Annotated in this window: 55 protein-coding genes and 14 tRNA genes (1 of these 69 running past the window's edge); 35 read left to right on the forward strand and 34 right to left on the reverse strand. The window is 50.1% G+C overall.

Annotated features, from left to right (window positions below):
• Positions 1–665 precede the first annotated feature (665 nt).
• From NY07_RS00005 to rimI, 3 genes are all read left to right on the forward strand, one after another.
• Positions 666–742, forward strand: a tRNA-Trp gene (locus NY07_RS00005).
• Between the two features lie 146 nt (positions 743–888).
• Positions 889–1,227 carry a hypothetical protein gene (locus tag NY07_RS00010; protein ID WP_033537739.1) on the forward strand — a complete coding sequence of 113 codons (339 nt, stop codon included), beginning with the start codon at positions 889–891 and terminating at the stop codon, positions 1,225–1,227.
• Positions 1,206–1,667 carry a ribosomal protein S18-alanine N-acetyltransferase gene (gene rimI / locus NY07_RS00015; protein WP_081953737.1) on the forward strand — a complete coding sequence of 154 codons (462 nt, stop codon included), beginning with the start codon at positions 1,206–1,208 and terminating at the stop codon, positions 1,665–1,667. The genes NY07_RS00010 and rimI overlap by 22 nt, the downstream gene beginning before the upstream one ends.
• Before the next feature lie 62 nt (positions 1,668–1,729).
• Here rimI and lipA read toward each other — a convergent pair whose 3' ends face one another.
• The 14 genes from lipA to leuS all read right to left on the reverse strand — a co-directional run bounded on the left by lipA (position 1,730) and on the right by leuS (position 15,779).
• Entirely contained in the window at positions 1,730–2,695 is a 966-nt protein-coding gene (gene lipA / locus NY07_RS00020; protein WP_033537316.1) for a lipoyl synthase, read from the reverse strand.
• Between the two features lies 1 nt (position 2,696).
• Positions 2,697–3,347, reverse strand: coding sequence for a lipoyl(octanoyl) transferase LipB (lipB, locus tag NY07_RS00025; RefSeq protein ID WP_033537317.1), 651 nt, complete (start codon positions 3,345–3,347; stop codon positions 2,697–2,699).
• Positions 3,348–3,443: 96 nt separating this feature from the next.
• The gene (gene ybeD / locus NY07_RS00030; protein WP_033537318.1) at positions 3,444–3,710 is read right to left on the reverse strand and encodes a DUF493 family protein YbeD; all 267 of its coding nucleotides are present in this window, start codon (positions 3,708–3,710) and stop codon (positions 3,444–3,446) included.
• 134 nt (positions 3,711–3,844) lie between these two features.
• Entirely contained in the window at positions 3,845–5,017 is a 1,173-nt protein-coding gene (locus NY07_RS00035) for a serine hydrolase (protein WP_033537319.1), read from the reverse strand.
• Between the two features lie 135 nt (positions 5,018–5,152).
• Positions 5,153–5,947 carry a septal ring lytic transglycosylase RlpA family protein gene (locus tag NY07_RS00040; RefSeq protein ID WP_033537320.1) on the reverse strand — a complete coding sequence of 265 codons (795 nt, stop codon included), beginning with the start codon at positions 5,945–5,947 and terminating at the stop codon, positions 5,153–5,155.
• On the reverse strand, positions 5,934–6,887 hold the full coding sequence (gene mltB / locus NY07_RS00045; protein ID WP_235363879.1) for a lytic murein transglycosylase B: 954 nt from the start codon (positions 6,885–6,887) through the stop codon (positions 5,934–5,936). Before mltB ends, NY07_RS00040 begins: the two co-directional genes overlap by 14 nt.
• 65 nt (positions 6,888–6,952) lie before the next feature.
• Complete coding sequence (gene rodA, locus NY07_RS00050) at positions 6,953–8,059, reverse strand: rod shape-determining protein RodA (protein ID WP_033537322.1); 1,107 nt, start codon at positions 8,057–8,059, stop codon at positions 6,953–6,955.
• Complete coding sequence (gene mrdA, locus NY07_RS00055) at positions 8,046–9,929, reverse strand: penicillin-binding protein 2 (protein WP_033537323.1); 1,884 nt, start codon at positions 9,927–9,929, stop codon at positions 8,046–8,048. Before mrdA ends, rodA begins: the two co-directional genes overlap by 14 nt.
• A gap of 77 nt (positions 9,930–10,006) precedes the next feature.
• Positions 10,007–10,477, reverse strand: coding sequence for a 23S rRNA (pseudouridine(1915)-N(3))-methyltransferase RlmH (gene rlmH, locus NY07_RS00060; RefSeq protein ID WP_033537324.1), 471 nt, complete (start codon positions 10,475–10,477; stop codon positions 10,007–10,009).
• A complete protein-coding gene (gene rsfS / locus NY07_RS00065; protein WP_033537740.1) occupies positions 10,477–10,806 on the reverse strand; it encodes a ribosome silencing factor in 330 nt (109 codons plus the stop codon). Before rsfS ends, rlmH begins: the two co-directional genes overlap by 1 nt.
• A gap of 144 nt (positions 10,807–10,950) precedes the next feature.
• Positions 10,951–11,592, reverse strand: a complete 642-nt coding sequence (gene nadD, locus NY07_RS00070; RefSeq protein WP_033537325.1) for a nicotinate-nucleotide adenylyltransferase — start codon at positions 11,590–11,592, stop codon at positions 10,951–10,953.
• Position 11,593: 1 nt separating this feature from the next.
• Complete coding sequence (gene holA / locus NY07_RS00075) at positions 11,594–12,625, reverse strand: DNA polymerase III subunit delta (RefSeq protein ID WP_033537326.1); 1,032 nt, start codon at positions 12,623–12,625, stop codon at positions 11,594–11,596.
• A complete protein-coding gene (locus tag NY07_RS00080; RefSeq protein ID WP_033537327.1) occupies positions 12,625–13,119 on the reverse strand; it encodes an LPS-assembly lipoprotein LptE in 495 nt (164 codons plus the stop codon). The genes holA and NY07_RS00080 overlap by 1 nt, the downstream gene beginning before the upstream one ends.
• Before the next feature lie 68 nt (positions 13,120–13,187).
• Complete coding sequence (leuS, locus tag NY07_RS00085) at positions 13,188–15,779, reverse strand: leucine--tRNA ligase (RefSeq protein WP_033537328.1); 2,592 nt, start codon at positions 15,777–15,779, stop codon at positions 13,188–13,190.
• Between the two features lie 121 nt (positions 15,780–15,900).
• Here leuS and NY07_RS00090 point away from each other — a divergent pair, with 121 nt between their 5' ends.
• A complete protein-coding gene (locus tag NY07_RS00090) occupies positions 15,901–16,401 on the forward strand; it encodes a zinc ribbon-containing protein (protein WP_033537329.1) in 501 nt (166 codons plus the stop codon).
• Positions 16,402–16,523: 122 nt separating this feature from the next.
• On the opposite strand, the gene lnt is transcribed toward NY07_RS00090, so the two are convergent.
• From lnt to NY07_RS00120, 6 genes are all read right to left on the reverse strand, one after another.
• Entirely contained in the window at positions 16,524–18,083 is a 1,560-nt protein-coding gene (gene lnt, locus NY07_RS00095) for an apolipoprotein N-acyltransferase (RefSeq protein ID WP_033537330.1), read from the reverse strand.
• A 26-nt stretch (positions 18,084–18,109) separates the two neighbouring features.
• Positions 18,110–18,985 carry a CNNM family magnesium/cobalt transport protein CorC gene (gene corC, locus NY07_RS00100; protein ID WP_033537331.1) on the reverse strand — a complete coding sequence of 292 codons (876 nt, stop codon included), beginning with the start codon at positions 18,983–18,985 and terminating at the stop codon, positions 18,110–18,112.
• Between the two features lie 26 nt (positions 18,986–19,011).
• A complete protein-coding gene (gene ybeY, locus NY07_RS00105) occupies positions 19,012–19,485 on the reverse strand; it encodes an rRNA maturation RNase YbeY (RefSeq protein ID WP_033537332.1) in 474 nt (157 codons plus the stop codon).
• Positions 19,475–20,518 carry a PhoH family protein gene (locus tag NY07_RS00110; protein WP_033537333.1) on the reverse strand — a complete coding sequence of 348 codons (1,044 nt, stop codon included), beginning with the start codon at positions 20,516–20,518 and terminating at the stop codon, positions 19,475–19,477. The genes ybeY and NY07_RS00110 overlap by 11 nt, the downstream gene beginning before the upstream one ends.
• A gap of 217 nt (positions 20,519–20,735) precedes the next feature.
• Positions 20,736–22,160, reverse strand: coding sequence for a tRNA (N6-isopentenyl adenosine(37)-C2)-methylthiotransferase MiaB (gene miaB, locus NY07_RS00115; protein WP_033537334.1), 1,425 nt, complete (start codon positions 22,158–22,160; stop codon positions 20,736–20,738).
• Between the two features lie 98 nt (positions 22,161–22,258).
• Positions 22,259–22,561 carry a hypothetical protein gene (locus NY07_RS00120; RefSeq protein WP_052125432.1) on the reverse strand — a complete coding sequence of 101 codons (303 nt, stop codon included), beginning with the start codon at positions 22,559–22,561 and terminating at the stop codon, positions 22,259–22,261.
• Between the two features lie 244 nt (positions 22,562–22,805).
• On the opposite strand from NY07_RS00120, the gene NY07_RS00125 reads away from it, so the two are divergent.
• The 20 genes from NY07_RS00125 to NY07_RS00220 all read left to right on the forward strand — a co-directional run bounded on the left by NY07_RS00125 (position 22,806) and on the right by NY07_RS00220 (position 33,794).
• Positions 22,806–23,942 carry an FAD-dependent monooxygenase gene (locus NY07_RS00125; protein ID WP_235363880.1) on the forward strand — a complete coding sequence of 379 codons (1,137 nt, stop codon included), beginning with the start codon at positions 22,806–22,808 and terminating at the stop codon, positions 23,940–23,942.
• A 150-nt stretch (positions 23,943–24,092) separates the two neighbouring features.
• The gene (pth, locus tag NY07_RS00130; protein WP_033537336.1) at positions 24,093–24,680 is read left to right on the forward strand and encodes an aminoacyl-tRNA hydrolase; all 588 of its coding nucleotides are present in this window, start codon (positions 24,093–24,095) and stop codon (positions 24,678–24,680) included.
• A 172-nt stretch (positions 24,681–24,852) separates the two neighbouring features.
• Positions 24,853–25,944 carry a redox-regulated ATPase YchF gene (ychF, locus tag NY07_RS00135; protein WP_033537337.1) on the forward strand — a complete coding sequence of 364 codons (1,092 nt, stop codon included), beginning with the start codon at positions 24,853–24,855 and terminating at the stop codon, positions 25,942–25,944.
• A gap of 268 nt (positions 25,945–26,212) precedes the next feature.
• Positions 26,213–26,289: transfer RNA gene (locus NY07_RS00140), tRNA-Met, on the forward strand.
• A gap of 92 nt (positions 26,290–26,381) precedes the next feature.
• Positions 26,382–26,466, forward strand: a tRNA-Leu gene (locus NY07_RS00145).
• Between the two features lie 49 nt (positions 26,467–26,515).
• A tRNA-Gln gene (locus NY07_RS00150) sits at positions 26,516–26,590 on the forward strand.
• A gap of 25 nt (positions 26,591–26,615) precedes the next feature.
• Positions 26,616–26,690, forward strand: a tRNA-Gln gene (locus tag NY07_RS00155).
• A gap of 20 nt (positions 26,691–26,710) precedes the next feature.
• Positions 26,711–26,787: transfer RNA gene (locus tag NY07_RS00160), tRNA-Met, on the forward strand.
• 92 nt (positions 26,788–26,879) lie between these two features.
• A tRNA-Leu gene (locus NY07_RS00165) sits at positions 26,880–26,964 on the forward strand.
• Between the two features lie 46 nt (positions 26,965–27,010).
• Positions 27,011–27,085: transfer RNA gene (locus NY07_RS00170), tRNA-Gln, on the forward strand.
• A 20-nt stretch (positions 27,086–27,105) separates the two neighbouring features.
• A tRNA-Met gene (locus NY07_RS00175) sits at positions 27,106–27,182 on the forward strand.
• 136 nt (positions 27,183–27,318) lie between these two features.
• Positions 27,319–27,403: transfer RNA gene (locus NY07_RS00180), tRNA-Leu, on the forward strand.
• A gap of 46 nt (positions 27,404–27,449) precedes the next feature.
• Positions 27,450–27,524 (forward strand) — tRNA-Gln (locus NY07_RS00185).
• Between the two features lie 54 nt (positions 27,525–27,578).
• Positions 27,579–27,663 (forward strand) — tRNA-Leu (locus NY07_RS00190).
• A gap of 46 nt (positions 27,664–27,709) precedes the next feature.
• Positions 27,710–27,784, forward strand: a tRNA-Gln gene (locus NY07_RS00195).
• Positions 27,785–27,838: 54 nt separating this feature from the next.
• Positions 27,839–27,923: transfer RNA gene (locus tag NY07_RS00200), tRNA-Leu, on the forward strand.
• Between the two features lie 854 nt (positions 27,924–28,777).
• A complete protein-coding gene (locus NY07_RS00205) occupies positions 28,778–31,138 on the forward strand; it encodes a multiheme c-type cytochrome (RefSeq protein WP_140946868.1) in 2,361 nt (786 codons plus the stop codon).
• A gap of 180 nt (positions 31,139–31,318) precedes the next feature.
• On the forward strand, positions 31,319–32,686 hold the full coding sequence (locus NY07_RS00210; RefSeq protein ID WP_140946869.1) for a winged helix-turn-helix domain-containing protein: 1,368 nt from the start codon (positions 31,319–31,321) through the stop codon (positions 32,684–32,686).
• A 199-nt stretch (positions 32,687–32,885) separates the two neighbouring features.
• The gene (locus NY07_RS00215) at positions 32,886–33,374 is read left to right on the forward strand and encodes a hypothetical protein (RefSeq protein WP_033537340.1); all 489 of its coding nucleotides are present in this window, start codon (positions 32,886–32,888) and stop codon (positions 33,372–33,374) included.
• Between the two features lie 12 nt (positions 33,375–33,386).
• Entirely contained in the window at positions 33,387–33,794 is a 408-nt protein-coding gene (locus NY07_RS00220) for a hypothetical protein (protein ID WP_033537341.1), read from the forward strand.
• A gap of 76 nt (positions 33,795–33,870) precedes the next feature.
• Here the strand turns inward: NY07_RS00220 and NY07_RS00225 are convergent, their stop codons facing one another.
• The 3 genes from NY07_RS00225 to lolB form a co-directional block, all read right to left on the reverse strand.
• Positions 33,871–34,818 carry a ribose-phosphate pyrophosphokinase gene (locus NY07_RS00225; protein ID WP_033537742.1) on the reverse strand — a complete coding sequence of 316 codons (948 nt, stop codon included), beginning with the start codon at positions 34,816–34,818 and terminating at the stop codon, positions 33,871–33,873.
• Positions 34,819–34,882: 64 nt separating this feature from the next.
• Positions 34,883–35,737 (reverse strand): 4-(cytidine 5'-diphospho)-2-C-methyl-D-erythritol kinase, encoded by an 855-nt coding sequence (gene ispE, locus NY07_RS00230; RefSeq protein WP_033537342.1) that lies wholly within the window; start codon positions 35,735–35,737, stop codon positions 34,883–34,885.
• Positions 35,727–36,332, reverse strand: coding sequence for a lipoprotein insertase outer membrane protein LolB (gene lolB / locus NY07_RS00235; RefSeq protein ID WP_235363868.1), 606 nt, complete (start codon positions 36,330–36,332; stop codon positions 35,727–35,729). The genes ispE and lolB overlap by 11 nt, the downstream gene beginning before the upstream one ends.
• 370 nt (positions 36,333–36,702) lie before the next feature.
• On the opposite strand from lolB, the gene hemA reads away from it, so the two are divergent.
• From hemA to NY07_RS00255, 4 genes are all read left to right on the forward strand, one after another.
• Entirely contained in the window at positions 36,703–37,953 is a 1,251-nt protein-coding gene (gene hemA / locus NY07_RS00240) for a glutamyl-tRNA reductase (protein ID WP_033537343.1), read from the forward strand.
• Positions 37,954–37,966: 13 nt separating this feature from the next.
• Complete coding sequence (gene prfA, locus NY07_RS00245; RefSeq protein ID WP_033537344.1) at positions 37,967–39,052, forward strand: peptide chain release factor 1; 1,086 nt, start codon at positions 37,967–37,969, stop codon at positions 39,050–39,052.
• A gap of 38 nt (positions 39,053–39,090) precedes the next feature.
• Entirely contained in the window at positions 39,091–39,933 is an 843-nt protein-coding gene (gene prmC / locus NY07_RS00250) for a peptide chain release factor N(5)-glutamine methyltransferase (RefSeq protein WP_033537345.1), read from the forward strand.
• 185 nt (positions 39,934–40,118) lie between these two features.
• Positions 40,119–40,361, forward strand: coding sequence for a hypothetical protein (locus NY07_RS00255; protein WP_033537346.1), 243 nt, complete (start codon positions 40,119–40,121; stop codon positions 40,359–40,361).
• Between the two features lie 77 nt (positions 40,362–40,438).
• Here NY07_RS00255 and NY07_RS00260 read toward each other — a convergent pair whose 3' ends face one another.
• The gene (locus NY07_RS00260) at positions 40,439–40,864 is read right to left on the reverse strand and encodes a GNAT family N-acetyltransferase (RefSeq protein ID WP_033537347.1); all 426 of its coding nucleotides are present in this window, start codon (positions 40,862–40,864) and stop codon (positions 40,439–40,441) included.
• A gap of 121 nt (positions 40,865–40,985) precedes the next feature.
• On the opposite strand from NY07_RS00260, the gene NY07_RS00265 reads away from it, so the two are divergent.
• The 5 genes from NY07_RS00265 (at position 40,986) to NY07_RS00285 (ending at position 46,189) form a co-directional block, all read left to right on the forward strand.
• Entirely contained in the window at positions 40,986–41,372 is a 387-nt protein-coding gene (locus tag NY07_RS00265) for a SirB2 family protein (RefSeq protein WP_033537348.1), read from the forward strand.
• Positions 41,372–42,160 carry a transglutaminase family protein gene (locus NY07_RS00270; protein WP_033537349.1) on the forward strand — a complete coding sequence of 263 codons (789 nt, stop codon included), beginning with the start codon at positions 41,372–41,374 and terminating at the stop codon, positions 42,158–42,160. The genes NY07_RS00265 and NY07_RS00270 overlap by 1 nt, the downstream gene beginning before the upstream one ends.
• Positions 42,161–42,296: 136 nt before the next feature.
• Positions 42,297–43,550 carry a DUF819 family protein gene (locus NY07_RS00275; RefSeq protein ID WP_033537350.1) on the forward strand — a complete coding sequence of 418 codons (1,254 nt, stop codon included), beginning with the start codon at positions 42,297–42,299 and terminating at the stop codon, positions 43,548–43,550.
• A gap of 73 nt (positions 43,551–43,623) precedes the next feature.
• Entirely contained in the window at positions 43,624–44,472 is an 849-nt protein-coding gene (kdsA, locus tag NY07_RS00280) for a 3-deoxy-8-phosphooctulonate synthase (protein ID WP_033537351.1), read from the forward strand.
• Between the two features lie 175 nt (positions 44,473–44,647).
• Complete coding sequence (locus tag NY07_RS00285; protein ID WP_033537352.1) at positions 44,648–46,189, forward strand: AbgT family transporter; 1,542 nt, start codon at positions 44,648–44,650, stop codon at positions 46,187–46,189.
• Positions 46,190–46,307: 118 nt separating this feature from the next.
• Here NY07_RS00285 and NY07_RS00290 read toward each other — a convergent pair whose 3' ends face one another.
• The 5 genes from NY07_RS00290 to NY07_RS00310 all read right to left on the reverse strand — a co-directional run bounded on the left by NY07_RS00290 (position 46,308) and on the right by NY07_RS00310 (position 52,151).
• Positions 46,308–47,747: a methyl-accepting chemotaxis protein gene (locus NY07_RS00290; protein ID WP_033537353.1), complete on the reverse strand. Its 1,440-nt coding sequence runs from the start codon at positions 47,745–47,747 to the stop codon at positions 46,308–46,310.
• Between the two features lie 123 nt (positions 47,748–47,870).
• Positions 47,871–48,551 carry a phosphatase PAP2 family protein gene (locus NY07_RS00295; protein ID WP_033537354.1) on the reverse strand — a complete coding sequence of 227 codons (681 nt, stop codon included), beginning with the start codon at positions 48,549–48,551 and terminating at the stop codon, positions 47,871–47,873.
• A gap of 224 nt (positions 48,552–48,775) precedes the next feature.
• Positions 48,776–50,767, reverse strand: coding sequence for a flavohemoglobin expression-modulating QEGLA motif protein (locus NY07_RS00300; RefSeq protein ID WP_033537355.1), 1,992 nt, complete (start codon positions 50,765–50,767; stop codon positions 48,776–48,778).
• Positions 50,754–51,788, reverse strand: coding sequence for a glutathione synthase (gene gshB / locus NY07_RS00305; protein ID WP_033537356.1), 1,035 nt, complete (start codon positions 51,786–51,788; stop codon positions 50,754–50,756). Before gshB ends, NY07_RS00300 begins: the two co-directional genes overlap by 14 nt.
• Before the next feature lie 3 nt (positions 51,789–51,791).
• Positions 51,792–52,151 carry a DUF413 domain-containing protein gene (locus NY07_RS00310; RefSeq protein ID WP_033537357.1) on the reverse strand — a complete coding sequence of 120 codons (360 nt, stop codon included), beginning with the start codon at positions 52,149–52,151 and terminating at the stop codon, positions 51,792–51,794.
• A 152-nt stretch (positions 52,152–52,303) separates the two neighbouring features.
• On the opposite strand from NY07_RS00310, the gene NY07_RS00315 reads away from it, so the two are divergent.
• Positions 52,304–53,188 (forward strand): LysR family transcriptional regulator, encoded by an 885-nt coding sequence (locus tag NY07_RS00315; RefSeq protein WP_033537358.1) that lies wholly within the window; start codon positions 52,304–52,306, stop codon positions 53,186–53,188.
• A 29-nt stretch (positions 53,189–53,217) separates the two neighbouring features.
• On the opposite strand, the gene NY07_RS19365 is transcribed toward NY07_RS00315, so the two are convergent.
• From NY07_RS19365 to NY07_RS00330, 4 genes are all read right to left on the reverse strand, one after another.
• Positions 53,218–53,334 carry a MetS family NSS transporter small subunit gene (locus NY07_RS19365; RefSeq protein WP_140946870.1) on the reverse strand — a complete coding sequence of 39 codons (117 nt, stop codon included), beginning with the start codon at positions 53,332–53,334 and terminating at the stop codon, positions 53,218–53,220.
• Complete coding sequence (locus NY07_RS00320; RefSeq protein ID WP_033537359.1) at positions 53,331–54,842, reverse strand: sodium-dependent transporter; 1,512 nt, start codon at positions 54,840–54,842, stop codon at positions 53,331–53,333. The genes NY07_RS19365 and NY07_RS00320 overlap by 4 nt, the downstream gene beginning before the upstream one ends.
• 156 nt (positions 54,843–54,998) lie before the next feature.
• On the reverse strand, positions 54,999–55,952 hold the full coding sequence (locus tag NY07_RS00325) for a ketopantoate reductase family protein (RefSeq protein WP_052125434.1): 954 nt from the start codon (positions 55,950–55,952) through the stop codon (positions 54,999–55,001).
• The gene (locus NY07_RS00330) at positions 55,949–56,329 is read right to left on the reverse strand and encodes a VanZ family protein (protein ID WP_033537360.1); all 381 of its coding nucleotides are present in this window, start codon (positions 56,327–56,329) and stop codon (positions 55,949–55,951) included. The genes NY07_RS00325 and NY07_RS00330 overlap by 4 nt, the downstream gene beginning before the upstream one ends.
• A gap of 156 nt (positions 56,330–56,485) precedes the next feature.
• Between NY07_RS00330 and NY07_RS00335 the strand changes: the two genes are divergently transcribed.
• Complete coding sequence (locus NY07_RS00335; RefSeq protein WP_033537361.1) at positions 56,486–56,971, forward strand: YajQ family cyclic di-GMP-binding protein; 486 nt, start codon at positions 56,486–56,488, stop codon at positions 56,969–56,971.
• Between the two features lie 51 nt (positions 56,972–57,022).
• Here NY07_RS00335 and NY07_RS00340 read toward each other — a convergent pair whose 3' ends face one another.
• Positions 57,023–57,113, reverse strand: the 3' portion of a protein-coding gene (locus NY07_RS00340; protein WP_033537362.1) for an AmpG family muropeptide MFS transporter. It continues 1,331 nt past the right edge of the window; the window shows 91 of its 1,422 coding nt (coding positions 1,332–1,422); its start codon lies beyond the right edge, outside the window; the stop codon is at positions 57,023–57,025.

A 57,113-nucleotide genomic window follows, 5' to 3' on the forward strand; every position in this document is an offset into this window, starting at 1 on the left:
CATCAAGCTTCGCTTGATAAACGGATGTCTTACGCCCCCATGTGAGATGAGCGTTGAGTCAATATCAGATAATCGGTTTGAAGCTGGCCATAACAGGTGCCTATTTTCGCCGTCCTTCAACCGCTGAGCTTGGTCATAAACAGCATCCTGCGTTTATGACATTCGGCACATCCATGTGCCTTGCCCCCAGCTCGCAGCTTCGATTTATATCAATTGTTTGAAGTTTTGTGTGCTGCTATTGGCGGCATTCTTATCAGGGAGTGTGCTGTGCTGGTTTTATCTCAGAATCGGCTAGCTGATAACAGGTGTCGCCGCTGTGAGTTGTGAAGATATGAATGCGACTTAAGCGACTTAGGAAGGCTGCTTAGGAGCCTTAGTTCCTGTAAGCCGCTCATTTGAATTAACTCAGCTGTGCAAAAATGCGATTTGAGCGCGTAATAGCGATAAAAGTGGGTTAATAAGGTTAGTAGATAGCGGATTGATGGTGATAAATGAGGCGTTAGCTTGCCTTTATTGAAGTGCTGGTATCTTGTGTTTTCGAGTTCTTGAAGAGAGGGAGTGACTGAATATTCGCTCTCTTGCATGAAAAAGCTGCAATTGAACATATTAGGCATAAAAAGTCCTTTACCTTTGAGAGGTGTTTTAGCATAATGCCCCACGTCAACAGGGGTGTAGTTCCAATTGGTAGAACAGCGGTCTCCAAAACCGATGGTTGCGGGTTCGAGTCCTGCCACCCCTGCCACATTCTAGAAAAGCCGTTCAGAAATGAACGGCTTTTTGCTTTTTTAAGCTTTATCATTTTACTCACCCTCCCTGATTATTTACGTACAGTGACATAGGTAGTGCCAAGGGGTATCCTTATGGAGATGATTTTTGTCGGGAGGCGACTTGGAAAGAAGTGCATATTTAGATGCTATGGGCATTACCCGTTGGGTGGAAAAAGGTGCTGATCTCCCCCTTTATCCGATCTTGGTAGACAGGGGCGCAAGTGTTTCAGCCGAGCACCCTATTATACGTCAAGTGTTGACACTCTTTCCTGAACAGGAAAAGCAGGTGGTCATCAGCGATACCTTGAGCGGTACTAAAGAGGTATTTTGGGATATGCGCAGTGTTAGATTACCTAAGGTGGACTGCGTCATTAGCTCGGCGCCTTTGGTGGTTTTAGAGCAGCAGAGCAAGGCCAAACGTGCTTTGTGGCAGGCGATATGGGAGGTAAATACCCAATGACCTTAGCGCTGAAAACCCTTAATCGAGAACAGGCTCCGCTTTTACATGAGCTGGAGAGCGTCTGTCATCGTTTCCCAATGTCTTTGACCAACCTTGAGACTTGTTTTGGGCGTTTCTATCATGTTATCGGCCTGTTCGATGATGAGGAGCTCATAGGGTTTGCCATTTTGCATCAACTCTTTGAAGATGCCACCTTGATGGATATCTGTGTCAGACCCACTTCTCAGGGACAAGGTTTAGGCAAGCGTCTCACGGAGGCATTAATCGAGCTGGCAGCGACCCAGGGCGCCGAACGTATGATGTTAGAGGTAAGGGCCTGTAATGAGCGGGCTATCGCCTTATATCGCCAAATGGGCTTTGTTCAGACAGGGATGCGTCCTAACTATTACCAGCTGGAACAAGGTAAAGAGGATGCCATCTTGATGGAGCTCTTGTTTTAGATGGCTCTCAGATATAAAAATAGCGCCATTTGGCGCTATTTTTATATTGAGGTAATGCAGAATTACTTAACTTCTTTTCCCTGAGCCTGTAGGTCGGCATGGTAGCTAGAGCGTACCATAGGGCCACAGGCTGCATGGGTAAAGCCAATCTCTTCAGCGAACTCTCTCAGTTCATCAAACTCAGCTGGCGGTACGTAACGTTCAACCGGCAGGTGGAATTTAGAGGGCTGTAGGTATTGACCGAGTGTCAGCATCTCAACATTATGGGCACGTAGGTCACGCAGTACCTCGGCGATCTCTTCGTTGGTTTCGCCCAGTCCCATCATCAAGCCCGATTTGGTCGGAATATGTGGGTGTTGTTCCTTGAATTTCTTCAGCAGATCCAGTGACCATTGGTAGTTTGCCCCTGGTCGCGCCTTACGGTAATGCTTAGGTGCGGTTTCCAGGTTGTGGTTGAAGACATCGGGTGGCTCGGTAGCCAGGATCTCCAAGGCGGCGTCGATACGGCCTCTGAAATCGGGCACTAAGATCTCAATCTTGATCTCTGGGTTGAGCTTACGGATCTCGCGGATACAGTCGGCAAAATGCTGTGCACCACCGTCACGCAGATCGTCACGATCCACTGAGGTGATCACCACATACTTAAGCTTCATGTCTTTGATTGTTTGCGCTAGTTTAACCGGCTCTTCTGCATCGGGTTTCAGTGGACGACCATGGGCCACGTCACAGAAAGGACAGCGACGGGTACAGATCGCTCCCAAGATCATGAAGGTTGCCGTACCATGGTTAAAACACTCAGCCAGGTTAGGGCAAGATGCTTCTTCACAGACAGAGTGCAGACCGTTTTTACGCAGTGCCTGCTTGATGTCGACGATACGCTGATTCGACGCTGGCAGTTTTACTCTCAACCAATCGGGTTTGCGTAGCATGGTTTCGCGCTCGGAAGGCACGACTTTGACCGGAATACGAGATACCTTTTCAGCATCGCGTAGCTTGACTCCAGGTTGTAATCTTTCAGGCCTAGTCATATTAGTCTGTTAACCCTTGATGATGTTCTAGATGTTGATAGCCCAATTCTTGGCTAAAGGTTTGTATCAGTTTTTCGCCAGCTTCTTCGACGCTCTGGGGCCCGTTGAGAGCTTTGCATTGGATCATCTCTAATCCAGCATAGCCGCAGGGGTTGATGCGTTGAAAAGGAGACATATCCATATCGACGTTAAGCGCTAGGCCATGGAAGGAGCAGCCTTTACGTATCCTCAGACCCAGAGAGGCGATCTTACGCTCATCGACATAGACGCCGGGCGCATCGGCCTTGGGGTAGGCTTGGATATCATATAGGGCGAGCATATTGACGATACTCTGCTCGATATCGGTCACCAGTTGGCGTACGCCTATTTTGAGGCGCTTAATGTCCAGCAGCGGGTAGGCCACCAGTTGCCCTGGGCCGTGGTAGGTCACTTGGCCACCACGGTCGACTTGAATGACGGGAATATCGCCGGGATTAAGAATATGCTCACTCTTACCCGCTTGGCCTTGAGTGAAAACCGGAGGATGTTCTACGATCCAAAGTTCATCTTGGCTGTTTTCATCGCGATTATCGGTATAGTCCTGCATGGCATGCCATACCGATTCGTAATCTTGGCGTCCAAGATGGCGAATATGTAAAACCGTATCTTTCAAGGGCAACCTCTCCCCTCAGGATTAAAGTGCGCTTATTATACGCGCGAAATCAAGAAATGTAAGACAGATCACATTTCGAACTTGGGTGAAGGCGTTTTACAGGACGCGTTTCACCCCTTCGATGGCCGCTAACTCTATGTAGAGCAGTTCGATCTGTTCTTTGCTGTGGACGGTCACCTTGATGGTAATAGAGTGATAGGTGCCTTTACTTGATGCTTTAGACGTCGGCATATAGTCGCCAGGCACGTGGCGTTGAACCACACCCACTACGTCATCGGCGAGGTTGTCTCTGGCATCACCCACCACTTTGAAAGGGAAGGCGGCTGGGAACTCTAAAAGTTCATGAAATTTGGTGTCTAACATAACGGTATATCTCTTGCCCAATCTAATGGCTATAAAATGGGGGGCATTATACCTAATTCAACCCTCGGAGGCTAAAAACAAAAAAGCCACCCTTAGGTGACTTTTAAATATAGGGGCGTTAACCCCAGGCGTTTTTAGCTAAACCAGCTGGCAAACATCTGCTTAAAGTAGTCCATGAGCTTGCTAAACCAACTACCTTCATTGACCTCTTGCAGGGTAACCAGTGGGAACTGGGCGATATCTTTGCCGTTAAGCTGGAAGTAGATGCGGCCCACGGTTTCGCCTTTGGCGATTGGCGCGGTCAGCTCTTTGTTTAGCTCATAGTTGGCTTCCAGGTTTTTGGCCTGACCACGATTGATGGTAATAGGGGTATCGGTAATAACGCCTAAGTCCACCGACTCTCTGTCGCCATACCAGATCTTCTGCGTCACAAAGCTATCGCCTGCCTTGTAAGGCGTGATGGTTTCGAAGAAGCGGAAACCATAGTTCAGCAGTTTTTTACTTTCAGCCTTACGAGCCGACTCGCTGGCGGTGCCCATAACGACAGATACCAAGCGCATGCCATCTTTAGTGGCAGAGGTCACTAGGTTGTAACCGGCTCCTGAAGTGTGGCCCGTCTTGATACCGTCGACGTTTAGGCTCTTATCCCACAGTAGACCGTTACGGTTATATTGCTTGATGCCGTTAAAGGTAAAAGATTTTTCTGAATAGACGCGGTATTCCTCAGGAACATCGCGGATCAGCGCCGCGCCCAGCAGTGCCATGTCGTAGGCTGTGGTCTTGTGGTTTTCAGAGTCTAAGCCGTGAGAGTTCTCGAAGTAGCTGTCACGCATGCCCAGCTGTTTGGCCCAGGAGTTCATTAGGTCGACAAAGCCATCTTCTGTACCGGCAATGTGCTCGGCCATGGCCACACAGGCATCGTTGCCCGATTGAATGATGATGCCGCGGTTAAGATCGTCTACTGATACCTGCTTACCCACCTCGATAAACATCTTGGAAGAGTCAGGGAAGTTTTTCGACCAGGCGTTCTTGCTGATGGTGACCTTATCTTCAGGTGAGATGTTACCTACCTTGATCTCATGACCTATCACGTAGCTGGTCATCATCTTGGTCAGACTGGCAGGGTTGAGGCTCTCGTAGGCATTCTCTTCGGCGATGATCTGTCCTGAGTTGTAATCCATCAGGATAAAGGCTTTTGCCGCTACCTTGGGTGCATCTGGCGTAACAACGGGTGCCGCGTTGGCCGCCGTGAAGGAGAGTGAGGAGACAAGGAGCAGTGTTTTGAAGCTGTGATTCAATAATTTCATATTTTCAAGGCACGTCTTTTGGTTGAATGCAAAAATTTGGGCGCTATGTCGGGCGAGTATAACATTAGTCGACCACCGAAATCAGTGAAGGTTCCTTAATCTTAAGGAAAAGCTCACTGATTTAGGGGGGGGATGTTATTCGGTCACCAGATAGCTTTGGGGATAACCGTTTTGCTGCAGGGTTTGATGCAGCTGGGCGGCGATCTGTTGGCGGCCTATAGGGCCAAGTTGTAAGCGGTAGAGATTGCCGTTTTGTTGTATGCGGGTCTTGACCTGGTATTGGTCGGCCAAGGTTTGCGCCAGATGATCGATCCGCCCTTTGTCGGATGAGGCGATCACCTGCACATAGTGAAGTTTAGTATTTTTGAGCGCCGCCAGTGCAACCGACTCTGGGTTTTCGATATAGATCACCTCAAGCTTCACCTTGGCGGTGCCCGTCTTGAGCATATCCAGACGATGAGCGGCGGCGTAGGAGAGATCGATGACACGATTGTCATGGAAAGGACCGCGATCATTTACCCGCACTATGACGGTCTTGTCATTGGCCAGATTCGTCACTTTGACATAGCTGGGCAGTGGCAACGTCTTGTGCGCTGCAGACATGGAGTACATATCATAGGTTTCGCCATTCGAGGTAAGGTGACCATGAAACTTGGCACCGTACCAGGAGGCGATACCTGTCTTCTGATAGCCTTTGCCTGAGTCGAGAACCCGGTAGGTCTTACCCAAGACGGTATACTCTTTACGGTTGCCGCCACGACTATAGGGTTCAAACTTGGGGTGTGCATCCTCCACCTTAGAGACATCGGGTGCATCTTTAGGTGCCAAATCGTCGGCAATCTTATAACGGCTGCCGCTCTGAGATGAACATCCCGCAACGATTAATAGCAGGACTAAGGTCAGTAGGGGGAGGCCTTTACTGGTTCGCATAAGCTTCTTTTAGTTGTTGGCTAAATTGATAAACCGCCATGGCGTAGAGCGGGCTGCGGTTATAGCGGGTGATGACATAAAAGTTGTTCAGTCCCAGCCAGTAATCGTTGCGGTCTTCTTGCACCAGTTCTACCAGGAGCGCTGGTTGCTGCACATCTAAATCGACATTCTGCGCCAGGGCAATGGTTGGCGACAGGATATCGGCCACCTTGTAAGAGAGCTTTTCACCTGACCAGGTCTTTAAGTGGGAAGGCAGTTGATGCGTGGTCAGCGGTAGGGTAACCAAGGCGCCCTTTTGCCAGCCATGCTGGTGAAAGTAGTTGGCAACACTGCCAATAGCATCGAGCGGATCGCCAAGCAGATCCCGGCGGCCATCACCGCTGAAGTCTACCGCGTAGTGACGATAGCTCGAGGGAATAAACTGGCCATAACCCATGGCACCCGCGTAGGAACCTTTGAGTTCGGCGAGGTCCAGGCGTTCCTCTTTGACTAAGGACTGCAACTGCGCCAGCTCTTTGCGGAAGAAGTCGGCGCGGGGCGTGTAGTGAAAGCCTAAGGTGTAAAGGGCGTCGATGACAGGGTAGGTTCCCATGTAGCCACCATAGAATGTTTCGATCCCGATAATGGCCACTATGATCTCTGGATCTACCTGATAGGTTTTTGCGGCCTTGGCGATCGCCTCATCATAGGTCTGCCAAAAGGTTAGTCCTTTGGCGAGACGCTTGTCGGTCAGAAAGATGGGATGATACTGATACCAGGGCTTAGCCTCCCACGGGGTGGTAATGGCATCGATGACCTTTTGGTTGTACTGGGCGCTGCCAAGAAACTTGTCTATCTCAGCCTGGGTAAAGCCAGCTGCGCGTTGCTTTGCGATAAAGTCGGCCTTGAGCTGACTAATATCGCCGTCTTGAGGGATGACTTTGTCATCGGCATGGGCCAGTAAAGTGGCGCTGCCCAGCAGTAGGGACAAAAGAATGCGTGCAACGGGGTTCAAATTGTCTTCCTTTAACGGTCGATGAATCGTCTATGGGTATGTATGCTCATCAAGATGCCGAAACCTGTCATCAGGGTCAACATAGAGGTGCCGCCATAACTGATCAGTGGTAAGGGCACGCCAACCACGGGCAGCAATCCAGATACCATGCCGATGTTGACAAAAACATACACAAAGAAGGTTAAAGTAATACTGCCTGCGAGTAAACGGGCAAAACTGGTCTGGGCGCGCGAGGCAATCACCAGACCGCGACCTATCACGTACAGATAGAGACAGAGTAAAATCAGACTGCCTATCAGGCCAAATTCCTCGCCGATCACGGCAAAGATGAAATCTGTGTGACGCTCGGGTAGAAACTCAAGTTGAGACTGAGTACCGTCTAGCCAGCCCTTGCCCCAGAGACCACCAGAGCCGATGGCGATCTTAGACTGAATGATATGATAGCCGGCGCCCAAGGGGTCCTTTTCAGGATCCAGCAGAGTCAGTACCCGGGTGCGTTGGTAATCGTGCATCAGGAAGTACCAGAGCACGGGGAGCATGGCCAGGACGCCACCGATAAAACTGCCGACAATGGCCCAGCTCATGCCTGAAAGAAACAGCACGAAGATCCCTGAGGCCGCTACCAGGATGGAGGTGCCGAGATCGGGCTGTTTGGCGATCAGCAAGGTTGGGACCAGCAAGATCACCCCGGCGCCAGCCAGATAACGTTTCTTCGGTGGTAGGGGATACTTACTGATATACCACGCCATGGTAATAGGAAAGGCCAGCTTTATCAGCTCTGAGGGTTGAAACTCCATGAAGCCCAGGTTGAGCCAGCGCTGCGCACCCTTATTAATCTCACCAAAAAAGTGCACCCCGAGCAGCAGGATCACTCCCGCAATATAGATGGGAAACGCCCAGCGTTTGAGTACTTCGGGATTGATCTGAGCCACGAACAACATGATCCCCAAAGAGAGTCCCATACGGGTCAGCTGACGCTCCATCAGTGCCATATCTTCACCGCCTGCTGAATAGATGACAAACAAGCCGAAACACATGAGTGCCAGCAGACCCAGGAGCAGTGGCAGGTCGAGATGCATCCGCTGCCAGATGTTGGGGCGATGACTATGGGCGTTCATTGTGAGGGCTCCCGGCGGTTTCTATGGGCAGGTTATCGCGTAGGATATATTCATCTAACAGGGCGCGGGCGACAGGGCCTGCGTTTGCGCCGCCCCAACCAGCGTTTTCCAACACCACGGCTAGCACTATACGCGGCGCCTCATAGGGGGCGTAGGCAACAATTAGGGCGTTATCTCTTAAATGTTCATCGATGGTTTCGGCGTCATACTTCTCATCTTCCGCCACGCTAAATACCTGGGCGGTACCTGTCTTCATGGCTGCCGTATATCCGGCATCCACAAAGCGTGACTTGTGGGCGGTATCTTTCATCGCCTCGTTGATGATATCCCAGTTATTGGGGTTTTTCAGTTCAACGGGCGGCATCCTATCTACCGGAGTGTCGACCTTAACGGTATCGTTTTTGATCGATTTCAGCAGGTGCGGCACAAAACGCTCACCCTTATTGGCCATGATGGCGGTAGCGTTGGCCAGTTGCAGCGGCGTGGTGGTCCAGTATCCCTGGCCAATTCCCACAGAGATAGTGTCGCCGATATACCAAGGCTGATTGTACTTGAGGCGCTTCCAATCCTTAGAGGGCATATTACCGGCCGACTCTTCAAAGATATCGACCCCTGTTCGCTCGCCAAAGCCAAACTGCTGCATGAAGTTACTGATCTTGTCTATACCTGTCTTGTAAGCCAGATCATAGAAATAGGTGTCGCAGGAATGCACCAAGGCGCCGTTAACATCGACCCAGCCATGACCCCAGCGTTTCCAGTCGCGGTATTTGCGTTCTACGCCGGGGATCTGCCAAAAGCCAGGGTCCCAGACCCGAGTTTTAGGGGTTACCGCCTTATCTTCCAGGCCCAGCAGTGCCATATGGGGTTTGACCGTTGATGCTGGGGCATATTGCCCTTGGGTCGCGCGGTTGATCAGTGGGCGTGAGCGTGCATTAAGCAGATCGCTATAGGCCTTAGAGCTGATGCCGTGAACGAACTGGTTGGGGTCGTAAGTGGGGCTAGATACCATGGCCAGGATGCCACCATCGCGCGGATCCATGGCCACGATGGAGCCTCTGCGTCCGGCAAGGAGTTCCATTGCTTTCTTCTGCAACTGGAGATCCAATGTCAGGTAGATATCCTGTCCCGGCTCTGGTGCTACCGACTTGAGGGTGCGAATGGTTCTGCCGCGGTTGTTGACCTCTTCTTCAAGATGCCCAGGCATGCCATGAAGTAAGGTTTCATAAAATTTTTCAATGCCTTGCTTGCCGATATCCTTGGTGGCTGCATAGTTTGGCCACTGGCCATTACTCTGTAGCGCCGCCTGATCTCGGTTGTTGATGCGGCCGACATAACCCAGTACGTGGGTTAAAAGACCATCGTAAGGATAGTGACGCTTAAGGCCGGCATCGATAGAGAAGCCAGGGAACCTGTGTTGATTGACACTAAATATGGCAACTTCATCTTCCGATAGACGGTTTTTCACTGTGATCGGTTTGAAGCGGCGATGGAATTTGAGTGACGACAATAGGCTTTCCCGCTCATCTTTGCTGATGGCGATCACTTCGCTCAAGGCATCTAAGGTGGCGGGAATGTCTTTAACCTTTTCAGGGATCAACTCAAGCGAATAGAAAGGCTGGTTCTCAGCCAGTAGCTGGCCATGTCTGTCATAGATCAGACCACGACTGGGCGCCACAGGAACGACGCGAATACGGTTGTCGTTGGAACGGGTCTCATAATCTTTATACGACAGGATCTGCAGATGATATAGGTTGGTGAGCAATATGCTCAGTAGCACCACCACACAACCAAAGGTAAAGATAGCCCGGCGTTTGAATAGCGAGGCTTCGGCAGCATGGTCGTGCATGGCCATCCGTTTGCGTGGCGCCAATTATACTCTCTCCGGCAGTATGTTGGTTGTCACTATCATTGTCTATCCCTTGATTGACTCGAGTGTCGCGCTAAGCGCTACTCTCTATGATACGGGTGGTTGTTGTTGATGCTCCAGGCACGATACAGGCTTTCGGCTACTAAGACACGTACCAGTGGGTGTGGCAGCGTCAAGGCCGACAGACACCAGCTTTGGCTTGCTGCTTGTTTGCAGGCGGGGGCCAGTCCTTCTGGCCCGCCGATCAGCAGGCTTACATCGCGGCCATCGAGTTGCCAGCGGTTGAGCTGAGTGGCCAGCTCTGGCGTAGTCCAGTTTTTGCCGGGCAGATCCAGGCTGACGATATGGTTCCCCTTAGGGATAGCCGCCAGCATCTGTTCGCCCTCTTTTTGCAAGATACGGGCGATATCGGCGTTCTTACCGCGTTTTCCCGCTGGGATTTCGATCAGCTCGAAGGCCATGTCCCGGGGGAAACGGCGTTGGTACTCTTCGAAACCTTTGGTGACCCAGTCGGGCATACGCGTGCCCACGGCAACGAGTTGTAACTTCATTAAGCCGGCTTTTCAGACCACAGCTTTTCAAGCTGATAGAAATCACGGGTTTTGTCTTGCATGACGTGAACGATCACATCGCCCAGATCAACCAGTACCCATTCGCTGCTATCACGGCCTTCAACGCCATGGATATGCAGGTTAGCACGCTTGGCTTCCAATACTACGTTTTCGGCGATTGCCTTAACGTGTGTTTTAGAGGTACCAGAACAGACCACCATATAATCGGTGACATTAGATTTGTCGGTGACCTCTAGCACTACGACATCTTTGGCTTTTAAATCTTCGACTTTGTCGACTACAAACTGTTTAAGCTCGGCGCTTTGCACGCTAATTTCCTCATTCATTTTTAACAGCGAGGCAGTATAACAGGTTATCCCTTCAAAGTAATTGCTAATAGTGCCCGCCTTGCGGGCTGGCGCGCCATAAATGCTAGCGATTTATATCACCTTTAAAGGCTTGTTAACGCGAGGTTAGCGGTAGAGTCGATGGGCGTCGATATAGTCGATGACGGCTTGGGGAATAGCGTCAGGGGCTGGCGCATGTTGGCGCAGTTGCTGACGGATCTCTGTAGAGGAATAGGGTTGAGGCGTGATGGTGACCGGAAAGATGAGCCCACTGAACTGCTCGGTCGTTGTGGCATTATCCAGAGCAGGTTTATCAGCGCTGCGCTCACCGAGCAGCTGCGCCATTTGCGGCGCATCTGCCAGGCTCCAACCGGGGCGCTGACACACGGCGATATGGCAAAGCTCAAGCAGCTGCTGCCAGCGATACCAGCTGGGCAAAGTCACAAAGGAGTCCATCCCCATGATAAACACCAGTTGATCTTGAGGGTGAGCCAGCCTTAGCTGGTTCAGGGTGTCGACCGAGTAGGAGGGCGTGTTGCGTTTTGCCTCAATGTCGCAAAGCTTAAGCTGTGGGTATTGCTGGCACACCAATTGAGCCATGGCGAGGCGATGGCGCGTTGCCGTGCGGGTCTCAGATTTGTGAGGCGGTATATGGTTGGGCATCAACCAGACTTCATCGAGCCCTAGCGCCTGCTGGACTTCCAGCAGAGGCTTGATATGGCCGTAATGTATCGGGTCGAAGGTGCCCCCCAGTAAGCCTATTTTCATGTTAGCTCAGCTCGATATGACTCAGGTGAGCGTGGGCCTTAGGATCGTACAAGAGGCAGAGGTGGCTCATGGCCGTCCAATCTTCATCCCCTTGCTGTTTGAGCTTAAGCTCCGTCTTAGAGGCGCAGGCGAGCAGGGTCTCTATTTGACTCAGGCTCAGACGCGATAGCGCGCCCTGGTAGAGCCCTTTACGTTTATCCCAGATCCTGAACTTACTCCAAAGGCTTTGCAGTGGTGTACCAGCCTCCATGGCCTGCTTGAGCTGCAGCAGGGTGGTGAGCTCTTTGAATTGTCCCCAAAGCAGTATAGGGAGTGCAGTGCCTTCGGCTTGCAGCTGGGCCAGGATGTGCTGGGCCTTTTCTTGTTGGTTGGCCAGCAAGCAATCCGCCAGTTGAAATACGCTAAAACGGGATTGATCTTCAAAGTAGCTCTGCAGTTGTTCGCTGGTGATCTGCTGATGTGGACTCAGTAGTTGTAGCAGTTGTATGGCTTGATCCGCCGCTAGCAGGTTACCCTCATACAGAGATTGCAGCAGTTGTTGAGCATCAGGGGATAGGTTTAACCCCGCGGCGCGGATCCGCCCCTGCAGCCAGCGCTGGAACTGCGGCCCCTCAGGTGTTGCGCAGGGGATATAAATGCCTTTGTCGTCGAGTTGTTTAAACCATTTTGATTTGGTTTGTTCACTGGCCAACTTGGGACCCGTGACGATCAGTAGCAGATCGGGATTGTCCTGCTGCATCAGGCTTTGTAGCTGGCTGCTGCCTTCGCTACCGGGTTTGGCCTGGGGCAGGTGCAGTTCTATGATGCGTCGACTGGCGAACAGGCTCATGGTATTCCATTCATCCTGCAATTCACGCCAGTTGAAGCCCGTCTCTTGGGTGAGCACAATACGCTCCTCGAATCCTTCTCGCTTAGCTTGGGCCAAGATAGCCTGCTTGCTGGTATCACACAGCCAGGGATCGTCACCAAAGATAAGGTAACAGGGCTTTAGCGGTGAGAGCTGCTTGGCGAGTTGATCCGGGTAGACGCGCATCAGTTGGTCTCGATGGACGCCAAGATCTGCAAGATCTGGTCAGCGGCTTGAATGCGCATCTCTTTGACTAAGAGCTCCATTTCACGGCTCTTTGCCAGGGCGGTGCGGGGATCGTCCAGGTAGTCGCGATGGATATCCACATCGAAGGCCTTGGCTTCGCGCTCTGGGTACTGCACCGCGAAACGCACATGGTAATTCAGCTCATATTCGGCCACGTTGCCCGTAGGGTAAAGTGACAGTGTGCTTCTGTCTAACGAGTCGCTGATGATGCGTACGCTTGGTACGCTGGCATCGCCTTCGATCACACTGATGTTATTAAGACGCAAACGTTCACGCACCAGGCGGGTAAGCTCGCTATATTCATCCTGACTGGTCAGGTTGAGGGTCTTAAGATCATCTGGGATCGAATAACTGCGCTGAAGTTTAAAACCGCATCCGGCGCTCAAGAGTACCGAAAGGGCCAAGATTGCAAAACATAAGCGTTTAATGAGCATAGGCTAAGCCATCTATTTCCATAATTGATAAGACTCGGCCACCCAAGGTGGCCGAGTAGAGAGGGCGATTAGTTTGCTACGATATTGAGTAGCTTACCAGGTACGTAAATCACTTTACGAACCGTCTTGCCTTCAGTGTGTTTGAGTACGCCTTCTTCTGCCATACCTGCCGCCTCAACCGTTTCCTTATCGGCATCGGCTGCTACGGTGATCTTGGCGCGCAGCTTACCGTTCACCTGTACGATGATCAGCTTGCTGTCTTCCACCAAGGCTGACTCGTCAACGTCTGGCCAAAGCACGTTCTCGATGGCCTCTTCGTGACCCAGTGCCTGCCAAAGCTCGAAGCTGGTGTGCGGAATGATAGGGTAGAGCAGACGGACCACGGCGCACAGGGCTTCCTGCATTAGGGCTCTGTCTTGCTCGCTTTCCATCGGCGCCTTCTGTAGACGGTTCATCAGCTCCATCACAGAGGCGATGGCGGTGTTGAACATTTGACGACGTTCGATATCGTCACCCACTTTAGCGATGGTCTTGTGCAGCTCACGGCGAAGCTCTTTTTGAGCGCTGTCGAGAGAGGCTAGATCCAGTGCGACGGTTGGGCCTTTTGACACATGGTCGTGCGCCAGTTTCCACAGACGCTTGATGAAGCGGTGAGCCCCTTCAACGCTTGACTCTTGCCATTCCAGTGTCAGTTCTGGTGGCGAGGCAAACATCATGAACAGACGCACAGTATCAGCGCCGTACTTGTCTACCATCTCTTGTGGATCGATACCATTGTTCTTCGACTTAGACATCTTGCTCATGCCGGTGTAAACCAGTTCATGACCCTGACTGTCAACGGCCTTAACGATACGGCCTTTGTCATCGGTTTCGGTGACCTTGGCATCGTTTGGCGATACCCAGACGCGGGCGCCCTTCTCATCTGTGTAGTAGAAGGCATCGGCCAATACCATGCCCTGGGTCAGCAGGCGCTTGGCAGGCTCATCGCTGTTTACTAGGCCTATGTCGCGCAGTAGCTTGTGGAAGAAACGGAAGTAGAGCAGGTGCATACAGGCGTGCTCGATACCACCGATATATTGATCCACTGGCAGCCAGTAGTTGGCCTTGGCTGGATCCAGCATCTGGTCTGCCTTAGGGCTACAGTAGCGGGCATAGTACCAAGATGACTCCATGAAGGTGTCGAAGGTATCAGTCTCTCTGAAAGCTTCTTGACCGTTCACCTGCGTCTTGGCCCACTCTTTGTCGGCCTTGATTGGGCTTTGGATACCGTCCATGACCACATCTTCAGGTAGGATAACGGGCAGTTGATCTTCTGGCGTTGGCATCACAGTGCCATCGGCCAGAGTAACCATAGGAATTGGCGCGCCCCAGTAACGCTGACGTGACACACCCCAGTCGCGCAGACGATAGTTCACCTGACGCTTACCTTTGCCTTCACTGGTCAGTTTGGCGTCGATGGCATCAAATGCCGCTTGGAAGTCCAGGCCATCCAGCTCTGGGAAGGAGTCGCCAGAGTTAAACACTATGCCTTTTTCTGTGTAGGCTTCTTCGCTGATATCCAGCTCGCCGTCAACAGGCTTGATCACGCCCTCAATAGGCAGACCATACTTAGTGGCAAATTCGTAGTCGCGCTGATCGTGACCCGGTACTGACATCACGGCGCCTGTGCCATAGTTCATCAGTACGAAGTTGGCGGCCCAGATAGGCACTAGCTTACCAGTGAGCGGATGAATCGCCTTAAGGCCAGTATCGACACCTTTCTTCTCCATGGCGGCCATGGCAGCTTCTGTGGTGTCGGCGTTCTTGCACTCTTCGATAAAGTCGGCCAGTACAGGGTTGTTTGCCGCTGCTTGCTCAGCTAACGGATGACCCGCGGCGATCGCCACATAGGTCACGCCCATTACAGTGTCGGGACGAGTGGTGTAGATGTCGAAGCTCTGATCGCTACCTTCAACCTGGAACGTCATCTCGATACCTTCGCTGCGGCCAATCCAGTTGCGCTGCATGGTCTTGACCTGCTCAGGCCATTCGTCCAGTTGGTCGATATCGTTTAGCAGTTCTTCGGCGTAGTCGGTGATCTTAATGAACCACTGAGGGATCTCTTTTTGCACCACTTGAGTGTCACAGCGCCAGCAGCAACCATCTTGAACCTGTTCGTTGGCCAGCACGGTTTCATCGTTTGGACACCAGTTGACCGAGGCAGTCTTCTTGTAGACCAGGCCCTTCTCGTAAAGCTTAGTGAAGAACCACTGTTCCCAACGGTAATATTCTGGGGTGCAGGTGGCGATCTCACGACTCCAGTCGTAGCCAAAACCCAGCATCTTGAGCTGGTTTTTCATGTAGTCGATGTTTTCATAGGTCCAAGGCGCTGGGGCGGTCTTGTTGTTGATTGCTGCGTTCTCAGCAGGTAGACCGAAAGAGTCCCAACCTATGGGTTGTAATACGTTTTTTCCTTGCAGGCGCTGGTAACGCGCAACGACATCGCCTATGGTGTAGTTACGGACATGGCCCATATGCAGTCGGCCTGAAGGGTATGGAAACATAGAGAGGCAGTAAAACTTCTCTTTGCTTTCGTCCTCGGTAACTTCAAATGTTTTAGTGTCTTGCCAGTGCTGCTGCACCTTAGCTTCAATCTCTGAAGGTAGATATTGCTCTTGCATTGATGATTCCCGGCCATGCCGCTTATTTATTTGATCTTGCGCATCTTGCGCGCGAGTTAGATCTGCATAGAATAAACTAGAAGTGAGTCATTAAAAAGGTTCGCATGAAGGAGTATTGAACATGAGCAAAAGAAGTACCGAGTTGCTATCGTTATACGAGGCCCTGTTTGATCAGGTGAAATCGGATTTCTCTGAAGATAACTCAATGACTGCAAAGGAATTATATAAAGTCGTTACTGCGAGCAAGGAGTTCTTGCGACTCAAGAAGCAGGCCAAGGAAGAGGAGCTTGCCTTGGTGGAAGAATTTTTAAAGCGTGATATCGGCAGCTTCCTTGCTGAGAAAAACGCTAAAGATCTCAGCCACAGTCCTACCGTTATCGCCGCCGAGAATACCTTGTGGCACTGGTTGAGTGAGATCACTGACAGGAGCCAGGTTGAGTGGCATGAGGTGACCCAAGACTTCAAACATCACGGTTATTACCAAAGTGGTGAGATTGTGGGTCAGGGCACTATGGTCTGCACAGACTGCGGTCATGAGATGCGCATCGAGTTTCCTGGTGTGATCCCTGAGTGTCCCGAGTGCGATGGCAGCCAGTTTACCCGTGAGGCTCTCGCTCCCTAAATAGGAGCTTCTTAAATAGGAGCTTCTTAAATACTAGCCCTTAACTAGGTGCCGATAGAGATTGCCAGTGTTATTAAAAAAATCCCCGCTAAGGCGGGGATTTTTGTTTGTTATGGGCTTACTTATTTAAGTTGCAGGCGTCTTATCACGGCGCCAATTAACACTAGAGTGCACAGAAGCAGAAGCGGCGTCTGACCCCATCGGGCAAATCCTGTCATCCCTGCCACGAGCGGCACCTCAGCCTTAAGTACTCCGGTTTCAAACTGGGGCAAACTATGGGTTATCTTGCCTTGGGTATCGACGATTGCCGTGACCCCGTTATTAGTGGCCCTTAGCAAAGGTCTACCTAATTCGATGGCGCGCATCTGGGCGATCTGCATATGTTGCAAGGGGCCATTGGAGCGGCCAAACCAGGCATCGTTTGAGACGGTAAGCAGGAGCTCTGTCCCTGCGTTGACGTTGGCTCTGAGCTGCTCGGGGAAGGCGATTTCATAGCAGATGGCAGGTGCTATCTGATGTCCCACAGCGTTCAGGTTCGGCTGCTTGTAATCGCCTCTGGCGAAAGAGGACATGGGCAGGTTAAAGAAGGGCGCCAGTGGCCTAAGTAGATCTTCAAGGGGCACAAACTCGCCGATGGGGAGCAGATGATGCTTGCGGAATTCGTTATTGCCATCGCCGCTATAATCGGCGCTTTTCTGTTGTTGCTGCTGGTGGTTGCCTAGGACAATCAGCGAGTTATAGAAGCTATTTTGCTGCTTGCTGATAATGCCAGTGATGATGGCACTATCGTTCAGGCCCGCAACCTTGTTAGCGTTATCGAGAAACTCTTCGACCATATATTCGGGCGCAGGGATCGCCGCCTCTGGCCAGATAAACAGATCTGTGTCTGCCAGCGAAGGTCGTGAAAGATCCATATATTTCAGCATGGTTGGCCAAAGCGCTTCTGGCTGCCACTTCATGCTTTGGGCGATATTGCCTTGCACTAGGGCGACTTTCACCGATTTACCCGTAGGCGTAATGCCAGACCAGTGACCGCTGGCATAACTGCCGCTACCGGCAAGGATTGAGATGAGGATGAGGGGTATAAACCTGACTGCGAGTTTGTGACCCGGCCTAGCCGCGATAACCAGAGCACCAGAGAGCATCACCAGCAATAAGCTCAGGCCTAATGCGCCTATGTTACTGGCCAGTGGCGCCAATGGACCACTGGTTTGACTGTATCCTGCCCAGATCCAGGGGAACCCGGTCAGCACCCAGCCTCTGGCCCATTCCATTAACACCCAAGAGGCGGGAAAGATGGCAAGATAGCGTAACCAATATGAATGAGGGGATAACTTGGCGCTGAGATAACCGGCAAGCGCGGGGTAGAGCGCCAAGTAGAGCGCCAACATTGCCATCAGACCGAGGGAGGCAATAAGTGGGAGACCACCGTAGACGTCCATGCTGACATGGACCCAACTGATGCCGATAGAGAAACAGCCAAAACCAAAACTTAGCCAGTAGCCAAATGCCTGTTTAGGGGCAAGTGAATGACTGTGACCGAGGGCGAAGGCAAGTGCCAGCAGGTAGATGGGCCAGTAACCATAAGGGGCGAAGGCCAGTGTGGTACTGGCACCCGCCAGATAGGCGAGTACCAGCCGTATTACAGGATGATGGGCAATTGCCCTAAGTCGTAGCAGCATTATAGCCTCATCAAGGGACTGAAAAGTTAAGCGTTTTCTTCTTCAGTCTGGGGATCGGGGAGCTTGACCCTAAGCTGAACCAGTCTGCGGGTATCGGCGCTAATCACCTTAAATTCAATGTCATCTATGGTGATCTTTTCGTTACGCTCGGGCAGGTGGCCAAAGGCATGGGAAACCAGGCCGCCGACGGTATCAAACTCTTCGTCACTAAACTGAGTGCCGAAGGTTTCATTGAAATCGTCGATGGGGGTGAGCGCCTTAACCATATAGAGTTGTTTGCCGACCTTGCGGATCTCTGTCTCCTCGGCTGAGTCATGATCGAATTCATCTTCGATTTCACCGACGATCTCTTCGAGAATATCTTCGATGGTGACCAGGCCTGATACTCCGCCGTATTCATCGACTACGATGGCCATATGATAACGCTGAGAACGAAACTCCTTGAGGAGGACGTCGACGCGCTTGCTTTCTGGCACAACGACCGCTGGGCGGATCACCTGTTCGAGGGAAAAGGGCTCGTCGTTATTTTTAAAGCCGTACTGCAGTAAATCTTTAGCCAGCAGTATGCCTTCGATATGATCTTTATCTTCATTGACCACGGGGAAGCGGGAATGTGCCGAGCTGATAACGGTCGACAGCAGCTCCTCTACCGTGTTGTCTATTTTTAGCGCCACAATTTGTGCTCGTGGGATCATGATGTCACGCACGCGCAGATCGGAGACTTCTAAAACACCTTTAATCATTTCGCGCGTGTCTTCGCTGATCACTTCTCTTTGTTCAGCGTCGTGGATCACCTCCACTAACTCGTCGCGACTTTGTGGTTCGCCCTGGAATAACTGACTTACTTTTTCTAACCAGCCCTTCTTATGGGCGTTGGTACTCGGTGGGTTATCGTCACTCATAGTATTTACCTGACCAAAAAGGTCGATTATTGCTCCTTGTAAGGATTGGGAAACCCCAAGCTTTCAATAAGTTGAGTCTCTAAAGACTCCATCTCTTCTGCTTCGCTATCAATGATATGATCATACCCTAGCAGATGCAGACAACCATGTACAACCATGTGAGCCCAGTGGGCTTCGAGGCTTTTTGCTTGCGCTTTTGCCTCCTGTTCAACCACAGGCACACAGATGACTAAGTCGCCAAGTAGTGGCAGTTCGACCTCTGGTGGAGACTCGAACGGGAATGATAGCACATTTGTCGGCTTGTCTTTGCCTCTATAGGTATGATTTAACTGCTGACTTTCAGCCTCATCCACCAAGCGAATAGTCAGCTCGGCTTCTGGCATAGTATTGCCAAGAGCGAGGCGTACCCAAGACTCAAACTGCGCCTGAGTCGGTACCTCGCTCGCCTCTGTGGCGAGTTGTAGATCCAGATTAAGGATTAAGGGGGTATCAGGCGTCATGGTGCTTTGGTTCCTCAGCCCTAAATTGGCTCTCACGCTTGGCCTTTTCGCTGGCCACCTTCTGTTCGTGAACCTCATAGGCTTCGACGATACGGGCCACCACAGGGTGACGTACCACATCCTTGGCCTGGAAGAAGTTAAAGCTCACTTCATCGACTTCGCTCAATACCTCGATAGCATGGCGTAGGCCTGACTTTTGATGCTTAGGTAGGTCAATTTGCGTGATATCGCCTGTGATCACCGCGCGGGAGTTAAAACCGATACGGGTAAGGAACATCTTCATCTGCTCTACCGTAGTGTTTTGGCTCTCATCTAAGATGATAAAGGCATCGTTAAGGGTGCGGCCACGCATGTAGGCCAGTGGCGCAACTTCAATCACGCTGCGCTCAATTAAGCGCTCCACCTTTTCGAAGCCCATCATCTCAAATAGGGCGTCGTATAAGGGACGCAGATAGGGGTCGACCTTTTGGCTGAGATCGCCAGGCAGGAAACCCAGCTTCTCGCCCGCTTCAACTGCCGGGCGGGTTAGCAAGATGCGTCTCACTTCCTGACGCTCCAAGGCATCGACCGCCGCAGCGACCGCCAGGTAAGTCTTACCTGTACCAGCAGGACCGATACCGAAGCTGATGTCGTGGCGCACAATATTGGCCACATATTCACTTTGATTCGGGTTGCGGGGCTTGATCACGCCACGCTTGGTCTTGATATAGAGTTCTTTATCGTCGCGGGGCGCTTCGGCTTCCAGGGCTATCGCTTCCTGAATCGCCATATGCACCTTATCGGGTTCCAGATCTGGGGTGCTGCCGCGTACCGGTTGTGTCTCGATATAGAGTTCTTTGAGCAGATTATTGACCGTTAGACAGTTACGCGCCTGACCGACAATTTGAAAGTGGTTGTTGCGGTAGTTGATCTCTACACCGATGCGGCGCTCGAGTTGTTTGATATTGTCATCAAAGGGACCGCATAGTGACGCGAGTCGACGGGTATCAGAAGGCTCTAGATACAGATTGAGCGTAGTGAGTTTGTTTGACAAAAATAGCTCCAGTTGCAGATTGTCGTTAAAGCATATCTCGTGAGGCCTAACCTCAACAGACTATAGAGACAGTTTACGAGGCATTAAGTTTAATTGCTAACGCTATTTGTTTGAAGTTATACGCTCGGTAAGTCAGCGTAGCGCCAACCACAAAGCGCCAGCAATAAAAAAGCGACCCGATTAAGGTCGCTTCTTCTCTGATGTCAGCTTATAACTGTTACGGGATAAACTGAGTCACGCCGAGGTCGTCATCTTTCTTGTGCTTGGCCAAGATATCAGATGGGCGCAGGTCGCGGCGCAAATCCATCTCATCTTCGCCGCGAATGAACTTGCCACGCAGTGAGTTGGTAAACACGTCGACAATCTCAACATCGACGAAGCTGCCAATATGTTTAGGGTCAGCCTCGAAGTTGACCACGCGGTTGTTTTCGGTGCGGCCGCGCAGCTCCATCGGGTTTTTCACCGAAGGGCCTTCTACCAAAATACGCTGCACTGTGCCGAGCATCTGACGGCTGTAGCGCATTGCCTGCTGGGTGATCCTGTCTTGCAAGATCGCCAGACGTTCCTTCTTCTCTTCCAGCGACACATCATCGGGTAGATCCGCTGCCGGTGTACCCGGACGCGCACTGTAGATGAAGCTGAAGCTGTGATCGAATTGCACATCTTCAATCAGCTTCATGGTATCGGCGAAGTCTTGCTTAGACTCGCCTGGGAAGCCGATGATAAAGTCAGAGCTGATCTGGATATCGGGTCTTGCCTTACGCAGACGGCGAATGATCGACTTGTATTCGATCGCCATATGGCCACGTTTCATCTGGGTGAGAATGAGATCCGAACCCGACTGCACCGGCAGGTGCAGGAAGCTCACCAATTCAGGCGTATCCTCATACACATCAATGATGTCTTGGGTAAACTCGATCGGGTGGCTGGTGGTGAAACGAATACGATCGATACCATCGATGGCGGCCACATAACGCAGCAGCTCGGCGAAGGTACAGATATCGTCATCATGGGTTGCACCGCGATAGGCGTTGACGTTCTGGCCTAGCAGGTTCACTTCGCGCACGCCTTGCTCGGCAAGCTGGGCGATCTCAAGGATCACATCGTCCACCGGACGACTCACCTCTTCACCGCGGGTATAAGGCACCACGCAGAAAGAGCAATATTTGCTACAGCCTTCCATGATGGAGACGAAGGCGCTTGGGCCTTCGGCGCGCGGCTCAGGCAGACGGTCGAACTTTTCGATTTCGGGGAAGCTGACGTCGATAACCGCCTTGCCACCTTGTTGGATCTGCTCGATCATCTCAGGCAAGCGGTGCAGCGTCTGTGGACCGAAGATCAGGTCGACACACTGGGCTCTGTCTTTGATCGCCTTACCTTCTTGAGACGCCACGCAGCCACCTACACCTATGATCAGGTTAGGGTTCTTATCTTTTAGCGTCTTCCAGCGCCCCAGCTGGTGAAAGACTTTTTCCTGTGCTTTTTCGCGAATCGAACAGGTATTTAGCAGTAGGACATCTGCCTCTTCTGCCTCTTCGGTCAAGGTATAGCCTTGATATTCGTCGAGTAGGTCGGCCATCTTTGATGAGTCATACTCATTCATCTGACAGCCCCAGGTTTTAATGTGGAGTTTCTTACTCATCAGTTTTGCGCCGTTGTTGCAACTACTGGGAAAAATAGCGCGACATTTTACCCTCTGAGCACTCCGCTGGCTAGCTTTTGCGCGTCATAAGCGTGAATTTACTCTGCGCGCGCCTTTTGCTCAGCCGGGAAATCGACTAGCGCGACCTGTCTTGGCGTGTCCTGTGCAAAAAATGCTTCGGCCATCGCCTGGCTGCTGTTTTTAGCTTGTCGTTGTATGCTTGTTCGGATCTCGGCTCTATAATGGCTCATTAATTCAATCGTATATTGATATAGGGCATAATCGAGCGAGTTACGATAGGTTACAGTCATCGTCTCCATTTGGGAGGTGACGCTAGCACCAGCCAGGTTAGATAACAGGGCTGATGCGGTGAATACACTAGCTATCATTAACTTTTTCATCGGACACTCCATGACACTCAGTAAGTGGTAAAGATTGCTTTGAGGTGAGAGTGTAGGGGGCAAAGCTCAGGCTTGCGCCCTGGCTTTGTAACTGCGTGTGAGCAGTAGCCGTGCTGGTAACATTTATATACGCAATCCGCCCAAGTGACATATTTGGTAATAAAAGAAGTAGGGAGTCGAACTCAAGGTGAGTCAGAACCAGCGCAAGACCTTAGTAAAAGATGTCGTCGTCATTGGCGGCGGTATGGTGGGGGCGGCAACCGCCCTTGGCTTGGCGCAGCTTGGCCTGTCTGTAGCTGTGGTTGAGGCCTATGCGCCGCAGGCTTATGACAGTGAACAGGCTTTAGATCTTAGGGTTTCGGCGATCAGTGTGGCGTCAGAGCAGTTGCTTGAGCGTCTAGGGGCCCTAGCGTCGCTTGGCGAGATGCGGCAGGTCGCCTACAAAGGGCTGGAAACCTGGGAGCTCGATGCTTGTATCACCCAATTTCATAGCGACCAGATTGGCGCCTCTCACCTGGGTCATATCGTCGAGAACCGTCTGGTGCAACTAGCCTTGTGGCAGCAATTTGAGCAACATGAGCAGTTAAGTTTGCTTTGTCCGGCTAAGGTGAGTCAATTCGAGCGCATGGATGAAGGCGTTCGGGTCAAACTAGAGGATGGCAGCGAGATAGAGACCCGCCTATTAATCGGCGCCGATGGTGCCAACTCTCAGGTGCGTCAGTGGGCGGGTATTGGCGTTACTGGGTGGGACTATGGCCAGTCGGCTATGCTGATTAATATCGCCACAGCGCAAGAAGAGCAGGATGTCACCTGGCAACAGTTCACCCCGAAAGGGCCAAGATCTTTACTGCCGCTACCGGGCAAACATGCCTCCTTAGTGTGGTATGACGATGCCAGTCGTATCGCTCAGCTACAAAGTCTGAGTAATCAGGCGCTCTTTGAGCAGATAGATGCTCACTTTCCTAAACGCCTGTCGCGGGAGTTTAAGGTGCTCTCGAAGGGCAGCTTTAAGCTGACCCGACGTCATGTTCAGCGTTACTATGATGATCATCTGGTGATCTTGGGTGATGCCGCTCACACCATTAATCCGCTAGCCGGTCAAGGGGTTAACCTGGGCTTTAAGGATGTCAGCGCCCTTATCGACACTTTTGCCGATGCCATTGCCAATCATAAATGCTGGTGGGATAGGGCAGTGCTCAAGAGTTACCAATGTAAACGCTATAGCGACAACCAGCTGATGATGACCACCATGGATCTCTTCTACGCAGGTTTTAGCAACAATCTGTTGCCATTAAAAGTGCTACGAAACGGCGCCCTCAAACTTGCCAATATGGACGGTCCCATCAAGCAGAAAGTGCTCAAGTACGCCTTGGGGCTTTAGGTGTTCAGATCAGGGTTTCTCTAATAAAGCAGACTTTGGGGGGCGTTTAGCCTCCTTATTCTCTGGGCTCGGGATAAATTTGTTGCTGGCTCGATTGAGTGCTAAAATGCCGCGTTTTTTATTGGCACTTGCGAGATGGACTAGAGTGAGATGAGCAACATAAAGCTGATTGTCGGGTTAGCTAACCCGGGCGATAAATATGAGCAGACTCGGCACAACGCAGGTGCATGGTATGTCAACGAGCTAGCGCGAGTGTGTGGCGTGAGTTTAGTTGCCGACAGCAAATACTATGGCCTTACCGCCAGAGCCACCCTCTATGGTAAAGATGTACGCCTGCTGATCCCGACCACCTTTATGAACCTTAGCGGTAAGTCGGTAGCGGCCTTGGCGAATTTCTTTCGCATCGAACCCGAGGAGATCTTGGTGGCCCATGATGAACTGGACATGCCGCCGGGTGTGGCTAAGTTTAAGCTGGGCGGTGGGCATGGGGGGCATAATGGCCTCAAGGATATCATCGCCAAGCTGGCGAATAACAAGGGCTTTTATCGATTACGTATCGGTATCGGTCATCCAGGGGACAAGAGCTTGGTTAGCAACTATGTGCTGGGCAAGGCGCCACAAACCGAACAGCGCCTCATCGAAGAGGTGGTTGACGAGGCGGTGCGGGCGACTGAGATCCTCTTTAAAGAAGATATGAGTAAGGCGATGCACAGGTTGCACTCTTACAAGGCAGGTTAATGCCAATCGTACTAAATAACTGAGCTTTCTAACTTGTTAAAACGCTCGATAACTGTGTTTTTCAGTGCTATGACTGATCACTTATTTATTGTGATTGGTAGAGCCAAGAATTCGGCAGTGAACAGCTTCATTATCGCTTAGGCGATAAGATTAATTGAATAAAGGTAAATATATGGGTTTTAAATGTGGCATCGTCGGCCTACCAAACGTAGGTAAATCGACACTGTTCAACGCCTTAACTAAGGCGGGTATCGAAGCGTCTAACTTCCCGTTTTGTACGATCGAACCTAACACGGGTGTAGTGCCTGTGCCCGATCCACGTTTGGAGGCCCTGGCGGAGATCGTTAATCCTGAGCGTGTATTGCCAACCACCATGGAATTTGTCGACATCGCTGGCTTAGTTGCTGGCGCCTCGAAAGGGGAAGGTCTGGGCAACAAGTTCCTGGCAAACATTCGTGAAACCGATGCGATTGGTCACGTGGTACGTTGTTTCGAAGATGACAATATCGTGCACGTTGCTAACAAGGTGTCGCCAGCCAGCGACATCGAAGTGATCAACACTGAATTAGCGCTGGCCGACTTAGATTCTTGCGAGCGTGCTATTTTACGTCAGCAAAAGCGCGCCAAAGGCGGTGACAAAGACGCTAAGTTTGAGGTAAGTGTCCTTGAAAAGATGCGCCCTGTGTTAGATGAAGGGCATATGCTGCGCTCTATGGATCTGACCAAGGAAGAGCTGGCGGCAGTTAACTATCTTAACTTCCTGACGCTGAAGCCGACCATGTATATCGCCAACGTTGCCGAAGATGGATTTGAAAACAATCCGCACCTGGATGTGGTACGTGAGATCGCCTCGAAAGAGAATGCGGTTGTGGTTGCTGTGTGCGCCGCCATCGAATCTGAGTTGGCCGAAATGGATCCAGATGATCGCGACGAGTTCATGGCCGATCTTGGTTTGGAAGAGCCTGGTCTTGACCGCGTGATCCGCGCCGGTTACCAGTTGCTGGACCTACATACCTACTTTACTGCGGGTGTGAAAGAGGTTCGAGCTTGGACTGTGCCTGTGGGCGCCTGTGCACCACAAGCGGCTGGCGTGATCCACACTGACTTCGAACGTGGCTTTATTCGTGCTCAAGTCATGTCTTATGATGACTTTATCGCCTATAAGGGTGAGGCCGGCGCCAAAGAAGCGGGTAAACTGCGTGTCGAAGGTAAGACCTATGTGGTTAAAGATGGCGATGTGATGCATTTCCTCTTTAATGTCTAGCATCTAGCGCCGAGTTCGGCGCCCTAGAAGTAGATGACATAAAGGCGGCTCGGTAGTGATATCGGGCCGTTTTTGTTTTAACAAAGGGGCAAAATAGGCGCAAATCTTCGCTTTTAAGGGGGAAATTGCATAAGGCCTGGCCACTTTGGTGAGTTTATAGGCGAACGGCTTAGATAGTTTAAATTAGCGAAAAAAAGCTGTTGACCTGCCTACGCTGAATAAGCATAATACGCCCCGTTCCTCAGCAAGAGGGGCGCGAAATATTGATGGCTATGTAGCTCAGCTGGTTAGAGCACAGCACTCATAATGCTGGGGTCGCAGGTTCAAGTCCCGCCATAGCTACCATCTCTTCAGGATGTAAAATTGAAAGTGTGGCAGGGATTGAGTCCCGACTATATATGGCCACCATCTGTTCAAGATGTAAAACTAGAAGCAGTGCGGGAGTGGTGGAATTGGTAGACACGCCAGATTTAGGTTCTGGTGCCGCAAGGTGTGAGAGTTCAAGTCTCTCCTCCCGTACCATTTATTTTTGACTAGAGGTTGTCTACTTTTAGTCTTAAGCAAGATTGATTGGGGTATCGCCAAGCGGTAAGGCACCGGGTTTTGATCTCGGCATTCCCAGGTTCGAATCCTGGTACCCCAGCCATATTCTTTCTCGCTTACAATGTTTTTGGGGTATCGCCAAGCGGTAAGGCACCGGGTTTTGATCTCGGCATTCCCAGGTTCGAATCCTGGTACCCCAGCCATTTATCAATAAGATAAATGTGGCTATGTAGCTCAGCTGGTTAGAGCACAGCACTCATAATGCTGGGGTCGCAGGTTCAAGTCCCGCCATAGCTACCATCTTTTCAGGATGTAAAATTGAAAGTGTGGCAGGGATTGAGTCCCGACTATATATGGCCACCATCTGTTCAAGATGTAAAACTAGAAGCAGTGCGGGAGTGGTGGAATTGGTAGACACGCCAGATTTAGGTTCTGGTGCCGCAAGGTGTGAGAGTTCAAGTCTCTCCTCCCGTACCATTATTTTTAGGTTATAGGTTTAGCCTGTAATCTGAGCCAAGCTTGTTGGGGTATCGCCAAGCGGTAAGGCACCGGGTTTTGATCTCGGCATTCCCAGGTTCGAATCCTGGTACCCCAGCCATTTATCAATAAGATAAATGTGGCTATGTAGCTCAGCTGGTTAGAGCACAGCACTCATAATGCTGGGGTCGCAGGTTCAAGTCCCGCCATAGCTACCATCTTATTCTAGGTAAATCCGCCGTTATCGGCGCCATCTGCTCGAGATGTAAAACTTGAGGTTTGCTAGTTAGTTGAGCCCTTAGTAGTTCAGACATATGACTAGAATCTTTATCAGGATGTAAAACTAGATGCAGTGCGGGAGTGGTGGAATTGGTAGACACGCCAGATTTAGGTTCTGGTGCCGCAAGGTGTGAGAGTTCAAGTCTCTCCTCCCGTACCATTATTTTTAGGTTATAGGTTTAGCCTGTAATCTGAGCCAAGCTTGTTGGGGTATCGCCAAGCGGTAAGGCACCGGGTTTTGATCTCGGCATTCCCAGGTTCGAATCCTGGTACCCCAGCCATTTTTATCTAGCTTAAGATGTAAAACTAAGCCATCTGATCAGATGTAAATCGATGCGGGAGTGGTGGAATTGGTAGACACGCCAGATTTAGGTTCTGGTGCCGCAAGGTGTGAGAGTTCAAGTCTCTCCTCCCGTACCATTATTTTTAGGTTATAGGTTTAGCCTGTAATCTGAGCCAAGCTTGTTGGGGTATCGCCAAGCGGTAAGGCACCGGGTTTTGATCTCGGCATTCCCAGGTTCGAATCCTGGTACCCCAGCCATTTTTATCTAGCTTAAGATGTAAAACTAAGCCATCTGATCAGATGTAAATCGATGCGGGAGTGGTGGAATTGGTAGACACGCCAGATTTAGGTTCTGGTGCCGCAAGGTGTGAGAGTTCAAGTCTCTCCTCCCGTACCATTATTTTGATACAAAAAAGCCTGTCCAAGTGACAGGCTTTTTTGTGTCTAAAATTTAAAGGGATGTTGAGGACTTCTGAAATTAAGATATATCAATCAGTATGAAGCTGTAATTACTCTGTGGTCGTTTAGCGCTTTTAATGCAAGCTCATTCAATGCACTTCTGCTTTGGTATCCGCAGTAATAACTCAATGTGTTGACCTATCTCCAGATGACCCCCATCTATCGTCGTTAGATGCTCTCTGCGTTACCCTAGCGCTTCCTTAATCCCTCTATGCAACATCTTACCTATAGCGGGGGAGTGAGAAATACATTAGGTATGTAAACTGAATGAATACCCTATTGATTGTTACAGGCGATTTGAATAACTGAACTAGATTCAAGTTAGTTAATACAGTAAAGGAAGCGCTAAAACTCGCCTGTTAGATGTGTTGTTGTCTGCTTACTTCAGCGAAGAATGCTCTTAAAATTACGTCATTACATGCTGTGCTCAGAGTCAGGAGCGATACACTCTTCTTGAGTGACGGTATTAAATTATCGGTGGGATAATTGCAAACAGGTTTTAAATCCTAGTGCTTGGTAACAAATCACCTTTTTGTTAACTTTTGTTAGCCGTTTTAGTGCTAACAATCACGCTTTTTTTGTCTGGGTTAACATTTTCACAGCTGGGATGAGTGGTTTTTTTTAACATGTACCGGCTTGATTGTTAACAATTTGGCCTTTGTTTGTGCTGTATTTCTCGTTGAGTAATTTGTTCTAAAATGCAACCGAGACCGTCACACTTTTATTGCACTCGGTTAGTTACATTTCGCTTGCCTCAATAAAGAGGGCTAAATAAAAAAGTGAGTTGAACAGATGATGAAACGAGTTGATATAAAAGTTACTGCTTTAGCAGCCTTCATCGGGCTGGCTTTGACGGGTTGTTCTGGAGATGATGGACAAAATGGTAAAGATGGTGCACCAGGTGCTCCAGGTCAACCAGGGTTCCCTGTTGCAACGGATGCTAAAGCATTTACGGTAGCGGTAGATAAGATAGTCGTTGGAACACAGTCTGACATTACGTTCACCGTGACCAACGAAAAAGACCTTCCTGTTGTTGGTTTAGAAAAGTTTGGTTTTATACTCTCTGGCCTTGAGGAAGGCACTGAAGGAGATGCTAACAACTGGAAGCTGCTTAGCTCAGAAGCATGTCCCGCCAGCAAGTACGCTAAGTGTGGTAGTTTGGTAGATAATCAAGACGGAACGTATACCTATAGCTTTGAAAAAGACGTTACTGCAGAAACTGCCTTTACCATTTCCGATGAAAAGACACTAAGACTAGTGGTAAGAACCGGTGGCGAAGCCGTTGGTGCAACAGAGTTAAGCTATGCCAATATGCATTATGACTTTAGAGGCCAAGGTTTAGAGCCACTATATACCAAGAATGTGGTCAACAACCAAAACTGTGTAAGTTGTCATGACGGCTTTACTATTCATGGTGGTAAATACACTGAAGTAGAAACTTGTGCTTCTTGCCATGCTGACAACAAAGTCAGTGATATCAGCAAAGTATTTCCAATGTTAGCGCATGAAGTTCATATCGGTGTGATCTCTGCGCCTGTTGGTGGTTGTGATAATTGTCACTCTCAAAATGAGCAAGCCACTGACTTTGCAAATTGGAAAAACGTTCCAACCCAAGAAACTTGTATTACTTGTCATAGTGACGTCAATTTCAAGGAAGGCATTGGTCATTGGCCATATCAGGACAATGCACAATGTGCTAACTGCCATACCTCAGAGACTCTTGAGATGGTGCATTTGTCTACCTACAAGGGCCAGAACGAGCGTCGCGAAAACCTTCATCTGACTGTGACCGACGCTAGAATGGTTGATGCTCCAGAAGCCAAAGCCAACATCGATGCTAACTTAGATACCGATAAGACTGGCTATGTGCAATTAACTGTCGACATCTTAGATAAAGATGGCAATAGCCGTAATGAGCAGTTGGATCTGGTTAAGTATATGTACTACGCCGAGTTCTATATCAACTGGGGTGGGCAAGATATGGGCATGGAGCGTGGCAAGGTTCTGCGGGTTCACACTAATAAAGAGAACTTCCCTGGTTACGTAGACGAGCCAATCGTACTTAACTATGAAAATGGAAAGACAACGTTTGAGATAGGCCCATTTGACCTTGAAGATGATTTCGACGGCGACCTTAACGCTAGCTACGGTATGGTGACGCCGCGGATCTGGTTCTGTATCGACAAAGATGGTGAAACCATTCAGGACTGTGATGGTAAGACTGATTGGAGTAACGGCGCTGCGGGTTACAACTGGCAACACTTCTTCAATAAGCAAGGGTTGCTTGAAGAGCGCCCACGTCGCCAGATTGTTACCAATGAGCTTTGTGGGGACTGTCATGGTACGACTACCTCAGGAGAAGGTTTCGTGCAAATGACGCTTAACTGTCGTAGCTGCCATTCTGTGGTTAAGAACGATAGTACTTACTTTGGGACCACCTGCGCTTCAGGTTCAGTTGACTCCGATGGCGACGGTGTTTTAGACCCAATGATTATGATGAAGAATTTGATGCCACGCGGTGAACGTGATTGGACCACTGCATCGAATGCTGCTGAAGAATGTGTAGCTTGTCATAACGCCAACAATATGCCGACCCAGGTCATCCGAAATTCACAGACGAAGCAAGGTGATGATGATTACGTTGAGCAGTTGACCATGAGCCACCCCGATCAGAAGGTATGGATTCATGCTATGCATGCTAATAACCGTGCTAATCAAAGTGGTGAAGGCTGGAGACGTAATGTCGAATACTCAGCAGATTTAGCAAACTGTGCCAAGTGTCATATTGGTGACAGCTTTGATGCTAAATATCTAATAGGGCGTAAGCCGTTAGCGCTTGACCTTGATTACATGGATACTTATGACGGTCTAGACCCTGCAAATGGTAAAGACACTAGCGGTAATAAACGTTATGCCGTCGATGCTGTTGCCGATGCTTTCGTATCGCCAACTGCGGCAGTGTGTTTAAGCTGTCACGGTAAACGTGCGGCCAAAGAGGGCGAAGATCGTCGTCAGGTGCGTAAAGATGTTGTGAGTCATATGAAACAAAATGGGGCACAGTTTGGTGTGGAGCTCGGTCAGTACACAGGCGAAGAGTCATGTGCTGTGTGTCATGATTTAAATAACCTCAAGGAATCACATAACCTGAAATAAAGTTTTCATCCTGCAATATTTTTGGCCCTAGCTTTTTGCTAGGGTCTTTTTTTACGGGGATCACAAATATTAACAAAGCGTCAATTGTTTAATTGGAACTCAGCATTATGTCAGATTTAGGATTAATAAAGTGCCGTAGAATACTGATTGGGGGCTGCTAAAAGTAGTAAGGGTTAGGTTGTGAAAATTACAGAATTTTTAATGATTGATTTAGATGCCAGAGAGTTAGTCGATACTAAACTTTCTACTCGTTGTGCATTATCGCTCTCTGAATTAGAAGTACTAAAAAGCTTAGTCAAGAATGTAGGTGAGGTGGTTAGTAAAGAGACTCTATATGCCGTCGGCTGGCCAGGCAGAGTCGTTGCGCCTTCATCATTGACTCAATGCATGAGTAGCTTAAGAAAAAAGTTGCATGGAAAAACAGACATTGAAATAAAAAATATCCCGCGTTACGGATACAGCTTGTGCATTATTGAGTCGGTAGAAGCAGTAACACCTGCATCGCCTGCTAATGTAAGTTCTCTAAGTAATCAAGAATCATATCATTCATTAACGGTTACGACTCGCGAGGGGAAGGCAAAAGCTTATCCGACCAAGAGTGTAAGCAGGCTTAAGTCCATGCTCTATCGTATTGTAGCAATTAGCCTTATTGCCGCGCTAATTATTGGGCTGCACTTTTCTGGTGGGTTAAAGCTTATAGTTAATCACCTTTCTTTACTTGCTGAACCCGAAGTGGCATCGATTACTGCAAAACCTTTTTTACTGGCTCAAAACCAATCCTTGTTACATACAGTGCAATTAGATGACCAAGCAAAAAGCATAGCTACAGAAAATGTGGGTGATAATTGGTTTAATTATGACAATATTTTCAACAATTCGAGTGAAAAACAGTTGTTTACATTTGAAAATGGCCGTTATGAATCGGTGGCATTATGTAACCAGTTTAACGGTAGTTGTATTGACAAACAGCCACTCAATTTAGTCAGTGCCGTGAATAACCTAACTCCACCACTCGATATCCAATGGTTAGCTGATACCAAGCTCAGAATGGAACAAGTGACTTACAACAATATCCTTTTAGATAAATTTTCACCCGCAGATAAGGGGCTAGTTGAAGATGTTTATAGAGCAGATGTTTATTACTATTCAGATAGTAAGAATGTGGTTCGTGCAGATGTTCGTTTATCAATGATATTTGATTCTGCAAACCGAGGTAAAATGGTTGCAGCTGCATGTATTACCGATGATATGTTGAAAGAGATCTCTATTCGCTATCAGTTTAGTGGTGAGTTTAAGGTGACGCAAAGTGAAGTCGATGGTAAAACTGTTCGCACTTTCCTTGTAGATGTAGAAGACCATTCATTTACTAGCCCACAACAGATATCAAAAGAGTCTGCAACCATCTATCGTGAGATCCGTAAGCATGTATTGAAAAACGAGCAAATGGTGTTAAGGCAGCTTTATCAAGATGATGATAGCGGTGTGTGGATGCTGCCGTTATGGGGTGAGACTATGGTATGGGCTCACAGAGAGCTGGTGTCACTCTAACGATAATCGAACCGAGTGATAATAATATTGATGTAATGAGCCTGTCCAAGTGACAGGCTTTTTTGTGTCTGTCCGTTAGGATCTCAAATCTCTCGCCTGTATCTGTTTCAGCTTACTTCAGAGTATCAAACGGTTCTTTTATCTGGCTCTGCTAGGGCGAATAGTCGGCTGCTGGTGGCTGCTAGCGCCTTGTGATAGCATGAGTTTTTTATCACAGGGAGTGAATACCTTGAGTCTTAAAACCTTACTCTGTGGCCTTAGCCTGCTGGCTCTAAGTCCACTTGTACTGGCCGAGCCCAGTGTCTTATCTATAAAGCAGAGCGTCAAACCAAAATCTTCAGATCGATATATTCGCGCCGTACATCAAGAGATAGAGACCCATAACATAGGGCTAGAAAAGATTCGCTACGCCATCTTGATGGGCATGCTCAATACCAAGGGCTTTGCCTGGGTGTACGATGGTGAGGGCGAGGGATATATCTTGGCGCGCTTCGACTATCGCGGCGACACTAACGTCATGCGTATCGAATACGATGAGTCTATGGTGCAGCTCAAGTATCAGGACGCGCTAGGAGATTATCAGTGCGCCAATCTCATCGATGGGATCTGCTATAAAAATGGTCGCGGCTATTACAACTACATTAAAAATCTTAGGGCCAGCATCGCCAGACAGCTGCAAATGCGTTAGGGAAGGATGAAGATGAAGAAGATAACATTTGGAATGCTATTAACGCTAAGTCTTATCAGCCCGCTACAGGCTGAGGGCCTGCACATCTATCAAGATCCCATTCCACTGGGCAGCTATGTGAGCGATTATGATGACATGCTCGATAAAGCCGTTGCCCGTAATCATTGGGTCTTTGAGCGCCAGGCAGACAAGCGTTTCGCTAGGCTTAACTACAAAACTTATTTGATCAATGTTGAACTGGTTGAAAGCGATAAGGGAATTGCCGTTACCTTGCTTGATGCCAAACGCGAAGGTTGCACTAAAAGTTGTGACGTCGACATGAAGAAGGTCACTGGCTGGTTAGTGAAACTGCGCCGTGCTATCGCCTATGAACTAACACTTCTGGTTCGTGACGACGCCCTGCGGCGCGCGGTTCACTAACCCATATATGTGATTATGATAGACACAAAAAAGCCACTCAATTGAGTGGCTTTTTTCGTTTACAGCACGCTTGCGATTAGTGCTTGAACATCGCAGAGATAGACTCTTCGTTGCTCACGCGGCGAATCGCTTCGGCCATCACGCTAGACATGGTCAGCTGAGTCACTTTATCCTGCGCAGCCATCTCTTCGCTCAGCGGGATAGTGTCGGTAACGATCACTTCATCGATCACAGACTCTGCGATGTTCTTAGCTGCGTTACCAGAGAATACTGGGTGAGTGGCGTAAGCGAATACGCGGTTAGCACCGTGTTCTTTAAGCGCTTCTGCAGCCTTACACAGGGTACCGCCGGTATCGATCATGTCGTCGACTATGATGCAGTCACGGCCTTGTACGTCACCTATGATGTGCATCACTTGGGCAACGTTTGCCTGTGGGCGACGCTTGTCGATGATAGCCAGATCTGAATCGTCCAGTAGCTTAGCGACGGCGCGGGCACGTACTACACCACCGATATCTGGTGAAACCACGACAGGGTTGTCCAGCTGCTTAGCTAACATATCTTCAAGCAGCACTGGGCTACCAAATACGTTATCTACAGGTACATCGAAGAAGCCCTGGATCTGCTCGGCGTGCAGGTCACAAGTCAGTACGCGGTCAACCCCAACGCTTGATAGGAAGTCGGCGACAACCTTAGCGGTAATAGGTACACGAGCACTACGAACACGACGGTCTTGACGTGCATAACCAAAGTAAGGAATAACCGCAGTAATACGGCCAGCAGATGCGCGACGTAACGCGTCTACCATAACGATAAGTTCCATCAGGTTATCGTTAGTAGGTGCACAAGTAGATTGAATGATAAACACATCCGCCCCACGTACATTTTCGTTAATCTGGACACTGATTTCACCGTCGCTGAAAACGCCAACCTCAGCGTCTCCGAGTTTACAAAATAGGCGATCTGCTATCTTCTTTGCGAGACTGGGTGTGGCGTTACCGGCAAATAGTTTAATGTCAGGCACTGTATGGACCTCAGGCGTATGCTTCATTGTAATGACCGAGATAAATGGCTTATCCCGCATGATCTTAGCGCTGCTCTAATCTCAGCACTAATGGTGATTTATTTGTCCCTTTGGCGATAAAACCGCGCAATTCTGCCGGCAACTGGGCAAAGACCTGCTCTGCTTGCTGGCGAGTGTCAAAGATACCGAATACACAAGCACCGGTTCCCGTCATTCTGGACGGCGCATATTCTATCAGCCACGCCAATGCTTTGGCAACTTGGGGGTATTGCTCGGCGACCCTCTGTTGGCAATCGTTGTGCCAGGCACTGCTCATTAAATCGTCCATCGACAACTTAGGTGTATCCCTTGGGAGTTGCGGATCGTTAAACACCTCGGCGGTGGAAACGTGTACATCAGGCGTCAGGATCAGGTACCAGTTTTCAGGGGCGTCGACTGGGATTAGCTTTTCCCCAACACCTTCGGCAAATGCGGCGAAACCATTAATAAAAACAGGGACATCAGCCCCAAGGGATAGACCTATTTGGGCCAGTTCTTCTTGGGGTAAATGGGTCTGCCACAGATGGTTCAAGGCGACCAGTGTGGTGGCCGCATCGGAAGAACCGCCACCAATACCGCCGCCCATAGGCAGTTTTTTATTCAGCCAGATCTCGGCGCCGAGGGGAGTACCTGTATACTCCTGCAGTGATTTTGCAGCTTTTAGAATTAAGTTATCGCTATTTGCGACAACTGCTTCCATCTCAGAATGGAGAGTAAGGGTTCCTTGCTCATTGATGGCAAAATCCAGATAGTCGCAGTAGTCAATAAACTGAAACAGGGTTTGTAGTTCATGGTAGCCATCAGGACGGCGACCGTTGACGTGAAGAAACAGGTTGAGTTTAGCTGGCGCCGGCCAGCCCTTAGAGAGGTTATTTGTCATCTGTCGATTCCGATTGCGCGTCGGTTATGCTGTGCGGTGTTAGAGCTTGCCATTGATTAACTTGCAGTTTCAGACGAATCTCATCTCGTTGTAACGTTAATAATCTGGGTACGTCTGCGCCGCTTTGTTGCTGCCAGCTGTTAAAGCTGACCTGCCAAGGGGTATTGTCTGTGTGGTTAAGCACTTCTTGTGGGCGGCCTTTCGCATCAAAGGTTATCACCTCATCTTGGGGCGAGATCTGGCCTGTGATCCACAGAGGTAGCGTGTCGACGGGGATAGACCAGCCTGTGAGACGCTTGAGCAAGCGCTCCGCCTCGGTATCCTGATAGATCTTGCCATCGAGGGCTAAGGTTGCCTGGTTTGGACGCTTGGTAAGTGTCATTACCGTGGTGCCTAACATAGTCGTCAGGGTAAGCTCGTCATTGGATTGAGTGTGAAACCAGTATAGGTTTGTGCTGAATTTGTCGTCTGGAGTACGAACGGCCAACTTACCTTGTAGTTCCCAGGCATGGGCCTGACTGGCATGTTCTACTTGGGTGGGGAGAAGACTAGTCGGCTGACGGGAAGCACAACCTGAGAGTGCCAACAGGACCAAGACTACACCGCTTATCGATATTTTTGTGAAGTAGTTCAAATTATTCGTCTATTGCTAAAATGACTGGTGCCTATGATACGAGGGCTGACATTAAATACCAATGACTAATCGTTAAATTTCCTGCCAGCCTAGGCTAGGGTTAGCAATGGCTAATTTTCCAGAGTGGAGCGCGAACTTGATTTAAGCCTGCAGGTTTAATAGAAAAAAGTTGTGACAAGCCAGATTATTGTTCGGTTTTGTTAAGCGTATTCTGTTTTTAGTTGATTCAATTGCGTAGAATGACTGCCATTAAGTGAGATGATTTCGGGCGAGTACCCCAGTAGTCATAAACTCCCAAGATTAACAGACCCTAGAGACCAGAAAGAGTCAGATGAGCCTTGTAGCAATCGGTATTAATCATAAAACAGCCACTGTAGACCTACGTGAAAAGGTAGCGTTTGCGCCTGATAAAATTCATGAAGCAATGAAGAGTCTTGCCAGTCGGACTAAGACAGGTGAGGCGGTGATCGTTTCTACCTGTAATCGCACCGAACTCTATTGCAACACGGGTGATGAGGCGGATGTGATCAGTTGGCTGGAATCTTATCATCAATTATCCCACGATGATGTCTTGCCATGCCTGTACAAGTATCAGGGGCAGGAAGTGGTACAACATCTGATGCGTGTCTCTGCCGGCCTGGATTCGCTCATTCTGGGCGAGCCGCAGATCTTAGGTCAGGTTAAACAGTCGTTTGTGAAAGCCAAAGAGGCTGGCACAGTGGCTGTGACCATGGACAGATTGTTTCAAAATACCTTCTCGGTTGCTAAGAAGGTGCGCACCGAGACTGAAATCGGTGCCGCGGCGGTTTCCGTTGCCTTTGCTGCTGTGAGCATGGCTAAACATATCTTCTCGGCGCTCAGTGCTACTAAGGTGCTACTGATTGGCGCCGGTGAGACCATAGAGCTGGTAGCACGTCATCTAAAAGACAATGGTGTCGATTCTATGATAGTCGCTAACCGCACCATTTCTCGCGCCGAGGCCATGTGCGAAGAGTTCGGCGCCACAGCAATTACGCTCGAACAGATACCAGATTTTCTCCCTAAGGCCGATATCGTGATATCCTCTACCGCCAGCCCATTACCTATACTGGGTAAAGGCATGGTAGAAAAAGCGCTTAAGCAGCGTCGTCATCAACCTATGTTATTGGTTGATATAGCAGTTCCTAGAGATATCGAGGCCGAAGTTGCCGATCTGGACGATGCCTTCTTATACACGGTTGACGATCTGCAAAGCATCATTGAACAGAATATGGCCTCCAGACGTGAGGCGGCCGAGAAAGCTGAATTAATTGTTGAAGAGGAATCTCATCAATTCATGGAATGGATTCGATCGTTAGAGTCGGTCGATAGCATTCGTGAATACCGAAGCCAGAGTATGGCGATCAAAGATGAGTTGGTTGAGCGAGCAATCAATAAATTGGCCCAGGGTGGTGATAGCGAACAGCTAATACTGGAACTGGCGAATAAGTTAACCAATAAGTTGATCCACGCGCCGACCCAAGCGCTCACCCAGGCGAGTCGCCGCGGTGACCTCAATACCATTGGACAATTAAGAGCAGCGCTCGGACTAGATAAAGACTAAGGTTAGCGTTGTAATGAAGGACAGTGTTATTCGCAAGCTCGAAGGCTTGCTTGAGCGTAATGAAGAAGTTTTGGCGCTGCTGAGTGATGCGGAAATCATCGCCGATCAGGAGCGTTTTCGCGCTCTGTCCAAAGAGTATGCTCAACTCGAAGATGTCGTCAAAAGCTTTCAAGCTTATCGTCAGGCTGAAGAGAACCTCGCCTCAGCGCAAGAGATGCTTGCCGAAGATGACGCCGATATGAAAGAGATGGCTCAGGAAGAGATCAAAGAAGCCAAGGCGACTCTGGAGACCTTGGAAAGTGAACTGCAGATCCTCTTGCTGCCTAAAGACCCTAAAGATGATAACAACGCCTTCCTTGAGATCCGTGCCGGTGCCGGTGGTGACGAGGCGGCAATCTTTGCGGGCGACCTTTTCCGCATGTACAGCCGTTACTGTGAAGCAAATCGTTGGCAGATGGAGATCATGAACGCCAACGAAGGCGAACATGGCGGCTTTAAAGAGATTATCGTCAAAGTCTCTGGCGACGGTGTTTACGGTAAGCTCAAGTTTGAGTCTGGCGGACATCGCGTGCAGCGTGTACCAGAAACAGAATCTCAAGGTCGCGTACATACCTCTGCCTGTACCGTAGTCGTGATGCCTGAGATCCCAGAAGCCGAAGCGATTGAGATCAATCCTGCTGATCTGAAGGTCGATACCTTCCGCGCCTCGGGCGCCGGTGGTCAGCATGTTAACAAGACAGATTCTGCTATTCGTATTACCCATATTCCATCGGGCATAGTCGTGGAATGTCAGGATCAACGCTCACAGCATAAAAACCGCGCCCAGGCCATGAGCGTCTTGGCGGCCCGTATTCAAGCTGTCGAAGATGAGAAGCGCCGTAGCGAAGAGGAATCGACTCGCCGTAACCTGGTGGCCAGTGGTGACCGTTCAGAGCGTGTGCGTACCTATAACTTCCCTCAAGGACGTGTGAGTGAGCACAGAATCAACCTTACCCTTTATCGCCTCAACGAGGTAATGGAAGGGGATCTCGATGCCATCCTAGGCCCCTTGATGCAGGAAAACCAAGCCGACATGTTAGCAGCCCTTTCCGAAGGCTAATCCTGCTTGCATTGCCGCTGGGTAATTAAGGAAATTCTTTGTTTCAAACGTTAGCACAGGCCCTTGAGTGGGCCTCGACTCGACTACAGGATGTGTCTGACAGTGCCAAGCTCGATGCTGAGGTGATGTTGCTGCATGTTATTCATAAGCAGCGCACTCATCTCTATACTTGGCCAGACGAACGCCTGACCAGCGAGCAGGTCACCGAATATAAGCAGATGGTCGCGCGTCGTCTGCTGGGAACCCCTATCGCACATATCGTCGGAGAGCGTGAGTTTTGGTCCTTGCCCTTCATGGTCAATCCCACCACGTTGATCCCGCGCCCAGATACTGAGATCTTGGTTGAAACCGCCCTTAACCTGCCGCTGGCCGATAACGCCAAAGTGTTGGATTTGGGCACGGGCACCGGGGCTATCGCTTTGTCGCTGGCCTTTGAGCGCAGTAACTGGCAGATCACCGCGGTCGATAAGGTACTCGAAGCTGTGGTGCTTGCCAAAGCCAACCGGGACAATCTTAAGCTGCCTCAGGTTGAGGTGCTGCAGAGTGATTGGTTTGATGCCATTACTCACTATGACTTTAACCTGATCGTCTCCAATCCGCCCTATATCGATGAGGAAGATGAGCATCTGTCTCAAGGGGATGTGAGGTTTGAACCCCACAGCGCCCTGACGGCGGGGGAACATGGCTATGCGGATCTCTTCCACATTGCCACGGCCGCCCGGGATTATTTGGCACCAGGCGGTTATCTGCTGCTTGAGCATGGCTTCGGCCAGGCGATCACTGTGCGTGATAAGATGATCGAACTGGGTTATGAGGCGGTGTCGACGGTGCGAGATTTTGGCAGTAACGACAGGTGTACCTTGGGTCGCTGGCCAAGATAGCCGTTGAGTGTCCTAAGTCCAAATCACAAGCGCCATGGGTTTACCCCGTGGCGTTTCTGTTTTTGCCTTAGGAAAAATAGTTGAGTTTTCATCTAGCTTGTTATCGGCGCAGTCGGTAGGCCATAATCTAGCAAGTAAAAAGGCAGCGGCGGGGACAATCGCCGTGACGTCGTGAGGAGAACTGCATGAAGATGATCGTTATGTTACTGGCCTTGTTGATCCTTGGTTTCTTATATTATCAGCAACTTGGCAAGCAACCACTGCTCAGCGAGCAGACTGAGGCGGCTTTGGAGACAACCCAAGGCGCGGGCCCTAAGGTGCCGACGCGGCCCGAGGAGATAGCCGATTTCGAGAAGGAGATGAACACCTTGATGCAGGAGGAGGCTGATAAACGTGCCAAGGCGTTAAAGGAAGCTCAAGAGCAGTAATTCCAGCGCAGCAGGTCAACAGGGGGCAATGGCTTGAAGTGCTTGAAATCAACACCACCGCCCTGATGCTCAATCTACTAGAGAGTCTTGGTCATAAAATACTTACAGCCCGTTGCCGGATAGGCCTTTTGCGTCCATTCCAGTCGATAGCCTCTGGCCTCATAGAAAGGCTTAGCCTGAAAGTTTAGGGTGTCGAGTATGGCATAGACACAGCCTCGTTCTTTGGCAATGCGCTCGGCTTCTGCCAACATCTTGCTGCCGATAGCTTTTCCTCTTAGTGCTTCGCTGACCCAGAAGTTATCTATCATTAGCCAGTTGCCGAAAGTGCGCGCCGATAGACCGGCTATAAGCTCCCCGGCCTCATTTTCCAGCTTTAAACCTAGCGGTAAGCGCTCGCTAACTTCCCAATGTTGCCAGTTAAATTCAGCGATTTTCTGTTTAACCGTCTCGGCGAATTCGGCCGAGTCATCATGTATTAAACGAGTGTCCTGTTGCGTTTTCAAAATGCCTTCTCTTATTGAAAATGATTGTGTCCATTTAACTTAGATAATCTCAGTACGATATTGGTGCCTCGGCCTTTGATCGGGTACACTAGCGCCTTTGCGAGCCACTAAAGAAGAGACAATGGACAGTTTATACCCAGCTATTAAGCATATTCACCTCACCTTAATTGCCGTGAGCGTGCTGTTTTTTATTGTACGTTTTGCGCTGCATCTTAAGCAATCTGCCATTATGGAGAAGAAATTTGTTAAGATAGCCCCCCATGTTATCGATACCTTCTTGCTCCTATCTGGCTTAGCTTTATGTTTCATCATTAAGCAGTATCCGTTTCAGGATGCCTGGTTAACCGAGAAGATCGGTGCCGTCTTTGCCTATATCTTCCTGGCAACCATAGCGATGAAGGCAAATCGCAACAAACTTTTCAAGACTTTTGCCGCCTTAGGCGCTCTGGCTTGGGTGATGTACGCCGCTAAGCTAGCGATGTTTAAACAAGCAATATTAATGAGCTAATGACAAATCCGATCCTAAAAGATGAACTCTCCTTGCCTGAGAGTGCGTTTGACATCTCTACTCACTTAGGGTTTTCCGATAAGGAAGCCGCTAAGTGGGCCTGGTATGAATTGGCTGGCTCAGTGTTAAGCCATTACCTGGTGGACAGAGAGGCACGTCTGGATGCGCTGCTGAACTGGTTTTATCAGGACCTGGGCTTTTGCGCCCGAGATTCTTACTTCAGTATCGAAGCGGCCGATCTGGCGACCTGTATTACCACGCGTCAGGGTAACAGCACCACACTGGCGACAGTGCTGATGCTGCTGGGTAAACAGCTGGATCTGGTATTGCAACCTCTGCTACTGCCTGGCACGACTGTGCTGGCTTGTCGTTTGGATGATGTGGTGCGTTATATCGATCCTTTGACCGGTAAATCCCTTACGCGTCACCAGCTGCATGTATTGGTACGTGGAGAGCTGGGGAATGGCGCGCCATTTAAGCCGCGCTATTTGAAGCCTGCGAGCCTAAAGCGCCTGCTGTCGCGTATGCTCCATGAACTGAAAGCCGGTGCCATATTGGCCAGTCAGTTTGAGAGTGCGATGGAGTGCTGTAACTTGCTGTTACAGTGGCATAAAGATGATTTAAACCTGAATCGTGAAAGGGCCTTTATTGCCCAGCAGCTAGGCTGTATCAGCGTCGCGGCAGCGGATCTGAGACACTTTGTCGACAATAGCCCTCACGATCCTGTGACCGAACTGGTCAAGTTACAATTAAAAGAGCTCAACGATGAGGTTGAGGTCTATCATTAACCCTTAGCGTCGAGGCCGGGAAGGCCTCTCGCGGGGCAAAAGATAAAGCCCGCATCCCCACTGTGATGCCGCGGCCACCCATATAACTACAACAATAAATAACGAATACAGAATAATAAATACTAAGGGAGATGAAATGAGTAGTACCGCATTAGTGACCAATGACGCCACGGGCCTGGGGCTACTGGCGATTATTTTAGGCTTCGTATTTTACACCAACAGTAGCCAACATCCTTTTTGGGTTAAGTTTTACCGATTTATCCCGGCCTTACTGCTTTGTTATTTTCTTCCCTCGTTACTGAATTCATTCAATATTCTCGACGGTGATACCTCGAATCTTTATTACGTGGCCTCCCGTTATCTGTTACCCGCCTGTTTGGTGCTGTTGATCTTAAGTGTCGATCTCAAGGCGATCTTAAGCCTGGGGCCTAAGGCGATAGTGATGTTCCTGACTGGTACCGTAGGCATAGTGATCGGTGGGCCTATCGCGCTGCTGATCATCTCGACTATCAACCCTGAGGTGCTGGGTGTCAGCGGACCCGATGCGGTTTGGCGCGGCATGACCACGCTGGCCGGTAGCTGGATTGGCGGCGGCGCCAACCAGGCGGCGATGAAGGAGATCTATGAGGCGGGCGGCAGCATCTTCTCTATCATGGTGACAGTGGATGTGATTGTCGCCAATATCTGGATGGCAGTACTGCTGTTTATGGCCTCAAAGGCCAAAGAGATCGATGCCAGGACAGGCGCCGATACTCGTGCTATCGAGACACTCAAGCAGAAGGTTGAAAAGTATCACGCCGAAAACGCGCGTATTCCCAGCCTTAGAGACCTTATGATGATCGTGGCCGTAGGCTTTGGTATTACTGGTCTTGCCCATATGATCGCCGATTTTCTCGGCCCCTTCTTTGAAGCAAATTATCCTTGGACTCGCGATTACAGCCTGACCTCTAAATTCTTCTGGTTGATCGTTACCGTTACCACCATAGGCTTGGCCATGTCTTTCACGCCAGTGCGTCACTTGGAAGCTGCTGGTGCCTCCAAGGTCGCCTCGGCCTTCCTGTACATTCTGGTGGCGACAATCGGTCTGCATATGGATGTATTTAAGCTGTTTGATCCGGCCAACCTTTGGTATTTCGCCATCGGGATTATCTGGATGGTAGTGCATGCTAGCTTTATGTTGCTGGTGGCCAAGTTGATTCGCGCGCCGCTGTTTTACATGGCGGTGGGTAGCCAGGCTAACGTGGGCGGCGCCGCTTCGGCACCTGTTGTCGCCGCAGCCTTCCATCCGGCGCTGGCCCCGGTCGGTGTACTCCTGGCGGTATTAGGCTATGCTGTAGGCACTTATATGGCGTGGTTATGTGGGCAAATATTACAGGTGGTCGCGCTATAATCAGGTGATCCGCCCGATAAGATTCAGTTGATTCATGCCGGGTATGGCCCGGCAACTTAAGAGAGAAGTAGCAATGAGTAATAAGACCATAAAGTTAGGTAGCATTGAAATTGCAAACGATAAGCCGTTTGTTTTGTTTGGCGGCATGAATGTGCTCGAGTCTCGCGACCTGGCCATGCAGATTGCAGAGACCTATGCGGAAGTTACTCAGAAGCTGGGGATCCCTTATGTGTTTAAGGCCTCATTCGACAAGGCTAACCGCTCGTCGGTTAACTCTTACCGTGGTCCCGGCATGGAAGAGGGATTGAAGATCTTTCAGGAGATTAAAGATACCTTTAACCTCCCCTTGATCACTGATGTACACGAGACACATCAGTGCCAGCCTGTGGCCGAGGTCGTGGATATCATTCAGCTGCCTGCCTTCCTAGCGCGCCAAACCGATCTTGTGGTGGCCATGGCTAAGACCGGCGCGATTATCAATGTGAAGAAGCCGCAATTTTTGGCCCCACATGAGATGCGCCACATCATCACCAAGTTCAATGAAGCGGGCAATGATGAGATCATCCTGTGTGAGCGCGGTTCTTGTTTTGGCTATAACAACCTGGTTGTCGATATGCTGGGTATGGACGAGATGAAGCAGTCGGGTTATCCAGTGATCTTCGATGCGACTCATGCACTGCAGCGTCCTGGTGGACGTTCCGACAGCGCAGGTGGTCGTCGCGCACAAGCCACAGAGCTGGCCCGTAGCGGTATGGCACTAGGCTTGGCCGGTCTGTTTATCGAAGCCCATCCCGATCCTGACAATGCTAAGTGTGATGGCCCGTGCGCATTGCCACTGCATCAGCTTGAAAATTATCTCACTCAGATGAAGGCTATTGATGATCTGGTGAAATCTTTCGCACCGATTGACACCAGCAAGTAGTCACTAGCAAATAGACATCAGCAAGTAAAAGTTGCTGCATCGAAAGCCTCGCTCATTGAGTGGGGCTTTTTTCTGTCTGTGATTTAAGGTTGATTACAGCCTCAGTTTGTATCCTGTTGCTATATTAAGAAAGCCGATTAGTTAAAAAATCGGCGTTATAAATCAGAAGGGTAGAATGATGGCAAGAAATGATAAAGCGCCAGGCATGCTGGGAAGGGCATTGGATGGCATTGAACGTGTGGGCAACAAGTTACCGGATCCAGCGATGCTGTTTCTGATGTTGCTCTTTACCGTGTGGGGCCTTTCCTGGCTGTTATCCGGTGTGAGCTTCGAGGCGATAGACCCTCGCTCTAATGAGCCAATTCAGGTGAGCAATTTACTCAGTGGTGAAGCACTTACTCACTTTTTAACCTCCATGGTATCGACCTTTACCGCCTTTGCTCCCTTGGGGGTTGTCCTGGTCGCCATGCTGGGTGTCGGTGTTGCAGAACATTCTGGTTATATCAATACCGCGCTGAAACAGATGTTGAAAGTCACGCCAGCCAAATTGCTTACGCCTGCGGTGGTATTGGTGGGGATTATTTCTCATACCGCGACAGATGCCGGGTATGTGGTTGTGATTCCCTTGGCCGGGGTGATTTTCTTTACTGTTGGGCGACACCCGTTAGCGGGAATAGCGGCGGCATTTGCTGGCGTATCAGGTGGTTTTTGCGCTAACTTTATTCCCTCAGGCATAGACCCTCTGCTACAGAGCTTTACCCAATCGGCAGCGCAAATCGTCGATCCGGATATACGAATCAACCCGCTGAATAACTGGTTCTTTGCCGCTTCTTCTTGTATCCCCATCACTTTGTTGATCTGGTATCTCACCGATAAGGTGCTTGAGCCTAGGTTAAACCGCACCCATAAGGTGGCGCGGGATCAGGTGGATATTCCTGCGATGGAGCAAACCACGGCAACAGAATTGAAAGCTTTTCGTATTGCCACTGTGGTGATGTTGCTTGCCATTGCTGGTTTCTTTTCTCTGACCCTGTCGGAAACATCGACTCTTAGGGACGCTAACGGCTCATTGACCAGTTTTAGTGCGCCTTTGATGCAATCGATCGTGCCGCTGATCTTTCTCTTCTTCGTCTTACCTGGGGTCGTGTTTGGTTATCTGACTAAGACATTTAGCAGCTCAGCTGATGTAGTGCAGGCGATGTCAAAGTCCATGAGCGGTATGGCGCACTATATCGTGATGGCGTTTTTCTGCGCCCAGTTTGTGGCTGCTTTTTCTGCCTCAAATCTTGGGGCGCTTATTGCCGTAGAGGGTGCTGGCGCGCTAAAGGCGATGAACCTTTCGGCCGAAGTCACCATAGTGGGTATGATTATCTTAGTTGGCTTCGTGAACCTTTTTGTCGGCTCATCATCTGCCAAGTGGGCGCTAATTGGTCCGGTACTTGTCCCCATGTTGATGCAGTTGAATATTAGCCCTGACTTATCCCAGGCTGCCTATCGCGTTGGCGACTCAAGCTCGAACATTATTACCCCTTTGATGCCATATTTCCCCTTGGTGGTGGTCTACTGCCAGCGCTACGTTAAAGGGATTGGCATAGGGACCTTAATCTCTATGATGCTGCCATTCAGCTTGGCCTTGCTCACTATCTGGAGTGCTTGGTTGCTGCTCTATTGGTCGCTGGGGATCCCACTTGGCTTAGGGGCAAGTTATACCTACTAATTTACAGCCTAAGTGTCACAGTCTCTCTTAAAGGCGGCTGATACAGGCTTTAAACCTGAGCATTAAAAATGGCCGCCCTGGGTTAGCATGGCGGCCATTTTTATACCTTACCTTTTGTTTAGGCGGTCTGGTAACGTGCGAGGATTTTACCCAGACTCTCAGAGGCTTGGGACAGCTGACTCACGCCAATTGATGATTGGTTTGCCAGCTCTTTAATAACATTGGCCTGCTGCCTAATTTCACTCAGTTCTGATGCGATGTCGTTAGCCACTGCGCTCTGCTCTTCGGAAGATGCGGCGATCTGGAAGCTCATATCGATAACCGATTGCGATGATTCGTTAATGGAGCTGACATCTGTGCCTATTTCAGTGATCAACGACTGACTGGATTCGGCCTGCTTAACGGTGCGCTGGGTGATGTTGTCTATGTTATTGGTTTCCTGCTGCAGATTTTCAATCATCGCCTGGATTTCTACCGTGGCAGACTGAGTGCGGCTGGCCAGGGTTCTTACCTCGTCAGCAACAACGGCGAAGCCACGGCCCATTTCACCTGCGCGGGCCGCCTCAATGGCAGCGTTGAGCGCCAACAGGTTAGTCTGCTCTGAGATGGCGTTGATGGTGGTGATCACCTCATTGATCTTAGTGGCGTTGATCTTAAGGGTGCTGACTGAGTCGGAGGTCTGCTCGATAAAGCCTGAGAGCTGCTCGATATCCTTAATGGCGCGCTGCACGCGCTCATAGCTTTGGCGGACAGATTGTGAGTTTTGCTCCACTTTTTCTACCGAGCTATTGGAGATGTTAGAAACTTCACCTGCGGAAGCTGTCATCTCCTCCATGGCGGTCGCTACCGAGTCGAGTGACTGGTATTGCTGCTCGATCTGACGCTCGCTCTCCTGATTTTCCGCTGCAAAAGAGCTGGCGGTAGCATGCAGGGTCTCGGCATTTTCTTTCACCGTGACCACAAGCTCGGTGAGGGTGTCCATGGCATTATCCAGGGCGCAACCTATGGTGCCAAACTCATCGCGACCAGGGTGAAAGCCTAGGCGAGAGGTGAGATCGCCCTTGGCGATATTCTTAGTGGTCGTCCACAGTACCCAGAGCGCGCCGCCAATAAAGGTCGCGTTCCAGTAGAGCAGAATAGAGAAGGGGATTAGCCAGAGATAGGTGAGCAGCAGGCTGTATAGTGCCGATTGTTTGGCCTCGCGTTCCTGACTGGCGACATTCTGTGTCAGAGACAGGTTTTGTCCGGCGCTGCTGCGAACCACTGCGGTGACACTGTCTTGGTTGCGGCTAGATTTCGCTTGTCCGCTGGATTGAATATTGAGGCTGGCAAATTTGTCCGTTTGGCCGCTGGCCTCGAGGGCTCGTATCATGCCCGTGAGCTCTCCTTCGAGGGCCATGACGGACGCCTGCTCTATCTTGTCGATACTCTCCTGATAGCGGTTGACGCCTAAAAAGGTGATGGCGATGAAAAACAGCGCGCCAATGACCCAAAATTTATCGTTGATAGACATCTTGATGAAGAGTTTATCTATGGTGCGAAAATTCACTTCTCTCATAGTTTTTTTCCGTCTTAAACTAAGGCTGAGGCCTTAGGCAATAGTAGAACAAAATAGGGCAACACATTTAAAATTACGCCCTTTTTGCTAATAAATACAGGCTGGTTTAACGTTTTTTTACACCTATGGCTTGCCGTCAGACTCATTATGCTGACGGATGAATAGCCTGAGTTTGTGATGCAGGCTGAGGGACAGCTGACTGGCGAGTAGGCCAAAGCTTGCTCCTGCCAGCAGATCCCCTAGGTAATGATAGTTGAGACTTAATTGCCCGGCGATGACGGCAGCCATACAGCCTAGCCATAGTGGCATCAACTTGGGCGAGTGGCGCCAGAAAGTAAAGGCGAGGGCGAAGGTGAGCAGAGCATGGCCTGAGGGAAAGGAGTCGTAGGCTTGCCCCTGGGCAAAGGGGTGAAATGCCTCTACCTTGTCTGCAATCCACGAGGGGTTTAGCCCATCGCCGAGTTTAAACCAACTTTCTGGCCAGGTTCGGCCAAATAGTATCTTACCAAGCCAGCGCAGCGAAAATGCCAGTATCAGAGTGAAGGTAAGCTCAAGTGCCAGTGCTTGAAACCTCAGTCTAAATCTTTCGCTGATACAGGCGAAGATGGTGAGGCCTGCCAAAAATTCCAGCAATAGAGGGGTCTTACTCAGGGTTTTTAACCATGTGCTCGACAACTGCTGGGCGTGCATCAGCTCCGCTAGAGGTCGATCGACAAACAGTACGCAAAGCAGCACCATAGCAATCAGTAGTGTGTAGAGAATCAGTGCATTTTTAAGAGTGTTGGGAAATAGGTGTTTTAACATGCTCGGCTAGCGGTTCTTGTCATGATGGGAAGCGCTAGCCTAAGGCAAAAGGGCTCGCTTGCAAAGCTTGCTCATTCACATTCTGAGTAGCCCAGTGGTCACTCGCTGATATAAGCGGCAATGCCTTGGCAGAGTTTGTTTCTGGGCAGAATTTGCTTTTGGGCGGAATTTGCTTTTGGGTAGAGTTATCGCGACCGGGCAGGCCTGGCCGCGATAATAGGCGATTAGCTGCGCAGGCTCTCTATCAGATAGTTGAGGCTGGGGCTCTCTTCTAAGTTACTGCTCGGGAAAAGGTTATACTTAGGAGGCACAAGCCAGTCCCGCTGCACCAGCTCATCGAGCAGATCCAAATACTGCACACTGGTCTTGCCAACAAGGAGGTTGTCCAGGCTGCGAGTATGAGATAGATGCAGCATCTCCAGGAAGCCGCTTAGATAGAGGTGATCCTTGGTGAAGCCGCCGCCGCGATAGACGCGGGCCGTGGTCACAAAGGCGTCGTCCTTATCCATCTCCAGTTCATCTATCAGGTAGCAATAGGTGAGGTAGAAGTCCTGCTCTTTCAGCATAGAGTCCACCGCCAATACCCGACATGCCAAGGTATTCAGGCGTGAGTGCGCCATAAAGCCTGCCTTGAGCTCTGCTAAGATGGCAAGCCCTTCCTGGGTATAGGTTGAGCCAGGTAGTCCCAGACGTAAGACCTTAAGGGATTGCTGTTTGGCGTTAAGCGTGGTGGCCATATGTACCCCCAGCTCATGCTGGATCAAGCGCTGCACTTCGCTCTCATGAAATTGGGCATGGCTGCTGATCGCCAGCTGGGCAGGATTTGAGCTCACCATGGCACGGGCAACTATGGTGCCGCTAAGGCCTATCTTACAGCGCATATCCCACTGCTCGGCGCGCTGTTTCATCATCTGGCACACTTGCTGAGGGTCAAGGGCAGGCCCCTTATCTTCCGGGATCTCCTTGGCATATAACAGGAACTTGGCGTTAGCGATGGCACTTGGCTGTGGCCGGCCATGATAACGTAGAGAGTTATAGACAAAACCCTCCTGGCCGACACTGGTGAGCAGATCTATCTGCTCGCCCAGCTTATTGACGATATCCTTGTAGAGCTGCTTAAGCGCGGGATCGGCGATATTATCTATGGGCAGACGGTAGAGACGGTACTTAAATTCGTTAGCGTCTATTGGCAGCTGACGATAGGCAAAGTTAGGCTTATAGCGACTCGGCGCCTTCATGAAACGTCGACGTTCGGCCGCCAGGTTGGTCGGATTGACATACTTTAAGGTGTCGACCTTCTGCGCCAGGCGGAACAGGGCGGCATCTATCTCTAGCACCTCTGGTTCGATGGCACTGCTGAGCATGTCGGCGCGGCGGGTCTTGCTTTGACGATTGAGCTTACGCTGAAAGTAGGCGCTGGTGGCGCTAAAGGCGTTCTTCAGTCCAAGCTTGAGATCGTCCAGTACTATGGGATAGACCTCGCCGGTCAACTCATCCATAAACACCTTTTTGATCTCCGTCGGCAGCACTAAGGTGCGGTCGAAGCGGGCGTTGGTGTGGGCGATCAGATAGCCGCGGCCCTCGAAGGCCACATCCAGCTCGGCATCCACCTCGACATTGGGTAGGGTGATGGTTTTCAGCTCGCGCTTAAACTTGTGCACTACGCTACCCCAGCGCTCCATATCGATCTGCGAGGTGCCTATGTTAAATACTGGCGTCGGCTTTTCGATGCGCTTGTAGTTGTAAGAATGCAGATCGAACACGACGACCATGCCGAACATACTCTCTAACTTGGCGATCAGTGCCTCGTAGAGTTGATAGAACTCCTGATGCTTGGCGTGACTGATTGCGCGCTGTTTAGCGCTTAGCGGCTTGCGCCATACCTGCTTCATCCAGGCGGATTTGTAATAGGTACTCAGGCTCTTAGGGCGATTGAGATCGTACTCGAAGCGCGAATCGCAGCCCGCCAGCGTGATCGGCTGAGAGGCAATAACCTCATCGGTAAAGGGATCTTCTTCGAAGTAACGTTCCTCGGCACTGAGCTGACATAACTTTATCAGCTCGGGGCGCAAGTTGTGCCCCGCGTGGATCGCGGTGCACACAACGGGCAGATACTCTTGGATGGTGATAACGCAGCCGGAGGAGGCCAGCTGGCCTGAAAATGTCTCCCCGCGTTTAATCAGGGAGAGCATTTGGTCGAGACTATAGGTTTGCATTTTCTACCGCTTGACGATATGCACTCTTTCGTTGCATCAATAGCTCTTTGGAGTTGATGATATTTTCGGCGAAATCGATCACCTGCTTTTGCAGTCGTACGCGGTTAAGCTTGTTGATACGCGTGATGCCGCCTGGGCTGAGCACGTTAACCTCAACCAACTTATTACCGATCACATCCAGACCCGTAAAGTAGAGGCCGTCGCGCATCAGCTTAGGGCCAATGGCGGCGCACAGTTCACGCTCTTCACGCGTAATAGTGTGTTTGACCACGCTGCCACCGGCGTGGACGTTAGATCTAAACTCGCCACTGGCTGGGACACGGCGCATAGCGCCAATGGGTTCACCATTGAGCATCAGAATGCGCTTGTCACCCTCTTCTGCACCTTCGATATAGTCTTGCAGAATCACATAGTTGCTCTGCTCTTCAGTGCCTATGTAGAAGTCCAGCAGCGAGCTGAAATTTTGGCGAGCGCTTTTTTCGATCACGATAACGCCATGACCACCGAAGCCATTGAGGGGCTTAAGGATCATCTTATCGCTGTCACTTTCTTCCAGCACCCTTTGCAGGTAGTCGCGATTTTTCGACACATGGGTGGTGGGAATATATTGGCTCGCGGCACCGCTCATGCTGGCGGTGTAAAGTTTGTTGTTGGCGACCCTGAGGCCTTCAAGATCATTGATGATCAGGGTGTCGCCTTTGACCGAATCTAAGAAGTTTAACGCCAGGTTATCCAGCGGTGGGTTAGCGCGCATAAAAATACAATCAAAGCCAGCCATGGGCAGGCGCGCTTTATGAAATTCGGCGGAGCGGTAAAAACGTGGAATGTTATCCGATATTTTCATCCCTTTTTTGATGATTTGACAAAACCCGTAGACACTACTGTCACGAATGGTCAGCCCACTGGTCGTGGTGATGGCAACGGTATGACCACGCTGCGCGCACTCATGAACTAATCTTAGGGTGGTATCGCTCTCTGGATCGATACGCTCCCACGGGTACATCAAAAAGCAGATGTGCATTCTTTAAGCAACCTCATCTTCAGGGTGAGATTCCACATACTCAAACTGATCAACACGCTTGTTATTCGTGCTGTTTAGGGTGTGGAACTTTTTTGGCTCTCGGGTAAGCTTGGTGTATTTCAACCATACATGCTCAAGCTTAGTATTAGCCTTGTTGGGGTGTTTTAGGACCTTAACAAAGTGTTTTTCCTCTGCAGTTTCAGGCTCAAGATCGCCTGCTTCAAAGGCTTGCATAGTGTCGCCATATAGGCTCAACAATTCAGCTTCAGACAAGGTAAACTCTCCGGACTTACTAAAGCCGCGGGGAAAGTTTTTGTCATCAAAAAAACGCTTTTGACCAAAACGAAATGACTCTTCTGACATAACAACCTCTCACTGTGATAGCAACGCTGTAACTACAGGGTTTTTCGATCGCGAAATTATGATTTTTGTCGTCAAAAGAGAAACAAAACTTTTTTATCGTCACCATTAGGATTAGTTGTTATTCTCTCGGTGAAATTGACTGAGAGAATAAAATGGACGTCAAAGTATTTAAAACCTTTCTAGAAGTGGCCAGAACCCGTCATTTCGGCCGTGCGGCGGAGAATCTATATATCACTCAGGCGGCGGTGAGTGCCCGAATTAAGCAGTTGGAATCCTTCTTCGATTCCGCCCTGTTTGTGCGCAACCGCAATAGCATACAGCTTACCACTTCGGGTGAGCGACTGGTGCCTTATGCTGAGGTGATGGTGAGTACTTTAGAGCAGGCAAAGAACGAGTTGGCTTTGACCAATCACAAGGCGTTGCAGTTGACCATGGCTGGTACTCCCAATATTTGGGATGCCTACCTTCAGCACTGCCTGAGTAAGGTGACCGATGCCTTCGGCGGTTATGGCTTTCTGGCCGAGGCGCTCAGTCGTGAACAGTTAAACCGTAATTTGCTGGAGCGCACCTTAGATATGGCCTTCGCGTTCGACCCGCTTAAGTCGGAGGAGTTGGTGTGTAAGCAGGTGGCCGATCTTATTCTGGTGCTGGTTTCTACCCAGCCCTGCGATCAGGCCCAGGCGCTGAGTCAAAAATATGTTTATGTGGATTGGGGAACACGCTTCGCTTCGGAGCATGCCGAGCGTCACTATCGTATGCCACCACCTTATTTAAGAACCTCCACCGGACGTATCGCGCTGGATTTTATCTTGGATAAGGCGGGGGCGGCTTATCTGCCGCTGTCGATCGTTGAGCCCTTTTTACAATCTAAACAGCTTTATCTGGTCGAAGGGGTTGAGCCCTGGAACCGCCCCATCTATCTTTCCTATCGCAAAGACAGTGGATCCCTTGAGGCGATCATCAAGATTGAGGAACTGGTTAAGGAGATCGACCCACTAACGGCCTTTAGCCTGCAGCAGATAGGTCAACTGGGTTAACCTTCTTGGATTGGATGAGAGGGGGCCGGCTAATCGTCGGCCTCCTCTTTTTGTTTGCGCTTGATGGCAATGGCGATACACAGGGCGGCACCACCCCAGGTGAGCGCCAAGGCAAACAACATCATGATAAAGGCACTCTGGCTCATCTTTTACCTCCTGGGTGTTGATCTGGATAGCCTGGCGACTTGCTGGTGAAGTTGATCAGTATGGCGAAGAAAAGCATGGTGCCCACCAAGCCCCAGCCTAAGATCAATTGATCGGCTATCGGATAGTCGCCATAACCATCGACCAAAGTGTTGTAGAGGTTCTTCATTAATATGGTGGCTAAGATCGCTGGGCTGATAAAGCGCAGGCAGATCACAAACCAGCTGCCCACCTTAAACTCAGAGCTTTCGTTGGCGTGTTGGTGGATAACCGTGACCTTTAATAACCAAGTGATGATCAGCAGTTCGACCAAACAACTGAGCAAGAGAGCAATATTGTTAATAAAGTAGTCCACCAGATCCAACAGTAAGAGACCGCCATTGGTCGCAAAGGCCATGGAAACCAGATAGCCTAGGCTACACACCAGTATCGCCGCTACTTTTCGTGGCAGATGAAACTTGTCGATAACGGCGCTGGTGACCGCTTCTATGATAGAGATATGGGAGCTTAGCCCGGCGATCACCAGGGCGATAAAGAAGAGGGGCCCGAGAATATAGGGCGCCGGCATCAAGTTGATGGCGGTGGGGATGGTGACAAAAGCCAGTCCTATGCCTGAACTCACCACCTCAGTCAGTGGCTTCATCTGCTCCTCGGCCATATAGCCCAGCACACCGAAGATTAAGATACCCGCTAAAATAGAGAAGCCGCAGTTGATCAGCACCGTCATAAAGGCGTTGTTATTGATGTCAGCCTTGGTCGGCAGATAGCTGGAGTAGGCCAGCATGATGGCAAAGCCAACACTGAGGGTAAAGAATATCTGCCCATAGGCTGCAGACCAGACCTGGGCATCGAGCAGGCGGCTAAAGTCAGGTTCAAACAGATAGTTGAGTCCGGACAGCGCCCCTGGCAGAAACAATATACGGCCGATCAGCACCAGCACCATGATAAACAGTATGGGCATCATGATCTTGTTGGCTCGTTCAATCCCCCCCTTTACCCCGCTAAAGACGGCGAGGAAGGTCATCAGCCAGGCGATACTCATGGAGAGAGCAATGCCCAGCTGAAATTCTCCCAGATGGGACGGCGAGTTGTTGCCCAGTTTAAGATACTGATTAAAGAAGAAGTCGTTGGGATTATCGCCCCAAGCCTGGCTGAAGGAGAAGCCGAGATAGGAGAGAGTCCAGCCGATGACGGCGACATAGTAGACGGCGATCACCGCGGCGATAAACACCTGAAACCAGCCGAGCCATTCGAGTTTTATGCCTAGGGTGTGTCCTAGCTGGGCGAAGATGCGTGGCGAGGTCTTTTTTATCTTATGGCCCAGGCTAAACTCCATAATCATAAAGGGGATACCAGCGGTTATCATGGCAAACAGGTAAGGAATAAAGAAGGCGCCGCCACCATTTTCATAGGCCATATAGGGGAAACGCCAGATGTTACCTAGGCCAATAGCTGAGCCGACGGCAGCCAAAATAAAACCTACCCTAGAGTTCCACTGCTCTCGCTTCATCTATCACCTCAAGCCCTGCGCCTTGTACAGATAATTCTAGACCTTAATACTCAGGTGAGAGCGGAAATTTCCACAGATTATGCGGGGTTATATTGTGCGTTCGACCAATAGGGTCAAGATGTTAGCGCTTTAGCACAGGAATTGCTGCGTGGTTCTCTATCGCTTGACGGCTTGGCGTTCCACTGCTTTAAGTTGCTGGTAGATTGCCAGGTTTTCAGGTGTCGCTATGCCATGGCTTTCGGCGCGGCGAAGCAGATAACCTGTGATCGCTTCTATCTCTGTCTGGCGACCGTGATGAATGTCCTGATGCATGGAGGAGTAGTTACTGGCCGTTAGCGCTATCACCTGATATACACGTTCAATTAGCTCAGTTTTGTCGAGCGGGATTTGCTCGGCGCTTGCCACTGTCACCACCTCGTCGATAAGCCTTAAGATGCTTGACCTGTAATGCTCATCTGCCAGGTCACCGTTGTGACAGTCATTGATGGCGGTCAGCGGGTTGATAGCGATGTTGATGGCGAGTTTCTGCCACAGCATAGGCAGAATGGGCTCACACCACTGACTATTAGCGATAGCTCTTAGTAAGGCTTGGCGTGTCGCTGCTGGCAAAGCCGGCCCCTGTGCGTGGCCCAGTTGAGTTAGACCCGCACCAGTTTGTCTTATCTGCCACTTGGCCAGCCTCAATGCTCCCTGAGAAGTGGTCCCCAGGCTTAAGCCTCGACCATTTAGCTTATCGGCGAGCTGCTGGTGGGGCCCAAGGCCGTTGTGAAGCAGTAAGATATGGGCATGGGGATTTAAGTTATCAAGGCATGGCTGCAGGGCGTCCTCGACTTGATAAGCCTTAACACAGACGATAAGCAGTTTGCAGGCATTTAGGGCTGAGCTATCGATAAGGTGAGCCTCTCGCTCAATGGTGACGCCGTTTAAATCGGTGAAGGTTAAGCTTTGACTTGCGGCGAGCCCCTCTCTTGCCATCAATACTGGCATGAGATCATGGGCCGACAGCTGGTGGAAGATCAACTGACCTATCGCGCCTGCCCCGAGGATCACTATTTCACCTTGTGACTCGCCCAGAGAGTCGCCTAGAAGAGAGGTCGCCGCAGATTTCATGGCTGGCTGTTGGCTCCCGTTTTGGTGATCACGCTGGCCTTAATATAGCGGCGATAGAGCCAGAGGCCGAAATAGAAGAGCAAAACGCCCATCATATCGGCAATAAAATCGGCGCTGGAGGCGCTGCGGTAGGGCAGGCGCGACTGTACCAGCTCGATAAACAGGGCGTACCCGGCCAATATGCCAGCCAGGCTGTACCACTTGGGCTCGAAAGCAAGATGGGTTAATAGCGCCAGAAAGAAGAAACTGCCCAGATGGCCAACCTTATCCATGTGAGGGATCACTTGAGGGTAGTTCGGGCGAGAGAATACCAGGTAGCTGATCACTATGATGGTGAGAAGTAGCGCTATTTTAAAAAAGGTTTTTCGAGAATTCACGAGTCGCTTCAGTTAAGTGGTTTTGCCAATCATAGGAAAATGTCACCTTAAAGTCATTAAGAAACGCCCTTGGTTTTGCCAAGAATTTTTGGCGAATGCCGGTCTGAGCGGGTAAACTAGCGGGCAGATAAAGTGACTATAAAGAGGATGATAAATATGCCTTCGATGGATATCGTATCGGAAGTGAACGAAGTTGAACTGCGCAACGCCGTCGACAATACCCGCCGTGAGCTGGATAGTCGTTTCGATTTTCGGGGTGTCGAGAGCGAGATCACCTATAAAGATCATCAGGTGACTCTGTCATCTGAATCAGATTTTCAGTGCCAGCAGTTAGTAGACATGCTGCGCAATCAGCTGAGTAAGCGTAACGTAGACCCCGCCTCTATGGATGTGGCCGATAAGGCGATTCATAGCGGTAAGACTTTCTCGCTCAAGGTGACCTTTAAAGAGGGGATCGACAGTCTGGTGGCCAAGAAGTTGGTGAAGCTGATCAAAGACAGCAAGCTTAAGGTGCAGGCCGCTATTCAAGGCGACTCGATTCGCGTCAGTGGTAAGAAGCGTGATGACCTGCAGGCGGTGATGGCCATTGCCCGCGAATCCGATCTGGGCCAGCCTTTCCAGTTTAATAATTTCAGAGATTAAACTGCTTACCTCATAAGAAAGCCCCGCTATTAAGTGGGGCTTTTTATTGGCTTATTGGTCACCGGGCTGTTCTTTTACTTTCGTCGTCAGTGGCTCTGCCTGTTCATCACCGTTGGGATGAGGCGCATATTTTTGCACCAAC

Origin of the sequence: Shewanella sp. ECSMB14101, assembly GCF_000773485.1 — a bacterium.
Lineage (GTDB): Bacteria > Pseudomonadota > Gammaproteobacteria > Enterobacterales > Shewanellaceae > Shewanella > Shewanella marisflavi.

Bases quoted from the DNA above. Each gene is read 5' to 3' on its own strand.
- rimI (WP_081953737.1), top strand. From the start codon at position 1,206: ATGGGAGGTAAATACCCAATGACCTTAGCGCTGAAAACCCTTAATCGA.
- lipA (WP_033537316.1), bottom strand. From the start codon at position 2,695: ATGACTAGGCCTGAAAGATTACAACCTGGAGTCAAGCTACGCGATGCT.
- ybeD (WP_033537318.1), bottom strand. From the start codon at position 3,710: ATGTTAGACACCAAATTTCATGAACTTTTAGAGTTCCCAGCCGCCTTC.
- NY07_RS00035 (WP_033537319.1), bottom strand. From the start codon at position 5,017: ATGAAATTATTGAATCACAGCTTCAAAACACTGCTCCTTGTCTCCTCA.
- NY07_RS00040 (WP_033537320.1), bottom strand. From the start codon at position 5,947: ATGCGAACCAGTAAAGGCCTCCCCCTACTGACCTTAGTCCTGCTATTA.
- rodA (WP_033537322.1), bottom strand. From the start codon at position 8,059: ATGAACGCCCATAGTCATCGCCCCAACATCTGGCAGCGGATGCATCTC.
- rlmH (WP_033537324.1), bottom strand. From the start codon at position 10,477: ATGAAGTTACAACTCGTTGCCGTGGGCACGCGTATGCCCGACTGGGTC.
- nadD (WP_033537325.1), bottom strand. From the start codon at position 11,592: ATGAAAATAGGCTTACTGGGGGGCACCTTCGACCCGATACATTACGGC.
- holA (WP_033537326.1), bottom strand. From the start codon at position 12,625: ATGCGCGTCTACCCGGATCAACTCGCCAAGCAGCTCTCACCGCTAAAG.
- NY07_RS00080 (WP_033537327.1), bottom strand. From the start codon at position 13,119: ATGCTCATTAAACGCTTATGTTTTGCAATCTTGGCCCTTTCGGTACTC.
- leuS (WP_033537328.1), bottom strand. From the start codon at position 15,779: ATGCAAGAGCAATATCTACCTTCAGAGATTGAAGCTAAGGTGCAGCAG.
- NY07_RS00090 (WP_033537329.1), top strand. From the start codon at position 15,901: ATGAGCAAAAGAAGTACCGAGTTGCTATCGTTATACGAGGCCCTGTTT.
- lnt (WP_033537330.1), bottom strand. From the start codon at position 18,083: ATGCTGCTACGACTTAGGGCAATTGCCCATCATCCTGTAATACGGCTG.
- corC (WP_033537331.1), bottom strand. From the start codon at position 18,985: ATGAGTGACGATAACCCACCGAGTACCAACGCCCATAAGAAGGGCTGG.
- ybeY (WP_033537332.1), bottom strand. From the start codon at position 19,485: ATGACGCCTGATACCCCCTTAATCCTTAATCTGGATCTACAACTCGCC.
- miaB (WP_033537334.1), bottom strand. From the start codon at position 22,160: ATGAGTAAGAAACTCCACATTAAAACCTGGGGCTGTCAGATGAATGAG.
- NY07_RS00120 (WP_052125432.1), bottom strand. From the start codon at position 22,561: ATGAAAAAGTTAATGATAGCTAGTGTATTCACCGCATCAGCCCTGTTA.
- NY07_RS00125 (WP_235363880.1), top strand. From the start codon at position 22,806: ATGGTGGGGGCGGCAACCGCCCTTGGCTTGGCGCAGCTTGGCCTGTCT.
- pth (WP_033537336.1), top strand. From the start codon at position 24,093: ATGAGCAACATAAAGCTGATTGTCGGGTTAGCTAACCCGGGCGATAAA.
- ychF (WP_033537337.1), top strand. From the start codon at position 24,853: ATGGGTTTTAAATGTGGCATCGTCGGCCTACCAAACGTAGGTAAATCG.
- NY07_RS00205 (WP_140946868.1), top strand. From the start codon at position 28,778: ATGATGAAACGAGTTGATATAAAAGTTACTGCTTTAGCAGCCTTCATC.
- NY07_RS00215 (WP_033537340.1), top strand. From the start codon at position 32,886: ATGAGTTTTTTATCACAGGGAGTGAATACCTTGAGTCTTAAAACCTTA.
- NY07_RS00220 (WP_033537341.1), top strand. From the start codon at position 33,387: ATGAAGAAGATAACATTTGGAATGCTATTAACGCTAAGTCTTATCAGC.
- ispE (WP_033537342.1), bottom strand. From the start codon at position 35,737: ATGACAAATAACCTCTCTAAGGGCTGGCCGGCGCCAGCTAAACTCAAC.
- hemA (WP_033537343.1), top strand. From the start codon at position 36,703: ATGAGCCTTGTAGCAATCGGTATTAATCATAAAACAGCCACTGTAGAC.
- prfA (WP_033537344.1), top strand. From the start codon at position 37,967: ATGAAGGACAGTGTTATTCGCAAGCTCGAAGGCTTGCTTGAGCGTAAT.
- NY07_RS00255 (WP_033537346.1), top strand. From the start codon at position 40,119: ATGAAGATGATCGTTATGTTACTGGCCTTGTTGATCCTTGGTTTCTTA.
- NY07_RS00265 (WP_033537348.1), top strand. From the start codon at position 40,986: ATGGACAGTTTATACCCAGCTATTAAGCATATTCACCTCACCTTAATT.
- NY07_RS00270 (WP_033537349.1), top strand. From the start codon at position 41,372: ATGACAAATCCGATCCTAAAAGATGAACTCTCCTTGCCTGAGAGTGCG.
- NY07_RS00275 (WP_033537350.1), top strand. From the start codon at position 42,297: ATGAGTAGTACCGCATTAGTGACCAATGACGCCACGGGCCTGGGGCTA.
- kdsA (WP_033537351.1), top strand. From the start codon at position 43,624: ATGAGTAATAAGACCATAAAGTTAGGTAGCATTGAAATTGCAAACGAT.
- NY07_RS00285 (WP_033537352.1), top strand. From the start codon at position 44,648: ATGATGGCAAGAAATGATAAAGCGCCAGGCATGCTGGGAAGGGCATTG.
- NY07_RS00290 (WP_033537353.1), bottom strand. From the start codon at position 47,747: ATGAGAGAAGTGAATTTTCGCACCATAGATAAACTCTTCATCAAGATG.
- NY07_RS00295 (WP_033537354.1), bottom strand. From the start codon at position 48,551: ATGTTAAAACACCTATTTCCCAACACTCTTAAAAATGCACTGATTCTC.
- NY07_RS00300 (WP_033537355.1), bottom strand. From the start codon at position 50,767: ATGCAAACCTATAGTCTCGACCAAATGCTCTCCCTGATTAAACGCGGG.
- gshB (WP_033537356.1), bottom strand. From the start codon at position 51,788: ATGCACATCTGCTTTTTGATGTACCCGTGGGAGCGTATCGATCCAGAG.
- NY07_RS00310 (WP_033537357.1), bottom strand. From the start codon at position 52,151: ATGTCAGAAGAGTCATTTCGTTTTGGTCAAAAGCGTTTTTTTGATGAC.
- NY07_RS00315 (WP_033537358.1), top strand. From the start codon at position 52,304: ATGGACGTCAAAGTATTTAAAACCTTTCTAGAAGTGGCCAGAACCCGT.
- NY07_RS19365 (WP_140946870.1), bottom strand. From the start codon at position 53,334: ATGAGCCAGAGTGCCTTTATCATGATGTTGTTTGCCTTGGCGCTCACC.
- NY07_RS00320 (WP_033537359.1), bottom strand. From the start codon at position 54,842: ATGAAGCGAGAGCAGTGGAACTCTAGGGTAGGTTTTATTTTGGCTGCC.
- NY07_RS00325 (WP_052125434.1), bottom strand. From the start codon at position 55,952: ATGAAATCTGCGGCGACCTCTCTTCTAGGCGACTCTCTGGGCGAGTCA.
- NY07_RS00335 (WP_033537361.1), top strand. From the start codon at position 56,486: ATGCCTTCGATGGATATCGTATCGGAAGTGAACGAAGTTGAACTGCGC.